A 57671-nucleotide genomic window follows, 5' to 3' on the forward strand; every position below is an offset into this window, starting at 1 on the left:
CGCACTTTTTCCTTTAACTTCGAAAATATGCTAGGATGCCCCTTTGTGAATTTTTTGCTATTTATTTTTAAAGGGGTTTATGTGATAAAACTGATCCAACGTTTTTTTAAATTAGAATCTGCTGGTGGTATATTATTGCTTTTTTCAGCTGTTGTTGCGATGTTGCTGGCTAATTCGCCGTTAAGCAACCAATATAATGATTTTTTAAATTTACCTGTAAGTTTACAAATTGGTAGTTTCTCAATTAATAAAACCTTAATTCACTGGATTAATGATGGTTTTATGGCGGTGTTTTTTGTATTAGTGGGAATGGAAGTAAAAAAAGAATTATTTGAAGGTGCGCTTTCAACCTATCAACAAGCTATTTTCCCTGCTATTGCAGCTATTGGCGGAATGGTTATACCGGCTGTAGTTTATTGGTTTATCGCTAAACAAGATCCAAGCTTAGCTAATGGCTGGGCAATTCCAATGGCAACAGACATTGCTTTTGTGCTAGGGATTATGGCGTTATTGAGTAAACAAGTGCCACTTCCATTGAAAATATTTTTACTTGCCCTTGCTATTATTGATGACCTCGGTGCGATAGTTGTTATTGCATTATTTTTCTCGCACGGATTGAGTGTACAAGCACTAATTTTTTCTGCTGTGGCAATTATTGCACTGATATTACTAAATCGTTTCAAAGTTTCCGCACTTTGCGCTTATATGGTTGTAGGTGCAATTTTATGGGCTTCCGTATTAAAGTCTGGCGTGCATGCTACTTTAGCAGGCGTTATTATTGGTTTTAGCATTCCATTGAAAGGTAAAAAAGGAGAACGCCCATTAGATGATTTCGAGCATATTTTAGCCTCTTGGTCATCTTTCGTTATTTTACCGCTCTTTGCATTTGCCAATGCAGGTGTGAGTTTTGAGGGCATAGATGTGAATATGATTTCGTCGCCATTATTATTGGCTATAGCAAGCGGTTTAATTATTGGTAAACCTATCGGTGTTTTCGGATTTAGTTATATTTCTGTTAAATTGGGATTAGCTAAATTACCAGATGGAATTAATTTTAAACAAATTTTTGCCGTTGCGGTTTTATGTGGAATCGGTTTTACGATGTCAATGTTCTTGGCAAGCCTTGCGTTTGATGCTAATGCGGGAGAAAGTGTCAATACTCTTTCTCGTTTAGGTATTCTACTTGGATCAACGGTTTCGGCAATACTTGGGTATTTATTCTTAAAACAAACGACAAAACTAAGTTAATCATACACAAAGTGCGGTAAAAATTTACCGCACTTGTTCTATAAGATAATTCCACTATCTGCTTTGGTAAAATTCATTACAAATAAACTTTTATAAGTTCTTACATGAAATTCACCCGTCAATACTCGGCGTGTGAATGCGTGATAGCTTTCCATATCTTTTGCATGGAGTAGCAACATAAAATCATAGTCCCCTGAGATTTCGTAACAGCTCACCACTTCGTCTTCTTGACGCATTTTCCGTTCAAATTGCTCTTGATAATAAGAATGTTGATTATCCATTTCGACCATGACAAATACGCTAATCGTACGCCCAACGGCTTTTGGGGAAACAACTGCAACTCGTTTTGTAATAACGCTTGAATCAGTTAATGCTTGCACACGTCGTTGACAGGTTGCAACGGAACTATTCACTTTCTCTGACAGTTCTTTTAACGGAATCATGGCATCTTGTTGTAATACATTCAAAATATGACGATCTAATTTATCCAGTGTTTGCATAAGATAATTTCTCAAAAATGTAATAATTGGGAGAAATATTATCACAATAAAAATAAAGTTGAGATTTTTTATTGTCTTGGGATTTTATAATAATCATATTGATGAGATGAGGTCCAAGATGAAAGTAGTCACTCAAGGCGTATTATTGTGTATTTTTTCACAATGTTTATTTGGCATATTGTATTTATTTAGCATATGGCTCCAACCACTTAGCGGAACAGATGTGTTTGCGTGGCGTATGCTGACCATGATCTTTGGGCTACTTTTAATTTTATTCCCGACTATTGGTTGCCGCTCTATTTTGTCTCTTATCACGACAACTTTAGGAAAAAGTTGGAGGAGTTGGGTTTTATTTTTACTGGGGACATTAGATGCGGGAAGTCAATTCTGGCTCTTTATGTGGGCACCGCTAAATGGTGAAGGGATAAATATTGTAATGGGATATTTCCTTTTTCCTCTGATCATGGCTGTTTTAGGATGGGCTTGGTTAAAAGAACGCTTATCATTTATTCAGAAAATCGCGCTTTTACTGGCTGCCTGTGGTGTTGCACATGAATTATGGCACACTCAAAGTTTTTCATGGACAAGCTTGTGGGTTTGTACGGTTTATCCATTTTATTATCTAAGCCGTAAATTGATGAAAATCCCTGCTCTACAAGGGATTACATTGGATATTATTTTAATTTCGATTCCTTGCTTTATTTATATTCTTTCTCAAAGCGATACACTTTCTTTAGTTACGCAAGAATATCGTTATTGGTTATTGCTACCAGCACTTGGCATGGTGAGTGCGATTTCGCTTTCAACCAACTTAAAATCCAGCCAACAAATTCCAGTCAGTATTTTTGCGGTGTTGAGTTATATCGAGCCGATATTGCTTTTTTTAATAGCTGTCTTTGTGCTGGATAATCAAATGACCACAAGCGACTATTTTACTTATGTGCCTATTTGGTTAAGTCTCATTGTTATTGGCATAGAAGGGCTTTTAAACAAAAATAAAGTGCGGTGAAAATTAACCGCACTTATTAAAGTTACTGAAATAATTAGAAAGTATCTGAAATAGAGATTTTCTATTCCCACTCGATTGTCGCTGGCGGTTTCCCGCTAATGTCATATACGACGCGGGAAATGCCGTTCACTTCGTTGATGATGCGGTTAGATACTTTACCTAATAAATCATAAGGCAAATGTGCCCAATGTGCGGTCATAAAATCGATGGTTTCTACTGCGCGTAGAGAAATAACCCAATCGTATTTACGCCCATCGCCCATTACACCAACAGATTTCACAGGCAAGAATACACTGAAGGCTTGGCTGGTTTTTTCATACCAACCGCTGTTGCGTAATTCTTCGATAAAGATTGCATCCGCACGGCGTAATAAATCGCAGTATTCTTTTTTCACTTCGCCTAATATACGTACGCCTAAACCTGGACCAGGGAATGGGTGGCGGTTGATCATTTCAGCTGGTAAGCCTAATGCTAGACCGATTTTACGTACTTCATCTTTAAACAATTCACGTAATGGTTCAACTAAGCCCAGTTTCATATAGTCTGGTAAGCCACCTACGTTGTGGTGTGATTTAATCACATGTGCTTTACCAGTTTTGCTTGCTGCAGATTCGATCACATCAGGGTAGATCGTACCTTGTGCCAACCATTTCACATTAGTGAGTTTTTTCGATTCATCATCGAATACATCAACGAATACTTTACCGATAATTTTACGTTTCGCTTCAGGATCTGATACCCCTGCAAGTTCGCCTAGGAAGCGGCTTTCTGCATCAACACGAGTGATGTTTAAACCGAATTTATCGCCAAACATTTCCATGACTTGATCGCCTTCGTGTAAGCGAAGCAAACCGTTATCCACAAATACGCAGTGTAAGTTTTTGCCGATAGCACGGTGTAAAAGTAATGCAACCACAGAAGAGTCCACACCACCAGATAAGCCTAAAATCACTTCATCATCGCCCACTTGTTCTTTGATGCGAGCAACGGCATCTTCGATAATGTTTTCAGCTGTCCATTTGGTTTCGCAACCACAGATGTTTACTACGAAGTTGGTTAATAATTCCAAGCCTTTTTTAGTATGCGTTACTTCAGGGTGGAACTGCACACCGTAGAAACGACGGCTTTCGTCTGACATTGCTGCGATAGGGCAGGTTAGCGTTGTGCCAGTTACTTTGAAGTTTTCTGGTAAGCGCGTTACCTTATCGCCGTGGCTCATCCAAACGTCTAATTTTGGCTCAGAAGCGGTCGAATTATCGTTTAAATTTGCAAAAAGTGCGGTGGAATTTTCAAGAGAAACTGAAGCATAGCCGAACTCTCTGTGATCAGATGTTTCGGTTAAGCCGCCAAGTTGCATCGCCATAGTTTGCATTCCATAGCAAACGCCGAGCACTGGAACGCCTGCGTTAAACACATATTCAGGCGCACGTGGGCTGTTTTCTTCAGTTGTGCTTTCAGGACTGCCAGAAAGAATGATACCCGTTGGAGCAAATTCACGGATTTGTTGTTCGGTTACATCCCAAGCCCAAAGTTCGCAGTACACACCAATTTCACGCACACGACGCGCAATCAGTTGAGTATATTGTGAACCGAAGTCGAGGATCAGGATTTTGTGATTGTGGATATTTGTCATTTATAATGCTCTTATTATTGATAGTGTGGACGGTTAATTTCCTCTAAAACTTTGCAAAAACCAACCGCACTTTAAACAGCAAAAGGCAGGCTAAAGCTCACCCTACAGTTACCCCATACGATAGTTCGGTGCTTCTTTAGTAATAGCAACATCGTGAACGTGGCTTTCTTTAATGCCTGCACCACTGATGCGAACAAATTCTGCTTTTGTGCGTAATTCTTCGATGGTTGCACAGCCAGTTAAACCCATACAAGAACGTAAGCCTCCCATTTGTTGGTGAATGATTTCTTTTAAATAACCTTTATATGGAATACGGCCTTCAATACCTTCTGGTACGAGTTTATCTGCCGCGTTATCCGATTGGAAATAACGATCTGATGAGCCTTTCGCCATAGCACCTAATGAACCCATACCACGGTAAGATTTAAATGCACGCCCTTGGTAAAGTTCGATTTCGCCTGGTGCTTCTTCAGTACCAGCAAGCATTGAGCCAACCATTACACAGCTTGCACCTGCAGCGATGGCTTTTGCAATATCGCCAGAGAAACGGATACCACCGTCGGCAATAACTGGAATACCACGATCTTTTAATGCTGATGCTGCATCTGCGATAGCCGTGATTTGTGGCACGCCTACACCGGTTACGATACGAGTTGTACAAATTGAACCAGGGCCAATACCTACTTTCACTGCACTAGCTCCTGCATCTGCTAATGCGATTGCACCTTCAGCCGTTGCTACGTTACCCGCAACGATAGGTAAGTTTGGATATTTCGCTCGAGTTTCACGAACGCGTTGTAATACGCCTTCTGAGTGACCGTGAGAAGAGTCGATTAACAGTACATCTACACCAGCTTTCACTAATGCGTCAATACGTTCTTCATTGCCAGCACCTGCGCCAACCGCAGCACCAACACGTAAACGACCAAATTCATCTTTACACGCATTTGGTTTTTGTTCTGCTTTTTGGAAGTCTTTAACGGTAATCATTCCTTTCAGTTTAAAGCTGTCATTGACCATCAATACTTTTTCAACACGATGTTGGTGCATTAATGCTAAGATTTCTTCGCGAGTTGCCCCTTCTTTTACCGTTACTAAGCGGTCTTTTTTTGTCATTACTTGCGAAACGGTTTGATGTAAATCTTTTACGAAACGAGTGTCACGCCCAGTGATGATACCGATTAAGTTATTTTCGCTATCTACAACAGGGTAGCCTGCGAAGCCGTTTTTATTTACTAATTCCGCTAATTCAGCAAGGGTTAAATCGGGAGAAACAGTTACTGGTTCAGAAACAATACCGCTTTCAAATTTTTTCACTTTACGAACACGATCTGCTTGGCGTTCGATCGTCATATTTTTATGAATAAAGCCAATACCGCCTTCTTGTGCTAAAGAGATCGCAAGTTTGGTTTCAGTTACGGTATCCATTGCTGCTGAAAGCATTGGAATATTTAGGCGAATTTCTTTGGTAAGTTGAGTTGAAAGGTTGGCAGTATTTGGAAGCACAGTTGAGTGAGCTGGGACGAGTAGAACATCGTCAAAAGTAAGGGCTTCTTGTTTAATGCGTAATGACATTGCAATATTCTCGCTAAGTTGAAGTTAAAAAATATTGCGGCGGGATTATACAGATTTTACTTGATTTTGAAAACGAAATTTTAGGATTTATGCTATGATTTTCGCTCCGTTTGGTACAAGGAATAAATAATGAATTTCGCTTTATTGACATATTTAGCTGACTGTCAGCCGAAAGTGCGGTTTGAATTGGAAAAGTTTTCTAAAAATCTAGAGGAAGATATTCAACAATTACGTGAAATTGGTTTGGATATTCTCGTTGATGGACAAGATTATCGCTTAGTACCAATGCTTCCTTTATTAAATTCTCAGCAAATTTCAACCGCACTTTTTCCTTATGGCATCCATTATCAGCCGATAATTTCCTCTACAAATGAGTGGATACTACAAAATATTCTTTCATTAAAAAAAGGCGATCTTTGTGTGGCTGAATATCAAACTGCAGGGCGCGGTCGGCGTGGTCGCCAATGGTTATCGCCTTTTGCTGGGCAAATCATGTTTAGTTTTTATTGGACGTTTGATCCTAAAAAATCAATTGAGGGGTTAAGTTTAGTCATCGGTTTGGCGATTGCGGAAGTGCTAAATGTACAAGTGAAATGGCCAAATGATATTTTGTTTGATGAAAGAAAGTTAGGTGGCATTTTAGTCGAAATTGCTAATCATAAAAATGGCATGCTCAATTTAGTGATTGGCGTAGGTATTAATGTGTCGTTGTCAAAACAAACAGAAATTAGTCAGCCTTATGCGGAAGTGTGTGAAATTGATCCTGATGTAGAGCGACAAACTTTATTACCCAAACTTATACAACATTTATATACACGTTTAAATATCTTTGAGCAAAATGGTATTGATGAGGAATTTCAACAAGCATGGCAATCATATAATGCGTTTTCAAATAGTGAAGTAAAGGTGCTTACTGAGCAAGGTGTTATTTCAGGTATTGAACAAGGCATAGATGAACGTGGTTATTTAAAAGTATTATGTGGCAATAAAATTCAGATGTTTAATGGTGGAGAAGTTTCATTACGTAAGAAATAATAGCAATAAAAGTTTGACTATTCTAACCGCACTTTTTAATAAAATGCTTATATTTCCATCAAAAGATCATTTTTTTAAATATTTTTACAAAAAGTACTTGCAAGGGATTTGAAAATCCCTATAATGCACCGCACACAACGACGCACTGTTGTGAAGTTTTTAAGTTTCCAAGTGCGTCGTTCTTTTTTGCTCTTTAACAATATATCAGACAATCTGTGTGGGCACTTGTTGATTGACTTGTTTTAAAAATATTTTTTAATTTTGAAGTCTTAATAGGTGCTTAACTGAAAATTCATAATTACTTTTTTAAGTAGTGTTTTATTTATAGCTAAGTAGTTTATTGAGCGATTGAACTTGAATTGAAGAGTTTGATCATGGCTCAGATTGAACGCTGGCGGCAGGCTTAACACATGCAAGTCGAACGGTAGCAGGAGGAAGCTTGCTTTCTTGCTGACGAGTGGCGGACGGGTGAGTAATGCTTGGGAATCTGGCTTATGGAGGGGGATAACGACGGGAAACTGTCGCTAATACCGCGTAGTGTCGAGAGACGAAAGGGTGGGACTTTTAGCCACCTGCCATAGGATGAGCCCAAGTGGGATTAGGTAGTTGGTGGGGTAAAGGCTCACCAAGCCTGCGATCTCTAGCTGGTCTGAGAGGATGACCAGCCACACTGGAACTGAGACACGGTCCAGACTCCTACGGGAGGCAGCAGTGGGGAATATTGCGCAATGGGGGGAACCCTGACGCAGCCATGCCGCGTGAATGAAGAAGGCCTTCGGGTTGTAAAGTTCTTTCGGTATTGAGGAAGGTTGATGTGTTAATAGTACATCAAATTGACGTTAAATACAGAAGAAGCACCGGCTAACTCCGTGCCAGCAGCCGCGGTAATACGGAGGGTGCGAGCGTTAATCGGAATAACTGGGCGTAAAGGGCACGCAGGCGGTTATTTAAGTGAGGTGTGAAAGCCCCGGGCTTAACCTGGGAATTGCATTTCAGACTGGGTAACTAGAGTACTTTAGGGAGGGGTAGAATTCCACGTGTAGCGGTGAAATGCGTAGAGATGTGGAGGAATACCGAAGGCGAAGGCAGCCCCTTGGGAATGTACTGACGCTCATGTGCGAAAGCGTGGGGAGCAAACAGGATTAGATACCCTGGTAGTCCACGCTGTAAACGCTGTCGATTTGGGGGTTGGGGTTTAACTCTGGCGCCCGTAGCTAACGTGATAAATCGACCGCCTGGGGAGTACGGCCGCAAGGTTAAAACTCAAATGAATTGACGGGGGCCCGCACAAGCGGTGGAGCATGTGGTTTAATTCGATGCAACGCGAAGAACCTTACCTACTCTTGACATCCTAAGAAGTTTGCAGAGATGCGAATGTGCCTTCGGGAACTTAGAGACAGGTGCTGCATGGCTGTCGTCAGCTCGTGTTGTGAAATGTTGGGTTAAGTCCCGCAACGAGCGCAACCCTTATCCTTTGTTGCCAGCGATACGGTCGGGAACTCAAAGGAGACTGCCAGTGATAAACTGGAGGAAGGTGGGGATGACGTCAAGTCATCATGGCCCTTACGAGTAGGGCTACACACGTGCTACAATGGCGTATACAGAGGGAAGCGAAGCTGCGAGGTGGAGCGAATCTCATAAAGTACGTCTAAGTCCGGATTGGAGTCTGCAACTCGACTCCATGAAGTCGGAATCGCTAGTAATCGCGAATCAGAATGTCGCGGTGAATACGTTCCCGGGCCTTGTACACACCGCCCGTCACACCATGGGAGTGGGTTGTACCAGAAGTAGATAGCTTAACCTTTAGGAGGGCGTTTACCACGGTATGATTCATGACTGGGGTGAAGTCGTAACAAGGTAACCGTAGGGGAACCTGCGGTTGGATCACCTCCTTACAGAAGACGAGAGACAGCGAGTGCTCACACAGATTGGCTGATAGTTGTAGACAAATGAGCAGAAGAAAACATTACCCTTGGGTCTGTAGCTCAGGTGGTTAGAGCGCACCCCTGATAAGGGTGAGGTCGGTGGTTCAAGTCCACTCAGACCCACCACTCTGAGAGTGGATAAAGGCGTAATGGTCAATCATTTATTATAAAAATATTAACTAATTAATATAATAAATGATGAATGATAAATGGGGATATAGCTCAGCTGGGAGAGCGCCTGCCTTGCACGCAGGAGGTCAGCGGTTCGATCCCGCTTATCTCCACCACTTATCATCGTTAAGTAAATTAGAAAAAGACAAAGTAATAAGGTATTGAGATAGTATTAAGCTATTTTAAATATTAGGTTATTTTATTCTTAGTTTTAAGTTTAATTTTAAATTTAATTTTTTTAGTTTATTTAACGATGATAACTGAAAAGTTTTATCAACTGTTCTTTAAAAAATTGGAAACAAGCTGAAAACAAGAGATTTTCGAGAGAAAGTCTGAGTAGGCAAGACAGGAAAGTGAGAGGAGGGAACTGAGAAGGAAACTCTAAAAACAAAACCTGTTTTGCATAAAATCTTGATTGAACAAAAGCAATCAAGTGTTTAGTTGAATGAAAATACGCATCAAATTGACCGTACTTTGAAGTGAAAACTTAAAGTGATTGAAAACATTTGAGGTTGTATAGTTAAGTGACTAAGCGTACAAGGTGGATGCCTTGGCAATCAGAGGCGAAGAAGGACGTGCTAATCTGCGAAAAGCTTGGATGAGTCGATAAGAGGCGTTTAATCCAAGATATCCGAATGGGGAAACCCAGTAGATGAAGAATCTACTATCAACAAGTGAATACATAGTTTGTTGAGGCAAACCGGGAGAACTGAAACATCTAAGTACCCCGAGGAAAAGAAATCAACCGAGATTTCGTCAGTAGCGGCGAGCGAAAGCGAAAGAGCCAGTAAGTGATAACAGTATGGTTAGGAGAATGTGTTGGGAAGCACAATCAAAGAGGGTGATAATCCCGTATCTAAAAACCATATTGTGGTACTAAGCTAACGAGAAGTAGGGCGGGACACGTGATATCCTGTTTGAAGAAGGGGGGACCATCCTCCAAGGCTAAATACTCCTGATTGACCGATAGTGAACCAGTACTGTGAAGGAAAGGCGAAAAGAACCCCGGTGAGGGGAGTGAAATAGAACCTGAAACCTTGTACGTACAAGCAGTGGGAGCCCGAAAGGGTGACTGCGTACCTTTTGTATAATGGGTCAGCGACTTATATTTTGTAGCGAGGTTAACCGAATAGGGGAGCCGAAGGGAAACCGAGTCTTAACTGGGCGAATAGTTGCAAGGTATAGACCCGAAACCCGGTGATCTAGCCATGGGCAGGTTGAAGGTTGGGTAACACTAACTGGAGGACCGAACCGACTAATGTTGAAAAATTAGCGGATGACTTGTGGCTGGGGGTGAAAGGCCAATCAAACCGGGAGATAGCTGGTTCTCCCCGAAATCTATTTAGGTAGAGCCTTGAGGTGACACCTTTGGGGGTAGAGCACTGTTTCGGCTAGGGGTCCATCCCGGATTACCAACCCGATGCAAACTACGAATACCAAAGAGTGATACTCAGGAGACACACGGCGGGTGCTAACGTCCGTCGTGGAGAGGGAAACAACCCAGACCGCCAGCTAAGGTCCCCAAGTCTATATTAAGTGGGAAACGAAGTGGGAAGGCTTAGACAGCTAGGATGTTGGCTTAGAAGCAGCCATCATTTAAAGAAAGCGTAATAGCTCACTAGTCGAGTCGGCCTGCGCGGAAGATGTAACGGGGCTGAAATATAGCACCGAAGCTGCGGCATCAGGCGAAAGTCTGTTGGGTAGGGGAGCGTTCTGTAAGCGGATGAAGGTTAATCGAGAGGTTAGCTGGACGTATCAGAAGTGCGAATGCTGACATAAGTAACGATAAAACGGGTGAAAAACCCGTTCGCCGGAAGACCAAGGGTTCCTGTCCAACGTTAATCGGGGCAGGGTGAGTCGGCCCCTAAGGCGAGGCTGAAAAGCGTAGTCGATGGGAAACAGGTTAATATTCCTGTACTTGGTAAAGCTGCGATGTGGGGACGGAGTAGGTTAGGTTATCGCACTGTTGGATATGTGCGTTTAAGTTGGTAGGTGGGAAGTTTAGGCAAATCCGGGCTTCTATTAAACACTGAGAGATGATGACGAGGCTCTACGGAGCTGAAGTAACTGATACCACACTTCCAGGAAAAGCCACTAAGCGACAGGCTTTACTAAACCGTACTGAAAACCGACACAGGTGGTCAGGTAGAGAATACTCAGGCGCTTGAGAGAACTCGGGTGAAGGAACTAGGCAAAATAGCACCGTAACTTCGGGAGAAGGTGCGCCGGCGTAGATTGTAGAGATTTACTCTCGAAGGTTGAACCGGTCGAAGTGACCCGCTGGCTGCAACTGTTTATTAAAAACACAGCACTCTGCAAACACGAAAGTGGAGGTATAGGGTGTGATGCCTGCCCGGTGCTGGAAGGTTAATTGATGGTGTAATCGCAAGAGAAGCACCTGATCGAAGCCCCAGTAAACGGCGGCCGTAACTATAACGGTCCTAAGGTAGCGAAATTCCTTGTCGGGTAAGTTCCGACCTGCACGAATGGCATAATGATGGCCAGGCTGTCTCCACCCGAGACTCAGTGAAATTGAAATCGCCGTGAAGATGCGGTGTACCCGCGGCTAGACGGAAAGACCCCGTGAACCTTTACTATAGCTTGACACTGAACATTGAATTTTGATGTGTAGGATAGGTGGGAGACTAAGAAGTAGTCACGCCAGTGATTATGGAGTCATCCTTGAAATACCACCCTTTAACGTTTGATGTTCTAACGAAGATTGCGGAACGCGGTCTCGGACAGTGTCTGGTGGGTAGTTTGACTGGGGCGGTCTCCTCCCAAAGCGTAACGGAGGAGCACGAAGGTTTGCTAATCACGGTCGGACATCGTGAGGTTAGTGCAATGGTATAAGCAAGCTTAACTGCGAGACAGACAAGTCGAGCAGGTACGAAAGTAGGTCATAGTGATCCGGTGGTTCTGAATGGAAGGGCCATCGCTCAACGGATAAAAGGTACTCCGGGGATAACAGGCTGATACCGCCCAAGAGTTCATATCGACGGCGGTGTTTGGCACCTCGATGTCGGCTCATCACATCCTGGGGCTGAAGTGGGTCCCAAGGGTATGGCTGTTCGCCATTTAAAGTGGTACGCGAGCTGGGTTTAGAACGTCGTGAGACAGTTCGGTCCCTATCTGCCGTGGGCGTAGGAGAATTGGTTGGGGCTGCTCCTAGTACGAGAGGACCGGAGTGGACGCACCACTGGTGTTCCGGTTGTGTCGCCAGACGCATTGCCGGGTAGCTAAGTGCGGAAGAGATAAGTGCTGAAAGCATCTAAGCACGAAACTTGCCAAGAGATGAGTTCTCCCTGTCTTTAAGACAGTAAGGGTTGTTTAAGACGAAGACGTAGATAGGTCTGGTGTGTAAGTGATGTGAGTCATTGAGCTAACAGATACTAATTGCCCGAGAGGCTTAACTATACAACGCTCAAGTGTTTTTGAGAAAAGAGCGAAAGAGAAGAGTAGACAAACAACTTAAATATAGAAGACTTAATAGAAAGGAAAAATAGAAAGAAAATCGAGTTCAGCTTGTTGCCGATAAGAAGAAGAGAGACGAAAAGCGAAAAAAGTGAAGTCGTAAAAGAGAAGAAACAAAGAGAGAAGTTATTAAAGAATTATCCCGGCGGCGATAGTGCGGTGGAACCACCTGAGACCATACCGAACTCAGAAGTGAAACGCTGTAATGCCGATGGTAGTGTGGGGTTTCCCCATGTGAGAGTAGGGCACCGCCGGGTTTTATTTTTTTAGTTTATTCATTGAGTAAATTAAAAAAATAAAGAATCTTTGGCAGAGATAGTGCAATAGGTCCACCTGATACCATACCGAACTCAGAAGTGAAATGTTGTAACGCTGATGGTAGTGTGGGGTTTCCCCATGTGAGAGTAAGGCACTGCCAATTGTCATTTTTAGCGGAGTGGTAGTTCAGCTGGTTAGAATACCTGCCTGTCACGCAGGGGGTCGCGGGTTCGAGTCCCGTCCATTCCGCCAATTATTTATATCATAATTTATCTATACCAATAGGGGCGTAGTTCAATTGGTAGAGCACCGGTCTCCAAAACCGGGTGTTGGGAGTTCGAGCCTCTCCGCCCCTGCCATTAAAAAGCCTATCATTTTCAATAATTTACTACATTGTAAAAATTTTCTTGTGAGAAATCATTGTCTTCGTGTGGCGTAAATGTGACATTTATTCACAAACTTTATTGTGTGATTGCGTTTAAATGTGTAGGAATCTAATAGTTTCTGATAATTAATTTTGTTTAAGATTATAAATAATCGTTTTTTGAACATTATCTTTAAATAATTTTGACCAGTTTTCTAATTTTACATTAGAATACGAGCCTTAGTTTTGTTGTAAGGAATAAAAATGGAAGAGTCTCCAGAAATTGCCACGAATTATTACTGATGTATTGAAAATCGTGCTTTGCACAGCGTTGATTGCGCTAGCGATTGTGCTTATTATTGCCCTTGTAAAAATAACTTATACTTTATCTATGATGGTGCTTAATACTTCGTCTGTTGTACCTTATGATGTTGCTGAACAAGCAGTAATGTTTTTCTTATATTTCGGGTTTATTGGTTTGATTGTGCAGTATTTTAAAAGCGGCTATCATTTCCCTTTACGCTATTTTATTTATGCAGGGATTACTGCGATGTTACGTTTAATTATTGTTAATCACGAAAGCTCGGTAGATACTATCTTATTTGCTGGTGCAATATTAATTATGGTAATTGCACTTTGTTTGGTGTTATATTCTAATAAATTGAAAAATTTATAATTTAGACTACAACTAATAAAAAACGCACTTCAATTGAAGTGCGTTTTGTCTTTTAAGTTGAGTTACTCAGATTTACTTTCTAAAAGTGCGGTTGAATTTTCTTCTGTTTTTTCTTCCGCACTTTCTGGCACAACATCTTGAATTGCCATCACTGATTTCAAACTCTCTTGGCGAACTTGCTCAGCTAACGCTTTATCGCCCGCTTGTTCAAATACATAGGATGCCATCATCAAATCATTTGGCTCTAACTGTTCAGGGCAAGCCATCACGTTTTTGAATACATCTGCTGCTTTAACAAATTCATTGTTACGAACATATAAATAACCCAAAGCACGATTGATACAGCATTTTTGTTTTTCATCCGCACGTTTTGCACGTTTTTCTATTAGCTTGAGAAGCTTGCTGTTATCTTCTGGTTGTAAACGTGTAATTTGAGTACAAAGAGGTAAACTGATTGCTGTATTGTCACTGAGTTTTTTCAGTATTTCAAATGTCAATTCAGTAGCTGATTCATGATCATTACAGTCAATTAAACGTTGAATAAGGCTAATTTTAAGTTCAATATTGCTACGGCGATGACGAGGTTGCTGACTCCACCAAGTTAGCAAACCATCAATTCCTTCTTCATTCATTTTCTCGTCGAGTAAACCATTTTCGGTTTTAGAGCGAAGATCTTTGAGTTCTTCATCATTGAATAAACCGCTATTCTCAACATTATCCAAAATTTTATCTAGAGCTTGATAGGCTTTAGAACGAAGATAAATATCTACCGCGAGTTTTAATACTTCTTTATTACGACGAGCCATTTCTAATAAGCTATCTACAGAACTGCGCGCTGCAGGTAATTTATTTTGTTGCAATAAAATGCGAGTACGGGCAATTTCCACGAGCAAATTATCAGAACCTGCTAATTCTGTTGCTTCAATTAAATAGCGATTTGCACTAAATTCGTCGCCACGTTGTTGAGCGGCTTCGGCTGCTTTGATTAGGTTTAGTACAGGTTCAGCAGAATGTTTAGCATTTTTGCCAATTAATTTTTCTGCTTTAGCATAATCCCCTTCATTCATTTTTACCAGGCCTTCAAGGGTTTGTTTTTGTGCTTTTACACGTTTTCGATTAGAAAACCATTGATAAGAGCTACGACTTAAACGAAAGAAACGAGTGATGCCCCATTCAAAAGCATAAATTATCGCTAAAGAAATAATGAAAAAAATCACTAAGGTAGTGATGGACATTTCTATAATACGATTTGCTGTCTCAATGCGCACATAACCTTGCTGACCAGAAATATAAGGCCCAGCTACAAGTCCTACAAGCAATGTCAGCATTAAAAAAAGCACTCTAAACATAGACTTATCCTTATTGTTGTGATTCAGATTGTGTTGGTTTAACAGCGTCTGCTTTAGGCATTGTATCAATCGCCTTGTCTGCTTCAATTTCCACTTTTTGTACATCTAAAGCGGTACGATTAAGATATTTGTCAAGTAATGTTAAACTTTTTAATTGCTCTGGTACATCTACATAAATAGAAGTATCAGACAATCCATCTACTAATTTTAAGAAATTTTGTGTTACTTCAGAGTTTGTATCAAAATAGCTACGAACCCAAGAAGAAACAGCTTCTAAAGATTGCTTATAAAGTTCATTTTGCTGACGAGGAACTGCCATAATTGCAAGCTGTAAACGTAGACGAATGTTCTCACGAAGATAAATATCTTGATTTGGTGCAAGTAATTCTTTTTTATTTGAATTTTGTTTTGGCGAAATACGAATAAAATGATTTAGGAAAGAGGTTGCACTTTTTTCAATATTTTGTTGCCAGTCAGTAATGTTGTTCGATAATTTATCATTATTTTTAGATGTTTCATCAAAATTTACATTCAAAGCTTGTAATTCATCGACTGTGTTTGCAAGCTGTGACAGTTTTTGCATTACCGCATTTTGATCCACACTTGAAAGTGAAAGGAGTTGTTTTAAATCTTGATTGATTGCACTACGAATTTCATTTGCCTGTGAATTATTAACCTTGACGAGGGCTTCATCAGCTAATTTTAATAAAGAAACCGCTGTATCAACATCGTTATCTAAAACAAGTTTACGCAGGGCATTATTTAGTAAAAAATCAGCTTCGGAAAATAACCAATCGCTAGGTTGCTGTGCGATGGCAAGCTGATTTATTTGTTTCATTTGAGTTTGTAAGGATGTTATTTCCCCTGTTTTGCTCACAATCAATTGTTCCAGTTGCGCTATATTTTCTTGTGCAGTTTTTAAACCCTGTTCTAATTGTGTAAGTCGTTTATTGTTGTTGGTATTATTTGAGGAAAGATCTGCTCCCGTTTGATTTTCAAGTGCGGTTAATTTCTGTTGAATTTTAGCCATTTGCTGCTGACCAAAATAGTATCCAGCTCCACCAATACTTAGCGCAACAAGTATTGCGAATAAACTTAATGCTGTACCTGTTTTTTTCACAATAGTTTGCGGAACAGACTGCATTGTTTCAGTTTGTTCAACTGCTTTTTTTTGCGTATCTGTGAGTTGTTCAGTGAGGTTGTTAGATTGCTCTTTTGCCATATCAATTCCTTAATAAGTGATATTGAGTAAGGTATTTTATAATACTTTTGCGTTGATAAGAAAAATATCAAGCTATCCACTAATAATAGAAAATATAGATTTTTATATCGGTAGAATTAAGTTATTTACGCAATAAAATTAGGCATTATTCTACCACTCTTAGGTAAAAAAGTCATTTTGATTGTTGATAGGTAAAACTTATAGTATTTTTCAAAAAAAATTGTGATTTATGTCACATTTTTTTGCATTTATACTCCCTAAGTGGTAAATTGTTCGCCAATTTTTGTTGTTCTGGTAGGGACACCGCGTGGAATGTAATCTAGCACAAGCAAAACAATGGGTTAGTGCCTTGGATCAACGCCGTTTTGAGCGTGCATTACAAGGTTCAGGCGATGCATTCCAACACGTTTTAGCGGTTATTCCTTTACTTTTACACCTAAACCATCCACAACTTCCGGGCTATGTAATTCACGCCCCCTCAGGCATTGCAAGTTTCCTCGCATCTGATTATCAAAAAAAATGGCTCATCAATGAATACAGTATTCACTATGCCGATCATAAGCCTTCAACACTCAAAAGTGCGGTGGATTTTCACGAAGTTTTGCCACCAATTCTAGGCGTTTATGTAATGGGTAGCTTTGGCTCAATAAGCCAAACCTCTTCTTCAGATCTTGATACTTGGATTTGTGTCCGTGATGGCTTGAGTTCAGATGAATATGCACTTCTTACTCAAAAAGCCAAGCGGATTAGTGAATGGGCAATACAATTTAATGTGGAAATTAATTTTTATTTGATGGATCAACAACGTTTCCGCAATGAACATTATGCTGACCCACTGACTATTGAAAATAGCGGATCTGCGCAATATATGTTATTGCTTGATGAGTTCTATCGCTCCGCCGTACGCTTAGCAGGTAAACCTCTACTTTGGTTGCATTTATGGGTGGAAAATGAAAAAGACTATGAAAAAGAGGTCGCTCGTTTAATTACGGAAGGGGAAATTGATCCAAATGATTGGGTAGATTTCGGCGGTTTAGGACAATTTTCTGCAAACGAATATTTCGGTGCTAGCTTATGGCATCTTTATAAAGGGATTGATTCTCCTTATAAATCTGTGCTCAAAATTTTGTTGTTGGAAGCCTATTCCAAGGAATACCCAAACACTTGCTTAATTGCCCGCACTTTTAAGCGAGATTTACTTACAGGCAATACCAATCCTGACCACCATTTTGATCCTTACATTGCCATTCTTGCAAAAGTAACCCAATATTTAACCGCACTTTCTGAATTTAAACGTTTGGATTTTGTGCGCCGTTGTTTCTATGTGAAGGCAACGGAAGATTTTGCGCGTTACCAAACTAATAATTGGCGTATTCGTTATATGGAAATCCTTGCACAAGAATGGGGATGGTCTGCAGAAACGGTAAAACATCTCAATAAGCGTCCATTTTGGAAAATTAAGGCAGTAAAAGAAAACCACGATAACATAATGAAATTTTTAATGTTGAGCTATCGTAATTTAGTGGAATTTGCACGAAAGCATCACATTCACTCGAGCGTCGTGCCACAAGATATCAACATTCTTTCTCGCAAACTTTATACTGCTTTTGAAGAACTTCCCGGCAAAGTGTCCTTACTCAACACACAGATATCTCACAATTTATCAGAAGCACACCTGACTTTTGTGGAAGTTTGCGGTAATAAACATTTTAAAGATGGTTGGTACCTGATTAATCAACCAAGGCATCATATTATGTTCTCCAAAGAACGGGTGATCGAATACGGAGAAAGTCTGAATAAATTAGTTTCTTGGGCTTATTTCAATCATTTGCTCACAGAAAAAACCGAATTGTCAATTTTTAGCAAGAATGTGACTTTAAATACATTACAACGCTTTGTCACTAACTTGCGTCAGTCTTTTCCAAGCACAATCGCCAAACAACCTAAAAATAGCGATTTATTGAATCAATGCGAAATTCGTAGCCTGTTTATTGCTATAAATCTTACCGTAGATCCAACATCCAAAGTAGAAGAAGTATTAACTGGTATTTCATCGCGAGATTTATTTAGTTTTGGATCGCTTGAACAAAGTCTTGTAGGCAGTATTGATTTTACTTATCGCAATGTGTGGAACGAAATCCGAACGCTCCATTTTGAAGGGCAAAATGCTATTTTGCTTGCACTAAAAGTGCTTTCTAACAAAATTTATCGTGGCGTTAATCGCCCAGATTTCATCCAAGTCTATTGTTATAGCGAACGTTATCGCCAAGATTTACGCCAATTAGTGATGGGATTAGTCAATCGATGCGTTAGCATCCAAGTAGGCGATATTCAACAACCTTGCCAAACGTCACGTTTACGCGTAGCGGGTAAAAACTGGCAATTATTTTTTGAAGATCGCGGGATCAGCTTACAAGAAATCGGAAATGAATCGGTCTGTAATGAAGCTGAAAGTGCGGTGGATTTTGACGAAGTTTTACAAACGCCAATTGAAGATGGCGAGACAAACCGAGAAAGTCGTCGTTATCCGCCAGAAATGGATGCCTTCGCAAGCGAAGGATTTCTACAATTCTTTTTTGAAGATAATTCCGATCATAGCTTCAATGTTTACATTTTAGATGAATCTAATCATCTCGAAATCTATCGCCATTGTGATGGAGAAAAAGACGAAAAAGTGCGGGAGATTAATCAGCTTTATCAAAATGCCAAACAGGAAGGCGATAAAAATCCTTACAATATCGTTCAACATAATTTTAACTATCCTCAATTTTATCAACTACAAAATGGAAAAAATGGCATATCCATTGTGCCGTTTAAATTCCGTCCAATGAATAAGTAATATTTTCCTGTAGTTGATAGGGAGTGCAAATATATCTATACTTATTCCATCTTTTACTGGATAAATTGTGGATATGATAACTTCGCAAACACCAATCACTGTGCTAGGTGCGGGATCTTATGGAACTGCGCTGGCAATTACCTTTTCTCGCAATGGTTCTCCCACTTACTTATGGGGGCACAATCCCGCCCATATCGCACAAATGCAGACAGAACGACAAAATTATCGTTTTTTGCCGGATGTCATCTTTCCTGAGGATCTTCATTTAGAAAGTAATCTTGCACAAGCAATGGAATATTCTCAAGATATTTTAATCGTGGTGCCAAGCCATGCTTTCGGTGAAATTCTTATAAAAATCAAACCGCACTTAAAAGCCCATCACCGATTAATTTGGGCAACAAAAGGTCTGGAACGTAACACAGGGCGTTTACTACAAACTGTAGTTGAAGAACAACTCGGAACGCAATATCCACTAGCTGTACTTTCTGGACCAACTTTTGCAAAAGAATTAGCACAAGGTCTACCATCAGCTATTACGCTTGCTGCCAATAACGAGCAATTCGCGCGGGAATTTCAGTCTCGTATTCATTGTAGTAAACATTTTCGAGTCTATATAAATTCGGATATGATTGGCGTTCAACTTGGTGGTGCAATTAAAAATGTGATCGCAATTGGCGCAGGTATTTCAGATGGTATGGGATTTGGCGCAAATGCTCGCACAGCGCTAATTACGCGTGGCATTGCGGAAATCAGCCGATTAGGTACCTCGCTCGGTGCAAATCCCAATACGTTTATGGGAATGTCTGGATTAGGTGATTTAGTACTAACTTGCACCGATAATCAATCGCGCAATCGACGTTTTGGCTTAACGCTAGGCGAAGGATTAGATGCCCAAACGGCTATGGAAAACATCGGGCAAGTCGTGGAAGGTTTTTATAATACAAAAGAAGCCTATTTGCTTGCACAAAGACAAGGTGTGGAAATGCCGATTACAGAACAAATTTATCAAATGCTGTTTTGTGGCAAAAGCGCACAAGATGTAGCAATCAGCCTTTTGGGGCGAGAATGTAAAGGCGAATAAAAGGAGAAATTATGATATTAGATGTGTGGCAACATATTCGCCAAGAAGCTAAAGAGCTTGCCGAAAACGAACCTATGCTTGCCAGTTTTTTTCATTCTACGATTTTAAAACATCAAAATCTGGGCGGTGCGCTAAGTTATTTATTGGCAAACAAATTAGCCAATCCTATTATGCCAGCTATTTCTCTCCGTGAAATTATTGAAGAAGCCTATCAAGCCAACCCTTCGATCATTGATTGTGCTGCTTGCGATATCCAAGCTGTTCGTCAGCGAGATCCTGCTGTGGAATTATGGTCTACACCATTGCTTTATTTAAAAGGTTTCCATGCGATTCAAAGCTATCGAATCACCCATTATTTATGGAATCAAAATCGTAAATCCCTTGCCCTTTATTTACAAAATCAAATTTCAGTGGCTTTCGATGTCGATATTCATCCTGCGGCGAAAATTGGCCACGGTATTATGTTCGATCACGCAACGGGCATTGTTGTAGGGGAAACATCTGTAATTGAAAATGACGTCTCAATTTTGCAAGGCGTAACGCTTGGTGGTACAGGAAAAGAATCGGGCGATCGTCATCCAAAAGTACGCAAGGGTGTTATGATTGGGGCTGGAGCAAAAATTCTTGGTAATATTGAAGTGGGCAAATACGCTAAAATTGGCGCAAACTCTGTTGTGCTTAACCCTGTTCCTGAATATGCCACCGCAGCGGGTGTGCCAGCTCGAATTGTAAGTCAAGATAAAGCAGCAAAACCTGCCTTTGATATGAACCAATATTTTATTGGTATTGATGATAGCATGAATTTGAATATTTAGGGAAATAAAATGATTAATAAATATACTTAATTCTGTTTGAGCGAATAGTCCAATTTTTGGGATAAAGATAATAGTACACCGTGTTTTTTATTAAAATTTATTGCTCTCGATCACATTTCTGAATATTGCTCGTTGCATCTTTATAACATTCATTTAACATTGAACCCTATTTAAGTGATAGCTCTAACGGAGGAACTTTATGGGTGAGATGGCATCTTTAAAAAGTCATAAAAATGGCATTATTTTTATTTTAGATATTGTGCTGTTTTTTGTGTTATTAAATGTATTACCTTTTGAACCAAAAGCTAATTCTGGTTTGGCATTATTAGCTTTTATCGCAGTACTTTGGTTAAGTGAGGCATTGCACGTTACTATTACTGCGTTATTAGTTCCACTTTTGGCTGTGGCATTGGGATTAGTTAGTACTAAACAAGCTTTAGTTGGTTTTGCTGATCCGACAATATTTTTATTTTTTGGTGGCTTTTCCTTGGCGACGGCATTGCATATTCAAAAACTTGATAAATTGATTGCCAATAAGATTATGGCACTAGCACGCGGTAATTTATTTATCGCAGTTATTTATCTCTTTTTGATTACAGCTTTTCTCTCTATGTGGATGAGTAACACTGCAACTGCTGCAATGATGCTACCGCTTGCAATGGGTATTTTAAGCCAGCTTGATCGTGAAAAAGATCATAATACTTATGTGTTTGTGCTATTAGGGATCGCTTATAGTGCATCAATTGGTGGTATGGGAACCCTTGTAGGAAGTCCACCAAATGCAATTGTAGCAAGTAATTTAAATTTAACTTTTTCTGATTGGTTATGGTATGGCTTACCAATAATGATTATTTTGTTGCCGTTGATGATTGGGATTCTTTACATTATTTTCAAACCAAAACTTCATCTCAATTTTGAACAGACCTTTGAAAATATTGAAATGAATCCTATGCGTATATTGACGTTTATTATTTTTTCAGTCATTGCTTTAACGTGGATATTTAGCGGTAAAATTAATCCGTTTATTTCAGGGTTGCTAGGCTTACAAAAAAATATTGCAAGTTTTGATAGTATCATAGCCCTATTGGCGGCAATTGTTATTTGTTCAACAGGTGTTGCAAGTTGGAAACAAATTCAATCAAATACCGATTGGGGCGTATTAATGCTTTTCGGTGGTGGATTAACATTAAGTGCAGTGTTGAAGGATTCTGGTGCAAGTAAAATTTTAGCGGATAGTATTGTTTTTATGATTGATGGACAACATTTCTATCTTATTGGTTTATTAGTTGCGGCGTTCATTATTTTCTTAACTGAATTTACTTCTAACACAGCGAGTGCGGCGTTACTTGTACCTATCTTTATTTCTATCGCTCAATCATTGGGTATGCCAGAAATTGGTTTAGCATTAATTATTGGTATTGGTGCATCTTGTGCCTTTATGCTACCAGTGGCGACACCACCAAATGCGATTGTATTTGGCTCTGGTCAAGTAAAACAAAGTGAAATGGTCAAAGTTGGTTTCTTACTGAATTTAGTCTGTGTTGTCGTGATTGCCACGGTAGCTTATATGTTCTGGCTTAAATGATATAGGATTGTTTACTTTTAAGTTTAAATGATGATTGAAGATTATAAATTTAAACGTGAGAAGTACAATAAAGCCATTTAAATAAATGGGTTAAAGCAAATGAAAGCTTTAACCCATTTTTTATAACAGTTCTATACAAAAGCTATTTATTGTGTTCATAAGAATAAAGCGTATTGCTCATCAACATTGCAACAGTCATTGGTCCAACACCACCAGGTACTGGCGTAATATACGCCGCTTTTTCGGCTGCTTTGTCAAATTCTACATCGCCTACTAATTTTCCATCTACACGGTTAATTCCAACATCAATTACTACCGCACTTTCTTTGATCCAATCGCCAGAAATTAAATTTGGTTTACCTACCGCAACGACAAGTATATCTGCTTGGCGAACGTGGTTTTCTAAATCTTTAGTGAATCTATGTGTTACTGTGACGGTTGCCCCTGCTAATAATAATTCTAAAGACATTGGACGACCGACAATATTAGATGCGCCTACAATTACTGCGTGCTTGCCGTGTAAATCAATGCCCGTTGTTTCTAATAGTTTCATCACACCATAAGGTGTACAAGCTCGTAAAGTTGGAATACGTTGGCATAACCGCCCAACATTATAAGGATGAAAGCCATCTACATCTTTTTTCGGATCGATACGTTCAATAATGGCTTCCGCATTAATTTGTTTTGGTAAGGGGAGTTGCACCAAAATACCGTCAATATTTTTATCTGCGTTAAGTTGGTCAATAATCGCTAATAATTCATTTTGCGTAGTTGTTTCAGGGAGGTCATAAGATTTAGAGAGAATACCAATTTCTTCACAACTTTTACGTTTATTGCCCACATAAATTTGCGAAGCAGGATCAGCACCAACGAGGATTACAGCAAGTCCTGGAGCGCGTTTTCCTTGTTCAATATAATGGGTTATTTTATCTGCTAAATTAGCTTTAATTTGTTTTGAAAGTTCAGTACCAGAGATGATTTTTGCGGTCATTGAGCTATCCTTAATATGATTATGTGATGAAAAAGAAAGCGTTTGCTATTTTAACGAACAATGATTTTTTTACAATGAAAAAGGGGGATTTTTCCTAAAGTGGAATAATTTTGAACAATCAAGTTGAAAAATCAAAAATTTCATTGACTGAAATAAAAACAAACTTATAATTGACCGCACTTGTCGGCGAGTAGCGCAGCTTGGTAGCGCAACTGGTTTGGGACCAGTGGGTCGTAGGTTCAAATCCTATCTCGCCGACCACTTCTTTCATATTTTCTTGAAATTTTTACAAAAGAAATCCTTTGAATGCGCCCTTAGCTCAGCTGGATAGAGCAACGCCCTTCTAAGGCGTGGGTCAAAGGTTCGAATCCTTTAGGGCGTGCCATTTGTTATTTGTTTAACTAGACTCTGTCTAGTTTTTTCAAATATAAGTCTTTTAGTTTGTTAGATTTTATGTTCATGATCTGCATCATTTGAGTGAAGAAGCTTAAATACACTCTTGATGATGCAGATAAAAACAATATTTTGGTTATTTAAGTATTTTCCAAGCTCTGAAGCCGTAAACGGCAATTACTACAAAACAGATTAATGGTAGGATAAAGGAGAAATTTACTGCTGGAAGTCCCATAACTTCGCCTTGGTCAATAATCATTCCTTGTAGTGGTGGCATTAATGCGCCGCCTACAATAGCCATTACTAAGCCTGCAGCTCCTAATGTCGATTCCTCTTTTAAGCCATAGAGGGCAATACCATAAATGGTAGGGAACATTAAAGACATAAAACCTGAGGTCAAAATTAGGCAGTATAGACCCCATATACCGTCAATAAAGATAACTCCGAGAATACTTAAAAAACCACCAATAGCAAAGAGCATCAGCATAAATTCTGCTTTTAAATATTTCATTAATGCCGTGCTAATAAAGCGACTGCTAATAAAAATAGCCATAGCAATGATGTTAAAGTTTTGCCCCTCAGCTTTAGTGAAGCCTAAACGTTCAGCATATTGTACGATAAATGTCCAACACATAATTTGAACACCCACGTAAAAGGCTTGTGCGATCACACCCTCACGATATTTAGCTTTTTTAGCCAGTTTGCTTATTGCACTTTTAAAGCTAATTTGTCCACTTTCTTCTACTTTTACAGCAGGCATTTTTTTCAACCCAATGATAATAAACATTGTAACTACGACAAAACCAAGTGCTATGTAAGGATCGCGAATTTCAGCTAAATCATGGGTGCGAATCCCCATTTTTTCTGCTTCAGACAGGGTGTGGTAAATCAAATTTCCTGCAGCATCACGTTTGTCAGATTCAAGATTCGTTAGGACTAACTGGGAAGCAACAAACATACCTGTTATTGAACCAAGCGGATTAAATGATTGTGCGAAATTTAAACGACGTGTAGCTGTTTGCGGATCTCCCATTGCAAGAATATAAGGATTGGCAGTGGTTTCCAAAAAAGCAAGCCCAAAGGTTAAAATATAAAGGGAGATTAAAAAGAAATTAAATGTTTCATATTGCGCAGCTGGCCAAAATAAAAATGCACCTATTGCATAAAGAGCAAGCCCCAGAAGAATCCCCGCTTTGTAGCTATAGCGACTTGCAAATAATGCCGCAGGAATAGCCATTGTGCCGTATCCTCCATAAAAAGCTAATTGTACCAATGCCGCTTCTGAGGCTGGAATTTCCATTACTGTTTGAAATACTGCGACCATCGGATTGGTAATGTCGTTGGCAAATCCCCAAAGAGCAAATAAGCTAGTAATAAGCACAAAGGGGGCGATGAATTTCTTTTCTAAAACTTTGGCGTTCATAATGTTTTCCTCATGTAAGTGATGGGGTATAACAAGGTTTAGGATTCTTCAATACGTAATCCATAGGTGTGGAATTTACCTAACACTACCTGCATTTGCTCTTTGCTGAGCAGTGGAATTTCTAATCCTGTAGAGAGTAATTTCAAATACCAAGATGCTAATACTTCTACTTCTTGTGCAAGCCATAAAGCTTTATCTAGGTTTTCTCCGCAAGTGATTAAACCATGGTGTGCTAGTAAAATGGCTTTACTTTCTTTGATTCCTGTTGCGACATAACTAGCTAATTCGTGAGTACCAAATGTTGCGTAAGGTACACAAGGAATATGATCTGTGCCGCCTACGGCTACCATATAATGAATTGCAGGAATAGGTTTCTCGAGAATGGATAAGCCTGCACAGTGAATGGAATGATTGTGGACAACGGCATTTGCTTCAGGGCGAGTATGATAAACACTCAAGTGAAATTGCCATTCGCTTGATGGTAATTTATTTTCTTCGTGTTTACCATTTCCATCAACATAAACAATGTTTTCTGGCTTCATTAAGTGATATGGCATACCTGTCGGGGTAATCAGCATTCCATCTTTATAACGAACACTAACGTTTCCCGCCGTGCCTTGATTTAAACCTAATTTTGTCATTTCAAGACAAGTATCAATGATTTTTTGTGATAATTCTGTTCTGTTCATTTTGTAATACCTCTATTGTTTATAAAATGGGAGTAACCCCTTTTTTAATGATAATGTTGCCATATTTTGCGATCTCACCACTGACAACAACAGCATAAGCCTGTTTAGCACGTGTATAAAAATCGAAGCGTTCTAGACAGGTTAAATTTGGTGTGAAACCGACCGCACTTTTAATCGCATTTAAGTAACGAGTTTCAACATTCGGATCTAAAGAATCTCCCTCAACTGCTTTCATCATCAACAGAGGGGCATCAACATAAGCATCAAATTCGAATAAGGGAGTTATTGCTTCAAGTAAAATATCTATAGATATACCATCTGCACGTATTACATTTTTATGTAGTGAATGTGCAGGAAAATGAGCGTCAGCTAGAACTATTTCATCGCCATGTCCCATTTCGGCGAGGGTTTTCAGTAATTCAGGGGAAAGAGCTGGGTGAATACCTTTTAGCATTTTATTGTTCCTTCTAATTTGGGTAAATTCTTTTTCTTGTTGGTTGCATCTCTTGCTGTGCTACGTTTACATTTTCGTAAATGCCTACGCCTGCAAAGGTAAACATTGCGGCACCGAGTACAGTACTTTCAGCAATGTCCACAACATCAATCGGTAAATTTAAGGTGTTTGCACGGATTTGATTCCACAATACATTTTTTGAGCCACCCCCAACACAAATTAAGCTTTTAGCTTGGAACTGACTGACTTGATGTAGCACGGATAAACCGTTTTTGAGTTGATTTGCCATATGTTGTAATGCGCTGACATAAATTTCTCCACGAGTAGCAAACATAGAAAGTCCACTGATATTACCTTGTCCTAGTTGGCTAAAAATACCTTCAAAATTGACCGCACTTTTTCCTGCATGAAAAGCCTGTTCTCCCTCTTTGATCATTGTGGTGTAATAGTGATCGCTGCCATAAACATCGGAAAATAATAATTTACCTAACCATTCTATTACGCCAGAACCCACCCATTGCACCGCAGGGTTAAAGCAATTGGATTGTGCATCAAATTCAGTGGTTAAGCCTTGAGAAACAAACTCAAATCTAGGTTCTGCGTGCTGGGTTCTAGCCATTAAGATTTCCCAAGTGCCAGAACTTAACACAGGCTGATTCAGCCCAGCACCAGACCCAAACACAGCAAATTGGGTATCATGTCCACAAGAAATGACAGGTACAGGATTTAACCCCCATTTCTGGGCTAATGGTGTACGTAATTTTCCAATTTTTTCACCTGCATAACGCATAGGAGGGAAATGGTTATTACTTAAACCCAGCGAGGCTAAAATCGATGGATCCCAATTACCGTTAGTAAGGTTTGTCATCATTGATGTTCCCGCCATTGTGTGATCTGTTGTGAATTGACCAGTTAAGCGTTGAGTGAGCATTGATGAAATAAACACGAATTTAGTCATTTTTTGGAAAATATCTGGCTTATGTGTTTTTAACCAATGTAATTTAAATAAGGTATTAAAACTGTATTGACCAATGCCGTTACGTTGATAAAGGGATTTGATATCTAATTGATTAGATAGATTTTCCATTACTGGTATGGTTCGTGGACACTTCCATGAAATAATCGGATAAAGCTGTTGATCATTTTCATCAAAAGGTGCGCCATCCACGCCGAATGTGGTAACAGATATTCCTACAATATCTTTTAAATCAATACCTTGTTGCATTAATTGATTGAAGGTTTGAGTTGCACAAGAGGTTAATTTTTGCCAGATTTCTTCAATATCCCAAATATGATAATCAGATGATTCGATTCCTTGTTTTGTATTATTAGCAAGGTGATGAGAGGCAAGAATTTGTCCTTTTTCATTTATCGCAATGGTGCGTAAATTTGTTGCGCCACAGTCAAAAATCAATGCGATAGCCATAAAAACTCTCCTCAGCGCAGTCAAAAATCATTATGTTTTTGACCGCACTTTTTTATAAAAACAAATTAGGGGTTATTTATAAAGCGGACCAAAGTTTTGGCAGGCTCGATAATCTTGCCCTTCCTTGTCTTGACCAAATCCATTCCAAGCACTAGGGCGGAAAATATTTTTCTCTGATATATTATGCATACAGACTGGAATGCGTAACATTGAAGCAAGAGTGATTAGATCAGCCCCCACATGACCGTGAGTCGCTACACAGTGGTTTGCTCCCCAATTTGCCATGACTGAATACACATCAGTAAATGCACCTTTTCCAGTTAAACGAGGAACAAACCATGTTGTTGGCCAAGTTTCATTAGTACGTTGATTTAATTTATTATGTACATCTTGAGGTAGGTCGATTGACCATCCTTCAGCAATTTGTAGAACGGGACCTAGACCTTTAATAAGGTTAATGCGGTGCATTGTAAACGGTATGCCACCTTTGGTTAGGAATTGAGAAGATAAACCGCCCCCACGAAAATATTCGTGAACAGCAGGACACCAACGCGTATTTTCTAAGCAACGTTTTGCTTCTTCTTCGGTGACATCCCATGCCGGTTTTAAGGTTGGATTGCCTTGAGCATCTTGATGCTCTCCTGTTCCATCAAGTGCAGCTGAACCTGAATTGATTAAATGAATGAATCCACTTTCAGGTCGCCATCCAGTAACACGCTCAACCGAATCTTGACTCCAATAAGTACGCACATCTGCGAAAATTTGAGCTTTGCCAGTTAATTGATGCCCAAATAACATTCCTATTGCATTTAAACTATCATTTTCCGTGGCAAGAATATAAGGTGGACGCACGCCATTCCAGTCATAAGTTGAATTGAGCATTGCCTCCATAAAATCTCCGTTTGGCAAATGATCAGTCCAATGACGCTGCCCTTGAAAACCTGCTGCAATGGCATTATGGCCTAAGGCTTCTTCTGCATAATTTAATGTTGCTAATTTTGGATTTCCTACCATCAAATCACGAGTGATAATGGTCATTTTCACAACATTTTCCCAAAGTTCTGCACGCTCTTCCGCATTGCGTTGATTCTCTAGGCTATTTACATCAACCCCTTCTTTGCAATATTGTTTAACCCAACTCAAGGCTAAATCAACTTCTTCTTGATCATAAATTTTGCGGTCTAAACGGCGTTTAATTTCCATCATATCCACATATTCATTCCGCATACCTAAATATTCTTGGAAGAAAGCTTGATTTACAATAGAGCCTGCAATTCCCATGGAAACTGACCCGATAGATAAATAGGATTTTCCTCGAATACTTGCCACAGCAAGCCCAGCACGAGCAAAACGCAATAATTTTTCTTTTACATCTTCAGGAATGTTTGTGTCATCAGCTTCTTGAACTTCTGTACCGTAAATGGAAAAGGCTGGTAGTCCTAATTGAGAATGACCAGCAAGGGCGGCAGCTAAGTAAACCGCACCTGGGCGTTCCGTGCCGTTAAGTCCCCAAATTGCTTTAGGCATGTGAGGATCCATATCAATGGTTTCTGATCCATAACACCAACAAGGGGTAACGGTAATGGTTAATCCAACGTTTTCGCGTTTAAATTTATCCGCACAGACGGCTGCTTCAGCTACACCACCGATAGTGCTATCTGCAACTACACATTCAACAAAAGTACCATCTGTATGACGAATATGTGTTTGTAATAATTGAGCAACAGATTGAGCCATACGCATTGTTTGGCTTTCAAGAGATTCTCGAACTCCCATTCGACGACCATCAATAGTTGGACGAATACCGATTTTTATGCGATTTAATTGAGTAGCAAGAGCCATAGTTACACTCCTTTGTTTGTGCTTAAGTAAGAATGATGAAATCACTGCGGAACAAATTGTGCTTTCATTGAATTAGAGTGTGAAAGAAAAATGATGAGGAAAATAGTAAGAAATGAAATTTTAATGAAATTTTGTTGCAAAACTGAGAAGCAGATCACAAAAATTGACCATATTTAAGGAAATATATATGACCGATCTTTTAAATTTTTAATAATTTTCGGTCAAAATGGTCATATTTTTTTATAAAACGGTCATTATATCGTGTAGCTCACAATATTTTTGTAAGTTATCTGGAAGTGGTTGATCAGAAAAAATCGTATCAATTTTGCTTAAATCGGTAAGTTGAATCAAACTTTTCTTTTCAAACTTAGAAGAATCAATTAACAAATAAGCACGTTCTGAAGCCTCTATCATTTTTCGTTTCAAAGAGGCATTCAGCTCATTTGATTCCCAGATATTACCGTTTTGATCAATTCCTGAACAAGAAAACACGGAAAAATTAATATGTAATCGTTGTAATAAGTACTCAGATAAGGGACCGTAAAATGCTTCATATTTTGCTGAATAAACTCCGCCAGTGACAATAGTTTTAACATTGGATTTATTAACTAGGGCATTAATGTTAAACATTGAGTTGGTTACTACTGTACAAGGAATATCGGGCATTAAATAAGCAAAATACCAACTTGTTGAGCTTGCATCTAAACCTATAACGGCATTTTCATATAGCAAATCCAAGGCTTTTTGGGCAATATGTCGTTTAGCTGTTGCATTAATATGTTTTCGAGTTTGGAAAAATGAACCTAAATCTTTGGTTTTATTACTCACTGCTCCTCCGTGTGTTCGGTGCAATAAGCCTTTGTTCGCTAATTTGTTCAAATCGCGACGAATGGTTTCCACCGAAATATCACAATGCTGTGCAAGTTCTATTACGCTGGCTTTTCCTTGTTGATTTACCCATTGTAAAATTAATTCATCACGATAATTCATCTCTTTTCCCTACACGGTGGATTTAGTCGAGATTCTAGTTTACGCTTGAGTATGTTGAAAATCCAAGAATAAATTATATTGGGGGTGACGTATATCTTCATAAAAGTGCGGTCAATTTTTTGTGAGTTTCTTTTCAAGAGTATGCGAGCTACAATACGCCCCAAAATTTTATCAATGTAAATCAGAAAGAGAATTATTATGCCCTTTGCTATTGGTCAGCGTTGGTTGAGTGAAAGTGAAAACGCTTTAGGATTAGGTGTTATTACCGCATTAGATCAACGAACCGTCACGATTTATTTCCCCGCAGCAGATGAAACGAGGATATATGCTGCTGCACAAGCGCCTTTAAGTCGAATTGTGTTTAGCAAAGGCGAAACATTATCCCATCAAGCTGGCTGGCAAGGCGAGATTTTAGACGTTCAAAATATGAACGGTTTGTTGTTTTATTTAGTTAAAACCCCACAAGATGAAGATGTCATTGTGCAAGAACGTGATATTTCGCCGATTATTTCTTTTAGCCAAGCGAAAGATCGTTTGTTTTCAGCGCAAATTGATCGCAGCAGTCATTTTGCATTGCGTTATCGCACGCTTTGTCATCAGCAAGCACAATTTAAATCGCCATTGCGTGGTTTACGCGGAACGCGTGCGGGTTTAATTCCCCATCAGCTTCATATTGCAGCAGAGGTTGGTAATCGAGTTAATCCTCGCGTGTTATTGGCTGATGAGGTTGGTTTAGGGAAAACCATTGAAGCAGGAATGATTTTGCAGAATCAACGTTTTGCTGAGAAAGTGCAACGTGTTCTTATTATCGTGCCAGAAACTTTGCAACATCAATGGCTGGTGGAAATGCTTCGTCGTTTTAATTTGCATTTTTCACTTTTTGATGAAGAACGTTGCAACGATTTTGATCTTGATGCTGTTAATCCATTCACGACTGAAAGCTTAATTATTTGTTCTCTAAATTGGTTAGAAACGCATCCAAACCGAGTAGAGCAGGCACTTGATGCTCAATTTGACTGTTTAATTGTAGACGAAGCGCATCATCTGGTATGGTCAGAAAGCGCACCAAGTGCAGCTTATTTATTAGTTGAACAGCTTGCTCGCATCATTCCCTCTGTCTTGTTACTCACTGCAACTCCAGAGCAACTTGGGCAAGAAAGTCATTTTGCTCGTTTGCGTTTACTGGATCCAGAACGTTTCTTTGATTATCAAACCTTTGTGAAAGAGCAGGAACGCTACCAACCTGTGGTTAATGCTATTGAATCTTTGCTGGCAAATAAGGCATTAAGTGCGGTAGAAAAAAATCATATTTCTGATTTGTTGCTTGAACAAGATGTTGAGCCACTTTTTAAAGCGATTGCATCAAATAATGATGAAGAACAGCATCGTGCCCGTCAGGAATTGATTCAAGCCTTAATTGATCGTCACGGTACGGGGCGTATGTTATTTCGCAATACACGTCAAGGCGTGAAAGGTTTTCCACACCGTGTTTACCACCAAATTACACTCTCGGAAGAGAATGATAAAATTGATTGGCTGATTGATTTCCTTAAACTACATCGCGATGAAAAAATTTTTGTGATTTGCCAGACGGCGGCAACGGCGATTCAGTTAGAACAAATTTTACGTGAACGTGAGGCGATTCGAGCAGCGGTGTTCCACGAAAAAATGTCGATTATCGAACGGGATAGAGCTGCCGCTTATTTTGCGGATTTAGAAAACGGTGCGCAGGTTTTACTGAGCTCGAGTATTGGCTCGGAAGGACGTAATTTCCAATTTGCGGCAAATTTAGTGTTATTTGATTTACCGACAAATCCTGATTTATTGGAACAATGTATTGGGAGATTAGATCGTATTGGACAAAAACGTGATGTGCAAATTTATGTGCCTTGTGCGAAAGATTCGCCTCAAATTCGTTTAGCGCGTTGGTACAATGAGGGGCTGAATGCTTTTGAACAAACCTGCCCAATGGGAATGGCATTATTTTCGCAGTTTGAGGACGAGTTGGAAAAAGTGCGGTCAAATTCTACCGCACTTTCAGAGAATGAATTTTCTGAATTATTAAAACAAACTAAAACTGCGCGGGAAAAACTCAAGATTAAGTTAGAAAAAGGTCGCGATCGTTTATTAGAGCTAAATTCTCATGGCGGTGAGCAAGCACAAGCGTTAGCGGATCAAATTGCTGATGAAGATAATTCGCCTGAGCTTGTGAATTTTGCTTTAAAATTATTTGATATTATTGGCGTAGAGCAAGAAGATCTTGGCGCAAATAGTATTGTGATTAGCCCAACTGGGACAATGCTTGTGCCTGATTTTCCGGGTTTAAAAGAAGAAGGTGTGACGGTTACCTTTGATCGAGAATTTGCCCTTGCTCGCGAAGAAATGGAATTCTTGACTTGGGATCATCCTATGATTCGTCAAGGTATTGATCTTGTTGCTTCGGGTGATATTGGCAAAGCCGCAATGGCATTGCTTGTAAATAAACAACTGCCCGCTGGAACCTTATTAATTGAATTGATTTACCTGGTGGAAAGTCAATCGCCAAAAGGATTACAGCTTAATCGTTTTTTGCCGCCAACGCCTATTCGTCTGCTTCTTGATAACAAAGGAAATAACATTGGTGAGCAGGTTGCCTTTGAAACATTGCATAGCAAATTGAAACCACTTGGTAAAAATATTGCCAATCAAATGGTAAAAATGGCGCGGGGTAATATTGAAGCCTTGATTACACGAGGCGATCAACTGGTAAAATCTTTAGCTGAACCGATTATTACCGAAGCTAAAAATCAGGCAGATCAACAATTAAGCGCAGAAATTAATCGTTTGCAGGCTTTGCGAGCGGTAAATCAAAATATTCGCCAAAGCGAAATTGATATTTTGGAACAACAACGAACACAATCACTGGATGAGCTTTCTAAAGCAAATTGGCGTTTGGATTGCTTGCGTATCATTGTGACGAACAAGGAATAAAAATGGCATTGATTGAATACAATCCGCCTCTTGAACCTTATTTGGATATTATTTATCAAGATAATCATTTGTGCGTGGTGAACAAACCTAGCGGTTTGCTTTCTGTGCCGGGTAATCAACCACAATATTACGATAGTGCAATGAGCCGAGTGAAAGAAAAATTCGGCTTTTGCGAGCCAGCTCATCGTTTGGATATGGCAACGAGCGGTATTATTGTGTTTGCTTTAAGTAAGGCGGCAGATCGTGAATTAAAACGTCAATTTCGCGAACGTGAACCGAAAAAACATTATCAAGCGATTGTTTGGGGGCATTTGGAGAAAGATTATGGCGAGGTAAATTTGCCAATGATTTGTGATTGGGAAAATCGTCCTCGCCAACGTTTGGATTTCGTTTTAGGGAAAAGAGCGGTCACAAAATTCGAAGTTTTAGCACGTTTGCCCAATAACAGTACTCGCGTGAAACTGACGCCCGTGACAGGCAGATCTCATCAATTACGCTTGCACATGTTAGCTTTGGGGCATCCAATTCTAGGCGATAAATTTTATTCGCATCCTCAGGCTAAAGCTATGTCGCCAAGATTATGTTTGCACGCAGATGAATTGACGATTACCCACCCCATTACAGGGGAAACAATGACCTTTAATGCGAAGTCAGATTTTTAAATTTCCGTAGAAGCACGAGATCACGAATGAAAAATTTTTTAGCTCAACAAGGAAAAATCACGCTAATTCTCACCGCACTTTGTGCGCTTATTTATATTGCTCAACAGCTGGGTTTTGAAGACGATATTATGTATTTGATGCACTACCCCGCTTACGAAGAGCAAGATAGTGAAGTGTGGCGTTATATCTCACATACATTGGTACATTTATCTAATTTGCATATTTTGTTTAATCTGTCTTGGTTTTTTATTTTCGGTGGAATGATTGAACGCACTTTTGGTTCGGTCAAATTATTGATGTTGTATGTTGTAGCATCTGCCATAACAGGCTATGTGCAAAATTATGTATCTGGCCCCGCTTTCTTTGGGCTTTCTGGTGTTGTATATGCTGTGTTGGGTTATGTATTTATATGTGATAAATTGAATCATCATTTATTCGATCTGCCAGAAGGTTTTTTCACAATGTTATTGGTGGGGATCGCATTAGGTTTTGTTAGCCCCTTATTTGGTGTTGAAATGGGAAATGCAGCGCATATTTCAGGCTTGATTATCGGCTTGATTTGGGGATTTATTGATAGCAAATTACGTAAAAATTCGCTAGAGTAAGCCTGTTTTATTTGGATTAAAGGATTTGCTATGAAACAATCGTTACGCCATCAAAAAATTATTAAACTGGTGGAGCAATCTGGCTATTTAAGTACAGAAGAACTGGTTACTGCCTTAGATGTTAGCCCTCAAACGATTCGCCGTGATTTGAATATTTTGGCGGAGTTAGATTTAATTCGTCGCCATCACGGCGGTGCGGCATCGCCATCTTCTGCAGAAAATTCTGATTACGTGGATCGTAAGCAATTCTTTTCATTACAAAAAAATAATATTGCGCAGGAAGTCGCAAAGTTGATTCCTAACGGCGCATCTTTGTTTATTGATATTGGTACCACGCCTGAGGCTGTCGCCAATGCATTGCTTGGTCACAAAAAACTCCGAATTGTGACGAACAATCTGAATGCCGCTCATCTTTTACGCCAAAATGAAAGTTTTGATATTGTTATGGCGGGCGGATCATTGCGAATGGATGGTGGAATTATTGGCGAAGCTACAGTGAATTTTATTTCTCAATTTCGCCTAGATTTCGGGATTTTAGGGATTAGCGCGATCGATGCTGATGGTTCATTATTGGATTATGATTACCATGAAGTACAAGTAAAGCGAGCGATTATTGAAAGTTCACGTCAGACCTTATTAGTGACCGATCGCTCTAAATTTACGCGCCAAGCAATTGTTCGATTGGGCGAATTAAGTGATGTGGAATATTTGTTTACGGATGAGGTTCCCGAAGGAATTGCTAATTATCTGAAAGCTCAGAAAACAAAATTGGTGTTATGTAATGGTAAAGTGCGGTAAAAATATCTTTGATTTTCTTATTAATTTGTCGATAAAAGAAGCTATTACTCTTAATTTTTGATTTAATTGAAATTTATCTAAAAGTAATCTAAATATTCTCTCTCTGAATTATTGTCTTTTCTATAATTAAACATTTCCAAGCGTAAAAGTATTTTATTTTTTTATCAATTAAAGAAATTTCATATTTCTGTATTATCTAATTAGTTTTAGCTATCAATATTCTTTAAAACATTCCGAGCTTGATAAGAAAATCCCTTGCAGAGCAAGGGATTTAGTAATGAATTAAAGTGCGGTAGAAATTACCAACCTTTTACAACACCATCTTTAAAGTGTTTTTGAGCTTCTTGGTAAACTTCTTCTGTTTGGTAAGATTTTACGAAATCTTGAACAGCTTTGCTGTCTTTGTTATCGGTACGAGAAACGATAATGTTCACATATGGAGAATCTTTATCTTCTACAAATACACCGTTATCTTGTGCATTTAAGCCCACTTGACCCGCATAAGTGTTGTTTACTACAGCTAAATCAACATCGTCTAATGCACGTGCCGCAACAGAAGTATCTACTTCAGTGATGTTTAATTTTTTCGGATTTTCAACAATATCTAGTACAGTTGAAAGAAGGTTATTTGCATCTTTTAATTTGATTAAACCTTGTTTTTCAAGAAGAATTAATGCACGACCACGGTTTGTTGGATCGTTAGGAACAACAACTTTAGCACCGTCTTGTAATTCATTCACATTTTTGATTTTTTTAGAATAACCCGCTAATGGATAAACGAAAGTATTACCCACGATGACTAAGTTATTTAAATTTTTCGCTTTTGCATCTTCATCTAAATAAGGTTTATGTTGCATTGCGTTTGCATCTAAATCGCCTTTAGATACAGCTTCATTTGGTAATGCGTAGTCATTGAATTCAACGAATTGAACGTCTAAACCATATTTTTCTTTAGCGACTTTTGCTGCAATTTCTGCAACTTGGTGCTCAGGGCCAGACATCACACCGACTTTGATTTTAAGTGGTGCAGCTGCCGCTTCAGGTTTTTTGTCTTCTTTACAGCCTGTTAAAACGAGAGCTGATGCGATTGCAGTGATTGCAAAAAGTTGTTTTAATTTCATAGGATTTCCTTCCTGTTTAAGTTAAGGGTTGTATTTTATTAACGATGATCCACTTTTTTAGCCAGTGTATCGCCGAGTTTTTGGCTAATCATAACGAATAGCACAATAATAATGGTTGCCACCCAAGTGACATAAGGCATATTGCGATATACGCCGTAGTTGATAGCGAGGCTACCTAAGCCACCGCCACCTTGCGTCCCCGCCATTGCAGAGTAACCAACTAAAGTGACTAGCGTAAGCGTGATACCATTAATGAGTGTCGGTAGTGCTTCTGGCAAATAGAATTTACGTACAATTTGCCATTTGGTAGCCCCCATTGCTTGAGCGGCTTCGGTTAAACCATTTGGAATTTCCATCAATGCATTAGCAGTTAAGCGAGCCACGAATGGCATTGCACAAATACTTAATGGAATAATTGCTGCTGTTGTACCTAATACAGTTCCCACGATGAAACGTGTTACAGGTAATAAGATTAAGAGCAAAATAATAAATGGAATGGAACGCCCAATATTAATAATCGTGTTTAATACAAAATGGGTGCGGTTATTTTGTAAAATCTCATTTTTTCCAGTTAAGAAAGTCCATACGCCAATAGGCACGCCGACTAGTACGGCAAGTAGGGTTGATGCAAAACTAATATAAACAGTTTCATAAGTTGCGGTTGCGACAACACCCCACATTTGAGGTGTTAATTGTTGGCTGAATGTTGCCAAGACATCATTGAACATAACCAAGCACCTCCACGCGCACGTTGTTTTCCATTAAATAAACTTTGGTTTGTGTAATAGCGTCTTCATCGCCTGCTACTTCAGCAATGGTATAACCAAATTTGACACCCCCAGCATAATCAATTTGTGAGGTTAAAATACTGAGTTCCACGCCAAATTTTTTTGAAGCTTGAGAAAGTAATGGTGCATCAACTGAGCGACCCGTAAACTCAAATTTGATTATCGGATACGCTTTGCTGTGTTTCGGCGTATCAGTAAGATTTTCCAAATATTCATCAGGTAGACTGATATGGAAAGTCGAACGAATAAACTCTTGTGCTAATTCTGTTTTAGGGTTTGCAAAAATTTCACCGACAGTACCTTGTTCAACGAGGCGACCTTGATCAATAACAGCAACTTGATCACAAATCTGTTTAACAACTTCCATTTCATGAGTAATCAATAAAATCGTAATACCTAAAGTGCGGTTAATTTCTTTTAATAATTTAAGAATAGATTGTGTCGTTGCAGGATCTAATGCGCTAGTGGCTTCATCACATAATAAGACTTTAGGATCGCTGGCTAAGGCGCGAGCAATAGCTACACGTTGTTTTTGCCCACCCGAAAGATTGCTTGGGTAAGCATCACGTTTTTCACTTAAACCAACAAGATCTAAAAGTGCGGTAATTTTTTCTTGGATTTTTGCTTTTGACTTACCTTCTAATTCTAAGGGTAATGCTACGTTTTCAAAGACAGTGCGAGAGTTTAGTAAATTGAAATGCTGAAAAATCATTCCAATTTGACGACGAGCGCGTACTAATTCTCGATCAGAAAGTCCTGTTAATTCTACGCCATCAACAATAACGGAACCGCTTGTCGGTTTTTCTAATAAATTCACACAGCGAATTAATGTGCTTTTTCCTGCACCAGATGCACCAATTACGCCACAGATTTGACCTTTTTCGATATTCAACGAAACATTATCAAGCGCAGTCAATTTTTTGTTCGGTAGCTCAAAAATTTTCGTAATATTATTTAGCTTAATCATATAAGCCCTTTTTATTTATTGTTTTTAAATCTGTTTTGGTATTCTAGATGTCTAGATTGCTATGTCAATATGTCAGATTATCTTTTTTAGACAGATTAGTTATGACTTATATTTGCTAATCGTTTGGATTAAATAGATAATTTTCCTTAATTTAATATGTATAAAAGGTAAGAGAATGAATAAGGCTATTTTTTTAGATCGCGATGGCACGTTAAATATTGATTATGGTTATGTACACGAAATTGATAACTTTAAATTTATTGAGGGTGCGATTGATGCATTGCGAGAATTAAAGAAACTGGGATATATGTTGGTATTAGTGACCAACCAGTCGGGCATTGCACGTGGTTATTTTTCTGAAGATCAGTTTTTACAGCTGACAGAATGGATGGATTGGTCGTTAGCTGAACAAGATGTGGATTTGGATGGTATTTACTATTGTCCACATCATCCTGAGGGAAAGGGCGAATATAAAGAAGATTGTGATTGTCGGAAGCCTAAATCGGGAATGTTATTGCAAGCGATCAAAGAATTAAAGATCGATCCTACGCAATCTATTATGGTTGGAGATAAAGTTGAAGATTTAAAAGCGGGAATTGGCGCAAAAGTGAAAATGAACGTATTAGTTCGTACAGGTAAACCAGTCACGGGGGAAAGTGAAAGAATAGCGGATTATGTATTAGATTCTATCGTTGATCTTCCTAGAATTTTAAAACGCTTAAAAAAATAGCCAAAAAGATCTATATTTTGCTCTAATCGCTTGTACTTTAATCAAAAGATCATTTTTTTAAATATTTTTACAAAAAGTACTTGCAAGGGATTTGAAAATCCCTATAATGCACCGCACACAACGACGCACTGTTGTGAAGTTTTTAAGTTTCCAAGTGCGTCGTTCTTTTTTGCTCTTTAACAATATATCAGACAATCTGTGTGGGCACTTGTTGATTGACTTGTTTTAAAAATATTTTTTAATTTTGAAGTCTTAATAGGTGCTTAACTGAAAATTCATAATTACTTTTTTAAGTAGTGTTTTATTTATAGCTAAGTAGTTTATTGAGCGATTGAACTTGAATTGAAGAGTTTGATCATGGCTCAGATTGAACGCTGGCGGCAGGCTTAACACATGCAAGTCGAACGGTAGCAGGAGGAAGCTTGCTTTCTTGCTGACGAGTGGCGGACGGGTGAGTAATGCTTGGGAATCTGGCTTATGGAGGGGGATAACGACGGGAAACTGTCGCTAATACCGCGTAGTGTCGAGAGACGAAAGGGTGGGACTTTTAGCCACCTGCCATAGGATGAGCCCAAGTGGGATTAGGTAGTTGGTGGGGTAAAGGCTCACCAAGCCTGCGATCTCTAGCTGGTCTGAGAGGATGACCAGCCACACTGGAACTGAGACACGGTCCAGACTCCTACGGGAGGCAGCAGTGGGGAATATTGCGCAATGGGGGGAACCCTGACGCAGCCATGCCGCGTGAATGAAGAAGGCCTTCGGGTTGTAAAGTTCTTTCGGTATTGAGGAAGGTTGATGTGTTAATAGTACATCAAATTGACGTTAAATACAGAAGAAGCACCGGCTAACTCCGTGCCAGCAGCCGCGGTAATACGGAGGGTGCGAGCGTTAATCGGAATAACTGGGCGTAAAGGGCACGCAGGCGGTTATTTAAGTGAGGTGTGAAAGCCCCGGGCTTAACCTGGGAATTGCATTTCAGACTGGGTAACTAGAGTACTTTAGGGAGGGGTAGAATTCCACGTGTAGCGGTGAAATGCGTAGAGATGTGGAGGAATACCGAAGGCGAAGGCAGCCCCTTGGGAATGTACTGACGCTCATGTGCGAAAGCGTGGGGAGCAAACAGGATTAGATACCCTGGTAGTCCACGCTGTAAACGCTGTCGATTTGGGGGTTGGGGTTTAACTCTGGCGCCCGTAGCTAACGTGATAAATCGACCGCCTGGGGAGTACGGCCGCAAGGTTAAAACTCAAATGAATTGACGGGGGCCCGCACAAGCGGTGGAGCATGTGGTTTAATTCGATGCAACGCGAAGAACCTTACCTACTCTTGACATCCTAAGAAGTTTGCAGAGATGCGAATGTGCCTTCGGGAACTTAGAGACAGGTGCTGCATGGCTGTCGTCAGCTCGTGTTGTGAAATGTTGGGTTAAGTCCCGCAACGAGCGCAACCCTTATCCTTTGTTGCCAGCGATACGGTCGGGAACTCAAAGGAGACTGCCAGTGATAAACTGGAGGAAGGTGGGGATGACGTCAAGTCATCATGGCCCTTACGAGTAGGGCTACACACGTGCTACAATGGCGTATACAGAGGGAAGCGAAGCTGCGAGGTGGAGCGAATCTCATAAAGTACGTCTAAGTCCGGATTGGAGTCTGCAACTCGACTCCATGAAGTCGGAATCGCTAGTAATCGCGAATCAGAATGTCGCGGTGAATACGTTCCCGGGCCTTGTACACACCGCCCGTCACACCATGGGAGTGGGTTGTACCAGAAGTAGATAGCTTAACCTTTAGGAGGGCGTTTACCACGGTATGATTCATGACTGGGGTGAAGTCGTAACAAGGTAACCGTAGGGGAACCTGCGGTTGGATCACCTCCTTACAGAAGACGAGAGACAGCGAGTGCTCACACAGATTGGCTGATAGTTGTAGACAAATGAGCAGAAGAAAACATTACCCTTGGGTCTGTAGCTCAGGTGGTTAGAGCGCACCCCTGATAAGGGTGAGGTCGGTGGTTCAAGTCCACTCAGACCCACCACTCTGAGAGTGGATAAAGGCGTAATGGTCAATCATTTATTATAAAAATATTAACTAATTAATATAATAAATGATGAATGATAAATGGGGATATAGCTCAGCTGGGAGAGCGCCTGCCTTGCACGCAGGAGGTCAGCGGTTCGATCCCGCTTATCTCCACCACTTATCATCGTTAAGTAAATTAGAAAAAGACAAAGTAATAAGGTATTGAGATAGTATTAAGCTATTTTAAATATTAGGTTATTTTATTCTTAGTTTTAAGTTTAATTTTAAATTTAATTTTTTTAGTTTATTTAACGATGATAACTGAAAAGTTTTATCAACTGTTCTTTAAAAAATTGGAAACAAGCTGAAAACAAGAGATTTTCGAGAGAAAGTCTGAGTAGGCAAGACAGGAAAGTGAGAGGAGGGAACTGAGAAGGAAACTCTAAAAACAAAACCTGTTTTGCATAAAATCTTGATTGAACAAAAGCAATCAAGTGTTTAGTTGAATGAAAATACGCATCAAATTGACCGTACTTTGAAGTGAAAACTTAAAGTGATTGAAAACATTTGAGGTTGTATAGTTAAGTGACTAAGCGTACAAGGTGGATGCCTTGGCAATCAGAGGCGAAGAAGGACGTGCTAATCTGCGAAAAGCTTGGATGAGTCGATAAGAGGCGTTTAATCCAAGATATCCGAATGGGGAAACCCAGTAGATGAAGAATCTACTATCAACAAGTGAATACATAGTTTGTTGAGGCAAACCGGGAGAACTGAAACATCTAAGTACCCCGAGGAAAAGAAATCAACCGAGATTTCGTCAGTAGCGGCGAGCGAAAGCGAAAGAGCCAGTAAGTGATAACAGTATGGTTAGGAGAATGTGTTGGGAAGCACAATCAAAGAGGGTGATAATCCCGTATCTAAAAACCATATTGTGGTACTAAGCTAACGAGAAGTAGGGCGGGACACGTGATATCCTGTTTGAAGAAGGGGGGACCATCCTCCAAGGCTAAATACTCCTGATTGACCGATAGTGAACCAGTACTGTGAAGGAAAGGCGAAAAGAACCCCGGTGAGGGGAGTGAAATAGAACCTGAAACCTTGTACGTACAAGCAGTGGGAGCCCGAAAGGGTGACTGCGTACCTTTTGTATAATGGGTCAGCGACTTATATTTTGTAGCGAGGTTAACCGAATAGGGGAGCCGAAGGGAAACCGAGTCTTAACTGGGCGAATAGTTGCAAGGTATAGACCCGAAACCCGGTGATCTAGCCATGGGCAGGTTGAAGGTTGGGTAACACTAACTGGAGGACCGAACCGACTAATGTTGAAAAATTAGCGGATGACTTGTGGCTGGGGGTGAAAGGCCAATCAAACCGGGAGATAGCTGGTTCTCCCCGAAATCTATTTAGGTAGAGCCTTGAGGTGACACCTTTGGGGGTAGAGCACTGTTTCGGCTAGGGGTCCATCCCGGATTACCAACCCGATGCAAACTACGAATACCAAAGAGTGATACTCAGGAGACACACGGCGGGTGCTAACGTCCGTCGTGGAGAGGGAAACAACCCAGACCGCCAGCTAAGGTCCCCAAGTCTATATTAAGTGGGAAACGAAGTGGGAAGGCTTAGACAGCTAGGATGTTGGCTTAGAAGCAGCCATCATTTAAAGAAAGCGTAATAGCTCACTAGTCGAGTCGGCCTGCGCGGAAGATGTAACGGGGCTGAAATATAGCACCGAAGCTGCGGCATCAGGCGAAAGTCTGTTGGGTAGGGGAGCGTTCTGTAAGCGGATGAAGGTTAATCGAGAGGTTAGCTGGACGTATCAGAAGTGCGAATGCTGACATAAGTAACGATAAAACGGGTGAAAAACCCGTTCGCCGGAAGACCAAGGGTTCCTGTCCAACGTTAATCGGGGCAGGGTGAGTCGGCCCCTAAGGCGAGGCTGAAAAGCGTAGTCGATGGGAAACAGGTTAATATTCCTGTACTTGGTAAAGCTGCGATGTGGGGACGGAGTAGGTTAGGTTATCGCACTGTTGGATATGTGCGTTTAAGTTGGTAGGTGGGAAGTTTAGGCAAATCCGGGCTTCTATTAAACACTGAGAGATGATGACGAGGCTCTACGGAGCTGAAGTAACTGATACCACACTTCCAGGAAAAGCCACTAAGCGACAGGCTTTACTAAACCGTACTGAAAACCGACACAGGTGGTCAGGTAGAGAATACTCAGGCGCTTGAGAGAACTCGGGTGAAGGAACTAGGCAAAATAGCACCGTAACTTCGGGAGAAGGTGCGCCGGCGTAGATTGTAGAGATTTACTCTCGAAGGTTGAACCGGTCGAAGTGACCCGCTGGCTGCAACTGTTTATTAAAAACACAGCACTCTGCAAACACGAAAGTGGAGGTATAGGGTGTGATGCCTGCCCGGTGCTGGAAGGTTAATTGATGGTGTAATCGCAAGAGAAGCACCTGATCGAAGCCCCAGTAAACGGCGGCCGTAACTATAACGGTCCTAAGGTAGCGAAATTCCTTGTCGGGTAAGTTCCGACCTGCACGAATGGCATAATGATGGCCAGGCTGTCTCCACCCGAGACTCAGTGAAATTGAAATCGCCGTGAAGATGCGGTGTACCCGCGGCTAGACGGAAAGACCCCGTGAACCTTTACTATAGCTTGACACTGAACATTGAATTTTGATGTGTAGGATAGGTGGGAGACTAAGAAGTAGTCACGCCAGTGATTATGGAGTCATCCTTGAAATACCACCCTTTAACGTTTGATGTTCTAACGAAGATTGCGGAACGCGGTCTCGGACAGTGTCTGGTGGGTAGTTTGACTGGGGCGGTCTCCTCCCAAAGCGTAACGGAGGAGCACGAAGGTTTGCTAATCACGGTCGGACATCGTGAGGTTAGTGCAATGGTATAAGCAAGCTTAACTGCGAGACAGACAAGTCGAGCAGGTACGAAAGTAGGTCATAGTGATCCGGTGGTTCTGAATGGAAGGGCCATCGCTCAACGGATAAAAGGTACTCCGGGGATAACAGGCTGATACCGCCCAAGAGTTCATATCGACGGCGGTGTTTGGCACCTCGATGTCGGCTCATCACATCCTGGGGCTGAAGTGGGTCCCAAGGGTATGGCTGTTCGCCATTTAAAGTGGTACGCGAGCTGGGTTTAGAACGTCGTGAGACAGTTCGGTCCCTATCTGCCGTGGGCGTAGGAGAATTGGTTGGGGCTGCTCCTAGTACGAGAGGACCGGAGTGGACGCACCACTGGTGTTCCGGTTGTGTCGCCAGACGCATTGCCGGGTAGCTAAGTGCGGAAGAGATAAGTGCTGAAAGCATCTAAGCACGAAACTTGCCAAGAGATGAGTTCTCCCTGTCTTTAAGACAGTAAGGGTTGTTTAAGACGAAGACGTAGATAGGTCTGGTGTGTAAGTGATGTGAGTCATTGAGCTAACAGATACTAATTGCCCGAGAGGCTTAACTATACAACGCTCAAGTGTTTTTGAGAAAAGAGCGAAAGAGAAGAGTAGACAAACAACTTAAATATAGAAGACTTAATAGAAAGGAAAAATAGAAAGAAAATCGAGTTCAGCTTGTTGCCGATAAGAAGAAGAGAGACGAAAAGCGAAAAAAGTGAAGTCGTAAAAGAGAAGAAACAAAGAGAGAAGTTATTAAAGAATTATCCCGGCGGCGATAGTGCGGTGGAACCACCTGAGACCATACCGAACTCAGAAGTGAAACGCTGTAATGCCGATGGTAGTGTGGGGTTTCCCCATGTGAGAGTAGGGCACCGCCGGGTTATCAAATAAAAATCTAAATCACATAAAAAAAGAAGAACCCCAGTCGAAAGGCTGGGGTTTTTACCTCTTTAATTTAGTATATCCATCTTCATAAAGGGGAAAGTAAAAATAATAATCTTTATTCAGAGACTAAGTTTTTAGTTTCTGTATTGCACACAATATAGTTTTAATAAATGTATCTATTTATTATTTTGATTTTTCATATTTTTTAAATAGACTTTATATATTCATTTCTAATCTCCTTCATTATGCTTAAAAATTTAGACAAAATAACTTCAAGTATTATCGCTGATCCTCAAAATAAGGATTTTACAGCTCGTGGTATTTTCCCTTTATTTTCAGCGCCTAAAACAGCTCGAATTAATATTGTAGGTCAAGCTCCGGGGTTAAAAGCTGAGCAATCTCGTTTGTATTGGAATGATAAAAGTGGTGATCGTCTACGTGATTGGCTAGGTGTGGATTACGATTATTTTTATAATTCTGGAATGTTTGCGGTTCTTCCTATGGATTTCTATTATCCTGGAAAAGGTCAATCTGGTGATTTACCACCTCGTCAAGGTTTCGCAGAAAAATGGCATCCAATGATTTTAGAGCATCTACCTAATATTCAGCTCACTATTCTTATTGGGCAATATGCACAGAAATATTATTTACCTGAAAATAAAGATAATGTAACTGACACTGTTAAAAATTATCGTCAATTCTTACCGCACTTTATGCCTCTTGTGCATCCTTCCCCTCGCAATCAGCTTTGGATCATAAAGAATCCTTGGTTTGAAGAGCAAGTTATTCCTGAATTACAAATTTTAGTTAAACAGATAATTAATAAAGATTAAGTTTTTCATTTCTTACGCACACATAGTAATAACAATCTCTTTTACTTTATGGATATAATAAAGCCTATATGCACAGGTTTTTTTATAACGATAATAATGTCTTAGGAGATTTGATGAAAAATTTCAAATATTTTGCTCAGAGTTATGTGGATTGGGTTATTCGTCTTGGGCGTCTTCGTTTTTCTCTTTTAGGCGTGATGATTCTCGCGGTTTTAGCCCTTTGTACTCAGATTTTATTTAGTCTATTTATTGTTCATCAGATATCTTGGGTAGATATTTTTCGTTCGGTAACTTTTGGCTTACTCACTGCACCTTTTGTTATTTATTTTTTCACTTTATTAGTAGAAAAACTTGAACATTCTCGTCTTGATCTTTCTAGCTCGGTTAATCGATTGGAAAATGAGATCGCCGAGCGAATTGCTGCTCAGAAAAAATTATCCCAAGCATTGGAAAAGTTAGAAAAAAATAGCCGTGATAAAAGTACCTTACTTGCCACAATAAGCCATGAATTTCGCACGCCATTGAATGGGATTGTCGGGCTTAGCCAGATTTTACTTGATGATGAATTGGATGATCTCCAGCGTAATTATTTAAAAACTATCAACATAAGTGCGGTCAGTTTAGGCTATATTTTTAGCGATATTATTGATTTGGAAAAAATTGATGCCAGTCGAATTGAATTAAATCGTCAGCCAACAGATTTCCCCGCCTTATTAAACGATATTTATAATTTTGCCAGTTTCCTTGCCAAACAAAAAAATCTTATTTTTTCTTTAGAGCTTGAACAAAATCTACCCAATTGGCTGAATCTTGATCGTGTTCGCTTGAGCCAAATTTTGTGGAACTTAATTAGTAATGCGGTGAAGTTTACGGATCAGGGAAATATTATTCTTAAAATTATGAGAAATCAGGATTGTTACCATTTTATTGTGAAAGATACAGGAATGGGGATTTCACCTGAAGAACAAAAACATATTTTTGAAATGTATTATCAAGTGAAAGAAAGTCGCCAGCAAAGTGCGGGTAGCGGTATTGGATTGGCTATTTCTAAAAATCTCGCTCAGTTAATGGAAGGGGATTTAACGGTTGAAAGTGAACGAGGAAAAGGAGCGACTTTCCATCTTACTCTCCACGCTCAGGAAATTTCTGAAAAAGAATCTGTTAAGAAAAATATTCCATCCTTGAACATTCTTTTAGTGGAAGATGTTGATCTCAATATTATGGTTGCGAAAACTATTTTAGAAAAACTTGGGCATCATGTTGATGTTGCGACAAATGGTAAGCAGGCGATCACTTTATTTGAGAAAAATGTTTACGACATTTTATTGCTAGATATTAAATTACCAGATATGAGTGGTTTTGAAATCGCCCAATATTTGCGAGAGAATTATGAGAACGGTATTTATGATTTTTTACCGCCAATGATTGCTTTTACTGCCAATGTTATGCAAAGCGAGCAAGAATATTTAGAAATGGGCATGGATGGCGTATTACGCAAACCCATTTCAATTAAGGATTTATACCATTGTCTGCAGCAATTTTTTGCGGATGAAAGGGAACCTATAATCGAAGTAAATGATACTAGTGTATTTTCAGAAAAGTTTGATTTGGCATTAATTGAAACCCTTGGAAAACCCCAAATTTTAGAAAGTTTATCTTTATTCAAACAAACGATGCCAAATTATCTCATTCAATTATCAAAAGATAACATGAAAGAAACAGAAGAGACGGCCCATAAAATTAAGGGGGCTGCTGCATCGGTGGGCTTAAATCATTTACGTCAATTAGCGGATACTTTAGAAAGTGCGGCTAAAAATTCTGATATTTTTAATTGTGCTGAATTGATTGATGAAATTGGGAATCTTTGGTTGGAAGATGTGGAGGATTTGCTTAAATTTTGTGAATGTTAATATCATAAAGTAGCTGTATAAAGATTATTTAAATGTGATTTAAAGATAATAAAGAGGCTTAAAATGGGAAAAATCAATTTTTATTTTAATTAGTAAAACTTCTCAAATTTCGCTGTTATTTACCTTTTATTAAAGGGAATTGATTTTGCTTTTTAATATTAAAGCGAGTAGAATTAAGCTCTCAATTTTATTTACTTTTATGTGGAAATTTATATGTCAGTATTTAATACATTTGTTGAATTTGTCGCGAGAATTGTTGCACCAATGCAGCGTCAATTTATTAATTTTATCCGTATTGCTATTTTTATTGTAATGGCATGGATCGGTGGTTTGAAAGTTTGTCAATATGAGGCAGATGGAATTGCTCACTTTGTATCAAATAGCCCGTTTTTTAGCTATATGTATGAAAAAGGGCCAAATTTAGTGCCGAATGATAAAGGGGAGTTAGTGATGGAATATACACTACACAAAAATCCTGAAGGAAAGATGGTTGCAAAAAACATCGAATGGCATAAAGAAAATGGCACCTATACGGCTTCTTACATTATTGGAGCAATTATTGTTACTGTTGGTATTCTTACTTTAGCTGGTATTTGGAATGCAACAGCAGGTTTAGCAGGAGGCCTACTAACATTTGGTATGTCAATAGTCACGCTGTCATTTTTGATCACAACGCCCGAGGCTTGGGTGCCTAATCTAGGTGGAGATTTACCAACGCCAGCTTATGGTTTCCCTTATTTATCTGGAGTTGGTCGTTTAGTGATTAAAGATATTATTATGATGGCAGGTGGCTTAACAGCTGCAGCGGAGTGTGCAAATCGAATTTTAGCACGTAAAAAATAAGTTTATCGATATAAAAACAGCTCCAAATATAAATTGGAGCTGTTTTTATTATCATGACTAGTCAAATATTGATCATTATGTTTTGTATTATTAATTCATAATTCCTTTATGCCTTAATAAGGAGTTTAATTGTTGATATATTAAATTTAAACTTTCCCCCCAACCCCTTTAAATTTCTCTACAAATGCAGCAATTTTTTGGAAAATCGTCTGTTTTTTAGTGAGATATTGTGGATTAAGTGGACTCATTTTTGGCAATACTTCATTAAGTGCCGTGCCGTTTTCACTGGCATATTCGCGTTTTAATGAAGTGCTGATATAGCGTTTTGCTGCATCGACATTCAAATTTTCTTCTTGAATTAGGGCTTCTGCTTCTTTTTGTTGCTCGTTCTGGGCAAAAAGGAAAAAGGCATCAATCAAGCTTGCTTTATCGGGAATATCATCTAAATTTGTTTGGTTGATAAAATCGACAATCAAACTCTCTTTAGCACGGTTACCTAAACTTGAGCGAACTGTGCGGCGGATTTCATCAATTAACACCTCTTTGTCTTGGTTTTTCTTATGATGCTCGAAAATTAACGCAAGAATATAATCCAAATTGATTTCTTGAGATTTTAATAAATCTACTTCAAATACGACATCATCCCAATTTATCGGCGAATTATCTTTATCATTCCCCTCTTTTCTTTGGCGTAGCCAATCGCGAATATCATTATAAGTTGAACGATAATCTTGCTCCGCTCTTACTGGTAAAGTGGGTACTTTCAGCATTTCTGCAATTTGTTCATCATTCACATAATGTACTTGCTTGAATTTCTCCATTGCAATCGGATCATTTAAATCGACCGCTTGTAAGGCTTGCAATGCTGCAAATTCATCGTAATTCTGCAAAATATTTTCGACTCGTAGATATTCACCAAATAATTTTACAAAGGCTTTTTTGTCTTCTTCCGTTTCTATGACGCTAGGATCAGGAAAGCTTTCTTTTAATTCTTCCACTATTTCTGCATAGCCACGCTGATTGTCATCACCGTTAAAATAGCTGTCATAGCTTTTCTCTAGTACGACATTCTTCGTGTTTTTATCGCCAAATAGTGTGATTGCATCAATGGTATTTTGTTCCAAATCGCGGAAAGTAACGATATTCCCAAAGGTTTTAGTGGTGTCATAAATGCGGTTGGTGCGAGAAAAAGCCTGCATTAATCCGTGATAACGCAAGTTTTTGTCCACGAAAAGAGTATTCAACGTAGGGGCATCAAAGCCTGTTAAGAACATTCCGACCACAATCAGTAAATCCACTTCCTGATTTTTCACACGTTTAGCAAGATCGCGATAGTAATTTTGGAATGATTGACTATCTACGCCATAACTCGTGCCAAAGTAGTGATTGTAATCATCAATGGCTTTTGTTAAAAATTCTTTTGCTGTACTGTTTAGAGCAGTGGGTTCAAAGGTCTCATCTGGAATATCGCCAATCGCATCTTGTTCTTCATTTGCCGCAAAAGAGAAAATGGTGGCAATTCTTAACGGTTTTTCTTGTTCAGTCTGTAGATTTTGTAAAGTTTCGTAATAACGTTTTGCCGCTTCCACACTGCTTACCGCAAACATTGCATTAAAGCCTTTACCTGTAGCGTTCAAGCGGTGGGTTTTCTGTTTAAAATTGTTAAGCAAATATTGCGAGATTTCTTTCATACGCTCAGGGTGTAAAAAGGCTTGTTTCTGCTCAAGTGCGGTCAATTTTTCAGGATCTTTTTCTGTTTCTAAGGCTTTAAATTGTGGGCGGACATCGTTGTAATCAACCTTGAATTTCAGTACTTTGTCATCACGAATAGCATCGGTAATCACATAAGAATGCAATTCCGTACCGAATACACTGGCTGTGGTTTCCGCACCTAAGGCATTTTCAGAAAAAATTGGCGTGCCAGTAAAACCAAATTGATAGAATTTTTTGAATTTACGTTTTAGATTTTTTTGTGCTTCGCCAAATTGGGAGCGATGGGCTTCATCGAAAATAAATACGACTTGTTTTTGATAAATCGGCAAATTCTCTTCCGATTTCATCAAATTATTCAACTTTTGAATGGTGGTTACGATAATTTTATTATCGTTTTTTTCAATATTGCGTTTCAGCCCTGCGGTATTTTCCGAGCCATTCACGCTATCAGGCGAAAAACGCTGATATTCCTTCATTGTTTGATAATCTAAATCTTTACGATCGACCACAAAAAAGACTTTATCAATAAAATCAAGTTCAGTCGCAAGGCGAGAGGCTTTAAAACTGGTGAGTGTTTTGCCTGAACCTGTGGTATGCCAAATATAGCCACCACTTTCACGATTACTCCAATTTTTTGCTAAGTAAGAACTTTGAATTTTCCACAAAATACGTTCTGTTGCGGCAATTTGATACGGACGCATAATTAATAGGGTATCGGATACATCAAACACGCAGTAATTTACCAACACATTGAGCAAAGTATTCTTTTGCAAGAAAGTCGCGGTAAAATCCTTTAAATCTTTAATTAGGGTATTTTTTGCCGTTGCCCAATTCATCGTGAAGTCATAGCTGTTCTTATCGCGTTTGGTGGTATTGGCAAAATAGCGGGTATCCGTGCCATTAGAAATGACAAAAATCTGAATATATTTAAAGAGGGAATTTTCTTTATTGAAACTTTCTTTACTGTAACGATGAATTTGATTAAAAGCTTCACGAATCGCCACGCCACGTTTTTTCAGTTCAATATGTACAAGCGGTAAACCATTCACCAAAATTGTCACATCATAACGATTGTCATAGCTACCGGTTTGCTCAAATTGATTGATGACTTGCAGAGAATTATTGGCAAGATTTTTCTTATCAAGCAAATAGATGTTCTGAATGCGTCCGTTATCGAACACAAAATCATAAATATAATCATCGTGAATTTTGCGGGTTTTCTCAATCAGACTATCGCTCGGTTTATCCAAATATTCTTCTAAAAAACGATGCCATTCCGCATCAGAGAAAACCACATTATTTAATCGCTGTAATTGAATACGCAAATTTTTAATCAGTTCATCGTGATTATTAAGCTCTTGTAAATACTCATATCCTTGTGCCAGTAAATCACGAATAAACTCACGCTCAAGGATCCCTTCCGTTTGGTAACCAGCATTAGGCTCTTCCACAAATTTATTATATTGATCTAAAACGATAAAATTATTGGATTCGGCGATGGTTTTGTATTGGGTCATGAGTTTTCCTTAGTATATTTTTCAGTTATTCAGTATTACTGAATAACTTGAGTTATTATAAGTCATTGAATAATAATATTATTTTTGTTGAATATATTTTCCAGTTTTTGTAGGGTGGGCTTTAGCCCACCATTTGCTATGATTAATTGGTGGGCTGAAGCCCACCCTACAATATTGTTATATATCACCTTTAATTTTCAAATCTGGATTGCCTCCCCAGTCTTCAGGATAAATCTCTGCTTTCACATCACGATGGAAGGAAGAATACGGCCAATCTTTTACTACCTCAACATAGCCGTGTTTCACAGGATTGTAATAAATATAATCCAAATGGTTTGCCAAATCTTTATCATCACGAATTAAATGTTCCCAAAATCGACGTTGCCAAATACCGGATTCTCGATATTTTTGTCTATTTTTATTAAATTGTCGGCATTCTTTTGGAAGTTGTCGTGTAAATTGTGTTTTTAAATATGCAATACGTATTGCGTAATTATCATCATTTTCAGGCAATTGCATCAGTAAATGAATATGATCGGGTAAAATACAAATTGCTACTGTTTCGAATGGGTAATGTTCACAAGTTTGTTTATACGCAGATCTAAATTCATTGATATAGTCAATTAGATAAGATTTCGTTCTATCTTGTAAAACAATTGTGAAAAAATATAATCCACCTTTAGTAAAATCGCGACGATAATTAGACATATATTATTCCAAATTGTAGTTCGTAGGGTGGGCTTTAGCCCACCGTTTTATTCATATTTTGATAGTTAATTGGTGGGCTGAAGCCCACCCTACGGGTTACGAGAAACTCAATAACAATTCTCTGTAATATTCATACCGCTTTTGGCTTTGTTCAATCGCCAAAGGCAAGCCTTCGGTAATGGAATTAGTTAAGGTTTCAAATTTGTCTAATATTGAAACGATGCGGTGTTGTTCCTTTAGTGGGGGAATTGGTATTACAACATCAAGTATTTGATCCTTTCTTAAATTTGTCTGATCTGTACCATTATCATATTTTGTCAATTGTTTATTTCTATTTAAAAAATGATTAACAAAACTAGGGAGTAATTCCCCCCCTTTTTTTACTGTAATTCTTCCTATACGTTGATTAAGAGTATATTTGTTGTCTTCTGTTACAAAGAATGTTTTTGCAAGAGCCTTTCCGTTTGGCAAATCACTCATCACAATCAAAATATCCTCTTTAAATAAAGGAACAAGCTGGTCATTACAATATTTTTTTATAGTTCCATTTGTTGAAATAAATTTTGAATTTATAACAATAAATGAACCGTTTTCATCAATATTTTTTTCATGCCCTTTACCATTCTGAAAGTAAGCCACATCAATAAGTTTCTTCTTCCCTCTCCCCGAATTTAATTGTTCTAAACTATCAAAAGATAACAATTTCTCCCTATAGTATTCATATTGTTTCTGGCGTAGTATAAGCTCGCTGGTAAGCGCTGTCAATGCATCCAAAATTCGGACGATTTCGGTTTGGACGGAGAGTGGGGGGATGGGGATTGGAATTTGTTGCAGTTTAGCTTTTGTTAATTTTGCTCGTTCCTTTCCAGCTAAGAATGGAATGAAATTCATATTAGTTAAATAATGGTATAAAAAACGATTATTTAATTTTTCTTTGCCATTCACTACATGGACGTGGTTATTTGCCCAAAATTTACCTACAGCCGATTGGATAGAGTAATTTTCTAGACTAGCAGAACCATCTTCAGCAATTAATACAAATTCGCCATCGTGAGTATATCCCTCGACATAATCTTGGATATTATTTGCACCATAATATGGAATGTTTCCTGATATTCGTAAGGATGATTTAACAGGTTTTCTTGCATTATTAGCAATGTTAGCAACTTCATCTAAAGGCTTCCACTCAACCTCAGCTCCATCCAATAATTTTTCTAAAAAAGTGCGGTTGTTTTTCATCGTATTTCTCGTAGGGCGGATTTCTTCCGCCGTTGTAATATTGATATTCTTTAGGCGGACTGAAGTCCGCCCTACTGTGGTTTATTTTTTCTGATGCAATTTATGTACGGTTGTTTTTTCTAATGCTTTCAATGTAGCTAGATATTCTTGTTCAATGGGGGAAAGTGTTTTTACCTCATAAGCTCTATATTCTGAAATGGCTTTTTGTTCAGCTTGTTCACGACTGATTTTCCCAGCACTTTGCAACACGCCTTTACCATACATTTGAGCAAATTTATCTAATTCATTAACCCAATCTTGCATATACATTGGCGTATGAGATTGTGCTTTAAGTTCAGCTAGGTCAAAAAAAGCAGATACCAAACGATTTAAACGAAATAATTCTTCTTCTGTGAGATAATTTTTTGCAACTTTGACTTCTTTTAATGTGGGTAATGCACCTTTAAATGTAGTTAGCCCCATAAAATCTTTATTGCTATCTACTCTATAGTAAATGAGTTCTGCCGATGTTTGTTCACAAGTTGCATAATGTAACTTATTTTGTACCGTTTTGAAGAATTTAACTGTTGCTTCGCTTTTAGGATTATAATCTTGGCTGGTTGCGTATAGTTCTAGAACTTGGCGATATAATGCTTTTTCACTCGAGCGAATATCTCTGATTCTATTGAGTAATTCTTTCCAATAATCTCCACCACCATTATCTTTTAAGCGTTCATCATCTATCGTAAAACCTTTTACCATATATTCTTGCAATCGCTCGGTTGCCCATTGACGGAATTGTGTGCCACGAGATGATCGAACTCGGTATCCTACAGCAATAATCAGTGATAACGAATAATAAGCTAATTGGCGAGAAACGGTTCGATTTCCTTCATTTTGAACTGTCAACTTATAGTTGACGGTTGAATTTTCATCAAGTTCGCCTTCAGAAAAGATAGCTTTAATATGTTTACTGATATTTTGTTTAGTGGTCTGATATAGCTCAGCCATTTCAATTTGAGATAGCCAAATCTGATCATCAAATTTCTGTAATCTAAACTGAGCATTACCTTCATTGGTGGTGTAAAGCACAATGTCCATTGTTACCCCTCAATCTCCGCCACAATCTTATCAATCTCGGCACGCAAGCGGTCGATATTGGCTACAGTTTTATGAATTTCCGCATTGAGTTCATCAATATTAATCACTTCACGAGTATCTTTTTGTTCCACATACGAACTCACTGCAAGGTTGTAGTCATTTTTGGCTATTTCTTCAAAGGACACGGATTTTGCCAAATGCGGCACATCTTCTTTATCAGCAAACAGTTTGAGAATTTGCTCGATATGTTCCTCTTCCAAAAGGTTGTTATTGGTGGCGGATTTAAATAAACCGCTGGCGTCGATAAATTGAGTTTGGGTATTGGGTTTGTGCTTGGACAAAACCAAAATATTCACGGCAATACTGGTGCCGTAAAATAGATTAGGTGCAAGGGCGATCACGGTTTCCACAAAATTGTTTTCCACCAAATATTGGCGAATTTTTTGTTCCGCACCGCCACGATAAAAAATGCCAGGGAAGGACACAATCGCCGCGCGTCCTTTTGCTGAAAGATAGCTCAATGAGTGTAAAATAAAGGCAAAATCCGCTTTGGATTTTGGTGCAAGTACGCCAGCAGGGGCGAAGCGTTCATCGTTAATCAGTGTTGGGGCATCCGAGCCAATCCATTTCACGGAGTAAGGTGGGTTGGAAACGATAGCATCGAAAGGTTTATCATCGCCAAATTGCGGATTCATTAAGGTGTTGCCAAGGGCGATATCAAACTTGTCGTAGTTGATGTTATGCAAAAACATATTCATACGGGCAAGGTTGTATGTGGTGTGGTTTATTTCCTGCCCGAAAAAGCCTTCTTCAATGATGTGTTCATCAAATTGTTTTTTCGCTTGCAATAATAAAGAACCCGAACCAGCAGCAGGGTCATAAATTTTATTGACCTTGTCTTGTCCATATAAAGCGAGTCGAGCAATTAGCTTGGAAACACATTGTGGTGTAAAAAACTCGCCACCCGATTTACCGGCATTAGCAGCATAGTTGGAAATTAAGAATTCGTAAGCATCACCGAATAAATCAATATGATTATCTTCAAAGTCGCCAAAATCTAACTCAGCAACGCCTTTTAATACAGCTGCTAGACGGCTGTTTTTATCGGCAACGGTATTGCCCAAGCGGTTGCTGGTGGTATCAAAATCAGCAAATAAGCCTTTGATGTCCTGTTCGGAAGGATAGCCAGTAGCGGAGTTTTCAATATCGCTAAAAATTTGTTTAAGTTCAGTATTAAGGTTTGGATTGGTGTTCGCAGTCGCCACTACGTTTTTGAATAGCTGACTTGGATAAATAAAATACCCTTTGGTTTTTATGGCATCCGTTTTGATTTCAGGTGTGATGATTTCATCAGGCAATTTAGCGTAATTCACGCTTTCATCATCCGCTTCAATATAATTGGTAAAGTTTTCACTAATAAAACGATAGAAAAGTGTGCCAAGCACATATTGTTTGAAATCCCAGCCATCGACTGAGCCTCGCACATCATTAGCAATTTGCCAAATACGACGTTGAAGTTCGGCACGTTGTTGAATTGCAGCAGCCATAAAATCCTCAGAATATTTTGTGTAATGAGTTGGATAGATATGTGAAAAATTATACAGGAAATTAGTCTATTCTGCGTGAATTTCTATGAGTTTGTCTTGCGGATATTTATAAAAATAATGTCTCGTTTGCAGGTTTTGTCTAGATAAAGTGCGGTTAAAATTTACTATGTTTTTATGTAGAGGAAAATATTTGAGAAAGGGCATGTCGTGCATGCCCTATAGTTTGACGTATTAGTTCATAATTCCTTTATGTCTTAACAACGCATCTAATTGTGGCTCTCTGCCACGGAAGCGTTTGAATAGCTCCATTGGTTCTTCTGAGCCACCACGCGTGAGAATTTCATCTAAGAATGATTTGCCTGTGATTGGGTTGAAAATACCTTCTTCTTCAAAGCGTGAATAAGCGTCCGCTGATAATACTTCAGCCCATAAATAGCTGTAATAACCTGCGGCATAACCTCCAGCAAAAATATGGCTGAAGCTGTGTGGCGCTCTTGCCCAATCTACACCTTTTATGACGGCAACTTGTGATTTCACTGATTTAAGTGTATCCAAAATTTGATTGGTTTTTTCCGCATCAAAGGTGTGATGTAAACGGAAATCAAAAATACCAAATTCAAGCTGACGTAAGATAAACATCGCAGCTTGGAAATTTTTCGCTTTTAATAATTGCGTGAGTTTTTCTTTTGGCAACGGCTCGCCTGTTTCGTAATGTCCTGAAATAAACGCCAAAGCCTCTTCTTCCCAGCACCAGTTTTCCATAAATTGACTTGGTAATTCCACTGCATCCCAAGGCACGCCATTTATACCGGCCACATCGGATACATCAATTTGCGTGAGCATATGATGGATTCCGTGC

General features: G+C 39.3%; 37 protein-coding genes, 8 tRNA genes and 7 rRNA genes (1 of these 52 only partly in view). 31 read left to right on the forward strand and 21 right to left on the reverse strand.

The window, feature by feature from the left end; all coding sequences use genetic code 11:
* Window positions 1–45: 45 nt before the first annotated feature.
* Window positions 46–1248: a Na+/H+ antiporter NhaA gene (nhaA, locus tag DQN24_RS04105; protein WP_041175373.1), complete on the forward strand. Its 1203-nt coding sequence runs from the start codon at window positions 46–48 to the stop codon at window positions 1246–1248.
* A gap of 38 nt (window positions 1249–1286) precedes the next feature.
* Here nhaA and DQN24_RS04110 read toward each other — a convergent pair whose 3' ends face one another.
* Window positions 1287–1748 (reverse strand): Lrp/AsnC family transcriptional regulator, encoded by a 462-nt coding sequence (locus DQN24_RS04110; RefSeq protein WP_021035588.1) that lies wholly within the window; start codon window positions 1746–1748, stop codon window positions 1287–1289.
* A gap of 118 nt (window positions 1749–1866) precedes the next feature.
* On the opposite strand from DQN24_RS04110, the gene rarD reads away from it, so the two are divergent.
* Window positions 1867–2757: an EamA family transporter RarD gene (rarD, locus tag DQN24_RS04115; protein ID WP_021035587.1), complete on the forward strand. Its 891-nt coding sequence runs from the start codon at window positions 1867–1869 to the stop codon at window positions 2755–2757.
* Between the two features lie 61 nt (window positions 2758–2818).
* Here the strand turns inward: rarD and guaA are convergent, their stop codons facing one another.
* A complete protein-coding gene (gene guaA / locus DQN24_RS04120; RefSeq protein WP_021035586.1) occupies window positions 2819–4390 on the reverse strand; it encodes a glutamine-hydrolyzing GMP synthase in 1572 nt (523 codons plus the stop codon).
* 108 nt (window positions 4391–4498) lie between these two features.
* Complete coding sequence (guaB, locus tag DQN24_RS04125; RefSeq protein WP_111695426.1) at window positions 4499–5965, reverse strand: IMP dehydrogenase; 1467 nt, start codon at window positions 5963–5965, stop codon at window positions 4499–4501.
* Window positions 5966–6094: 129 nt separating this feature from the next.
* Here guaB and birA point away from each other — a divergent pair, with 129 nt between their 5' ends.
* The 10 genes from birA to psiE all read left to right on the forward strand — a co-directional run bounded on the left by birA (window position 6095) and on the right by psiE (window position 13868).
* Window positions 6095–7000, forward strand: coding sequence for a bifunctional biotin--[acetyl-CoA-carboxylase] ligase/biotin operon repressor BirA (gene birA / locus DQN24_RS04130; protein WP_021035584.1), 906 nt, complete (start codon window positions 6095–6097; stop codon window positions 6998–7000).
* A 356-nt stretch (window positions 7001–7356) separates the two neighbouring features.
* Window positions 7357–8895, forward strand: a 16S ribosomal RNA gene (locus tag DQN24_RS04135).
* 79 nt (window positions 8896–8974) lie between these two features.
* Window positions 8975–9051: transfer RNA gene (locus tag DQN24_RS04140), tRNA-Ile, on the forward strand.
* Between the two features lie 85 nt (window positions 9052–9136).
* Window positions 9137–9212 (forward strand) — tRNA-Ala (locus DQN24_RS04145).
* A gap of 402 nt (window positions 9213–9614) precedes the next feature.
* Window positions 9615–12513, forward strand: a 23S ribosomal RNA gene (locus DQN24_RS04150).
* Window positions 12514–12711: 198 nt separating this feature from the next.
* Window positions 12712–12827 (forward strand): 5S ribosomal RNA (rrf, locus tag DQN24_RS04155).
* A gap of 48 nt (window positions 12828–12875) precedes the next feature.
* Window positions 12876–12991: ribosomal RNA gene (gene rrf / locus DQN24_RS04160) — 5S ribosomal RNA — on the forward strand.
* Together the 16S, 23S and 5S rRNA genes with 4 tRNA genes alongside form the textbook arrangement of a ribosomal RNA operon.
* Before the next feature lie 12 nt (window positions 12992–13003).
* Window positions 13004–13080, forward strand: a tRNA-Asp gene (locus tag DQN24_RS04165).
* 31 nt (window positions 13081–13111) lie between these two features.
* Window positions 13112–13187, forward strand: a tRNA-Trp gene (locus DQN24_RS04170).
* 288 nt (window positions 13188–13475) lie between these two features.
* Window positions 13476–13868: a phosphate-starvation-inducible protein PsiE gene (gene psiE / locus DQN24_RS04180; protein WP_021035583.1), complete on the forward strand. Its 393-nt coding sequence runs from the start codon at window positions 13476–13478 to the stop codon at window positions 13866–13868.
* Between the two features lie 62 nt (window positions 13869–13930).
* Here the strand turns inward: psiE and DQN24_RS04185 are convergent, their stop codons facing one another.
* Together DQN24_RS04185 and DQN24_RS04190 are read right to left on the reverse strand one after the other, a co-directional pair.
* Entirely contained in the window at window positions 13931–15217 is a 1287-nt protein-coding gene (locus DQN24_RS04185) for a heme biosynthesis protein HemY (RefSeq protein WP_005692732.1), read from the reverse strand.
* 10 nt (window positions 15218–15227) lie between these two features.
* Window positions 15228–16439 (reverse strand): uroporphyrinogen-III C-methyltransferase, encoded by a 1212-nt coding sequence (locus tag DQN24_RS04190; protein ID WP_021035582.1) that lies wholly within the window; start codon window positions 16437–16439, stop codon window positions 15228–15230.
* A gap of 307 nt (window positions 16440–16746) precedes the next feature.
* Here DQN24_RS04190 and DQN24_RS04195 point away from each other — a divergent pair, with 307 nt between their 5' ends.
* The 4 genes from DQN24_RS04195 (at window position 16747) to DQN24_RS04210 (ending at window position 22759) form a co-directional block, all read left to right on the forward strand.
* Window positions 16747–19278, forward strand: a complete 2532-nt coding sequence (locus tag DQN24_RS04195) for a class I adenylate cyclase (protein ID WP_021035581.1) — start codon at window positions 16747–16749, stop codon at window positions 19276–19278.
* A gap of 73 nt (window positions 19279–19351) precedes the next feature.
* On the forward strand, window positions 19352–20359 hold the full coding sequence (gpsA, locus tag DQN24_RS04200) for an NAD(P)H-dependent glycerol-3-phosphate dehydrogenase (RefSeq protein WP_021035580.1): 1008 nt from the start codon (window positions 19352–19354) through the stop codon (window positions 20357–20359).
* An 11-nt stretch (window positions 20360–20370) separates the two neighbouring features.
* Window positions 20371–21174, forward strand: coding sequence for a serine O-acetyltransferase (cysE, locus tag DQN24_RS04205; RefSeq protein WP_021035579.1), 804 nt, complete (start codon window positions 20371–20373; stop codon window positions 21172–21174).
* A gap of 199 nt (window positions 21175–21373) precedes the next feature.
* Entirely contained in the window at window positions 21374–22759 is a 1386-nt protein-coding gene (locus DQN24_RS04210) for a DASS family sodium-coupled anion symporter (RefSeq protein ID WP_021035578.1), read from the forward strand.
* Window positions 22760–22901: 142 nt separating this feature from the next.
* Here DQN24_RS04210 and folD read toward each other — a convergent pair whose 3' ends face one another.
* Window positions 22902–23750, reverse strand: a complete 849-nt coding sequence (gene folD / locus DQN24_RS04215) for a bifunctional methylenetetrahydrofolate dehydrogenase/methenyltetrahydrofolate cyclohydrolase FolD (RefSeq protein WP_111695427.1) — start codon at window positions 23748–23750, stop codon at window positions 22902–22904.
* A gap of 184 nt (window positions 23751–23934) precedes the next feature.
* Between folD and DQN24_RS04220 the strand changes: the two genes are divergently transcribed.
* Window positions 23935–24011: transfer RNA gene (locus DQN24_RS04220), tRNA-Pro, on the forward strand.
* 47 nt (window positions 24012–24058) lie between these two features.
* Window positions 24059–24135 (forward strand) — tRNA-Arg (locus DQN24_RS04225).
* Between the two features lie 144 nt (window positions 24136–24279).
* On the opposite strand, the gene fucP is transcribed toward DQN24_RS04225, so the two are convergent.
* From fucP to DQN24_RS04255, 6 genes are all read right to left on the reverse strand, one after another.
* Window positions 24280–25566 (reverse strand): L-fucose:H+ symporter permease, encoded by a 1287-nt coding sequence (fucP, locus tag DQN24_RS04230; RefSeq protein ID WP_111695428.1) that lies wholly within the window; start codon window positions 25564–25566, stop codon window positions 24280–24282.
* Between the two features lie 38 nt (window positions 25567–25604).
* Window positions 25605–26255 carry an L-fuculose-phosphate aldolase gene (gene fucA / locus DQN24_RS04235; RefSeq protein ID WP_005658574.1) on the reverse strand — a complete coding sequence of 217 codons (651 nt, stop codon included), beginning with the start codon at window positions 26253–26255 and terminating at the stop codon, window positions 25605–25607.
* Window positions 26256–26274: 19 nt separating this feature from the next.
* Entirely contained in the window at window positions 26275–26709 is a 435-nt protein-coding gene (fucU, locus tag DQN24_RS04240; RefSeq protein ID WP_005661544.1) for an L-fucose mutarotase, read from the reverse strand.
* A 13-nt stretch (window positions 26710–26722) separates the two neighbouring features.
* The gene (fucK, locus tag DQN24_RS04245) at window positions 26723–28135 is read right to left on the reverse strand and encodes an L-fuculokinase (protein ID WP_111695429.1); all 1413 of its coding nucleotides are present in this window, start codon (window positions 28133–28135) and stop codon (window positions 26723–26725) included.
* A 72-nt stretch (window positions 28136–28207) separates the two neighbouring features.
* Entirely contained in the window at window positions 28208–29977 is a 1770-nt protein-coding gene (gene fucI / locus DQN24_RS04250; RefSeq protein WP_021035574.1) for an L-fucose isomerase, read from the reverse strand.
* Between the two features lie 240 nt (window positions 29978–30217).
* Entirely contained in the window at window positions 30218–30967 is a 750-nt protein-coding gene (locus tag DQN24_RS04255) for a DeoR/GlpR family DNA-binding transcription regulator (protein ID WP_021035573.1), read from the reverse strand.
* A 198-nt stretch (window positions 30968–31165) separates the two neighbouring features.
* Between DQN24_RS04255 and rapA the strand changes: the two genes are divergently transcribed.
* From rapA to DQN24_RS04275, 4 genes are read left to right on the forward strand one after another with little or no spacing between them, the layout of a single operon-like run.
* Window positions 31166–33937, forward strand: coding sequence for an RNA polymerase-associated protein RapA (gene rapA / locus DQN24_RS04260; RefSeq protein ID WP_050847095.1), 2772 nt, complete (start codon window positions 31166–31168; stop codon window positions 33935–33937).
* 2 nt (window positions 33938–33939) lie between these two features.
* On the forward strand, window positions 33940–34599 hold the full coding sequence (gene rluA / locus DQN24_RS04265; RefSeq protein WP_021035571.1) for a bifunctional tRNA pseudouridine(32) synthase/23S rRNA pseudouridine(746) synthase RluA: 660 nt from the start codon (window positions 33940–33942) through the stop codon (window positions 34597–34599).
* 26 nt (window positions 34600–34625) lie between these two features.
* Window positions 34626–35204, forward strand: coding sequence for a rhomboid family intramembrane serine protease (locus DQN24_RS04270; RefSeq protein ID WP_021035570.1), 579 nt, complete (start codon window positions 34626–34628; stop codon window positions 35202–35204).
* Window positions 35205–35234: 30 nt separating this feature from the next.
* A complete protein-coding gene (locus tag DQN24_RS04275; RefSeq protein WP_050847096.1) occupies window positions 35235–36002 on the forward strand; it encodes a DeoR/GlpR family transcriptional regulator in 768 nt (255 codons plus the stop codon).
* A 299-nt stretch (window positions 36003–36301) separates the two neighbouring features.
* On the opposite strand, the gene DQN24_RS04280 is transcribed toward DQN24_RS04275, so the two are convergent.
* Genes DQN24_RS04280 through metN form a run of 3 tightly spaced genes read right to left on the reverse strand, consistent with a single transcriptional unit; the run spans window position 36302 to window position 38878 of the window.
* Window positions 36302–37123 (reverse strand): MetQ/NlpA family lipoprotein, encoded by an 822-nt coding sequence (locus DQN24_RS04280; RefSeq protein ID WP_015701771.1) that lies wholly within the window; start codon window positions 37121–37123, stop codon window positions 36302–36304.
* Window positions 37124–37161: 38 nt separating this feature from the next.
* Window positions 37162–37851 (reverse strand): methionine ABC transporter permease, encoded by a 690-nt coding sequence (locus tag DQN24_RS04285; RefSeq protein ID WP_021035568.1) that lies wholly within the window; start codon window positions 37849–37851, stop codon window positions 37162–37164.
* Entirely contained in the window at window positions 37841–38878 is a 1038-nt protein-coding gene (metN, locus tag DQN24_RS04290; RefSeq protein ID WP_021035567.1) for a methionine ABC transporter ATP-binding protein MetN, read from the reverse strand. The genes DQN24_RS04285 and metN overlap by 11 nt, the downstream gene beginning before the upstream one ends.
* A gap of 175 nt (window positions 38879–39053) precedes the next feature.
* Here metN and gmhB point away from each other — a divergent pair, with 175 nt between their 5' ends.
* From gmhB to DQN24_RS04335, 9 genes are all read left to right on the forward strand, one after another.
* Entirely contained in the window at window positions 39054–39608 is a 555-nt protein-coding gene (gene gmhB, locus DQN24_RS04295) for a D-glycero-beta-D-manno-heptose 1,7-bisphosphate 7-phosphatase (RefSeq protein ID WP_021035566.1), read from the forward strand.
* A 339-nt stretch (window positions 39609–39947) separates the two neighbouring features.
* Window positions 39948–41486 (forward strand): 16S ribosomal RNA (locus DQN24_RS04300).
* 79 nt (window positions 41487–41565) lie between these two features.
* Window positions 41566–41642: transfer RNA gene (locus DQN24_RS04305), tRNA-Ile, on the forward strand.
* Window positions 41643–41727: 85 nt separating this feature from the next.
* A tRNA-Ala gene (locus DQN24_RS04310) sits at window positions 41728–41803 on the forward strand.
* Window positions 41804–42205: 402 nt separating this feature from the next.
* Window positions 42206–45104, forward strand: a 23S ribosomal RNA gene (locus DQN24_RS04315).
* A gap of 198 nt (window positions 45105–45302) precedes the next feature.
* Window positions 45303–45418 (forward strand): 5S ribosomal RNA (gene rrf / locus DQN24_RS04320).
* A gap of 249 nt (window positions 45419–45667) precedes the next feature.
* Window positions 45668–46255 carry a uracil-DNA glycosylase family protein gene (locus DQN24_RS04325; RefSeq protein ID WP_021035565.1) on the forward strand — a complete coding sequence of 196 codons (588 nt, stop codon included), beginning with the start codon at window positions 45668–45670 and terminating at the stop codon, window positions 46253–46255.
* A 113-nt stretch (window positions 46256–46368) separates the two neighbouring features.
* The gene (locus DQN24_RS04330) at window positions 46369–48165 is read left to right on the forward strand and encodes an ATP-binding protein (RefSeq protein WP_021035564.1); all 1797 of its coding nucleotides are present in this window, start codon (window positions 46369–46371) and stop codon (window positions 48163–48165) included.
* 213 nt (window positions 48166–48378) lie between these two features.
* Complete coding sequence (locus DQN24_RS04335) at window positions 48379–49008, forward strand: YkgB family protein (protein WP_005658466.1); 630 nt, start codon at window positions 48379–48381, stop codon at window positions 49006–49008.
* Between the two features lie 146 nt (window positions 49009–49154).
* On the opposite strand, the gene DQN24_RS04340 is transcribed toward DQN24_RS04335, so the two are convergent.
* The 6 genes from DQN24_RS04340 to prlC form a co-directional block, all read right to left on the reverse strand.
* On the reverse strand, window positions 49155–52238 hold the full coding sequence (locus DQN24_RS04340; protein ID WP_111695430.1) for a type I restriction endonuclease subunit R: 3084 nt from the start codon (window positions 52236–52238) through the stop codon (window positions 49155–49157).
* A gap of 177 nt (window positions 52239–52415) precedes the next feature.
* Window positions 52416–52946: an REP-associated tyrosine transposase gene (locus DQN24_RS04345; protein ID WP_005622369.1), complete on the reverse strand. Its 531-nt coding sequence runs from the start codon at window positions 52944–52946 to the stop codon at window positions 52416–52418.
* A gap of 96 nt (window positions 52947–53042) precedes the next feature.
* Window positions 53043–54185, reverse strand: a complete 1143-nt coding sequence (locus tag DQN24_RS04350; RefSeq protein ID WP_111695431.1) for a restriction endonuclease subunit S — start codon at window positions 54183–54185, stop codon at window positions 53043–53045.
* Between the two features lie 81 nt (window positions 54186–54266).
* The gene (locus DQN24_RS04355) at window positions 54267–55265 is read right to left on the reverse strand and encodes a virulence RhuM family protein (RefSeq protein WP_054249427.1); all 999 of its coding nucleotides are present in this window, start codon (window positions 55263–55265) and stop codon (window positions 54267–54269) included.
* A 2-nt stretch (window positions 55266–55267) separates the two neighbouring features.
* Window positions 55268–56812 carry a type I restriction-modification system subunit M gene (locus DQN24_RS04360; protein WP_111695432.1) on the reverse strand — a complete coding sequence of 515 codons (1545 nt, stop codon included), beginning with the start codon at window positions 56810–56812 and terminating at the stop codon, window positions 55268–55270.
* 231 nt (window positions 56813–57043) lie between these two features.
* Window positions 57044–57671: the 3' portion of an oligopeptidase A gene (gene prlC, locus DQN24_RS04365; protein WP_111695741.1), read on the reverse strand. The gene runs 1412 nt beyond the window's last position; only the last 628 of its 2040 coding nucleotides appear in the window; its start codon lies off the right edge, out of view; the stop codon is at window positions 57044–57046.

The organism is Haemophilus influenzae, assembly GCF_900475755.1.
Lineage (GTDB): Bacteria > Pseudomonadota > Gammaproteobacteria > Enterobacterales > Pasteurellaceae > Haemophilus > Haemophilus influenzae_D.

Bases quoted from the DNA above. Each gene is read 5' to 3' on its own strand.
- DQN24_RS04185 (WP_005692732.1), bottom strand. From the start codon at position 15,217: ATGTTTAGAGTGCTTTTTTTAATGCTGACATTGCTTGTAGGACTTGTA.
- guaB (WP_111695426.1), bottom strand. From the start codon at position 5,965: ATGTCATTACGCATTAAACAAGAAGCCCTTACTTTTGACGATGTTCTA.
- DQN24_RS04360 (WP_111695432.1), bottom strand. From the start codon at position 56,812: ATGGCTGCTGCAATTCAACAACGTGCCGAACTTCAACGTCGTATTTGG.
- rapA (WP_050847095.1), top strand. From the start codon at position 31,166: ATGCCCTTTGCTATTGGTCAGCGTTGGTTGAGTGAAAGTGAAAACGCT.
- DQN24_RS04325 (WP_021035565.1), top strand. From the start codon at position 45,668: ATGCTTAAAAATTTAGACAAAATAACTTCAAGTATTATCGCTGATCCT.
- rluA (WP_021035571.1), top strand. From the start codon at position 33,940: ATGGCATTGATTGAATACAATCCGCCTCTTGAACCTTATTTGGATATT.
- DQN24_RS04285 (WP_021035568.1), bottom strand. From the start codon at position 37,851: ATGTTCAATGATGTCTTGGCAACATTCAGCCAACAATTAACACCTCAA.
- DQN24_RS04345 (WP_005622369.1), bottom strand. From the start codon at position 52,946: ATGTCTAATTATCGTCGCGATTTTACTAAAGGTGGATTATATTTTTTC.
- DQN24_RS04280 (WP_015701771.1), bottom strand. From the start codon at position 37,123: ATGAAATTAAAACAACTTTTTGCAATCACTGCAATCGCATCAGCTCTC.
- fucU (WP_005661544.1), bottom strand. From the start codon at position 26,709: ATGCTAAAAGGTATTCACCCAGCTCTTTCCCCTGAATTACTGAAAACC.
- DQN24_RS04190 (WP_021035582.1), bottom strand. From the start codon at position 16,439: ATGGCAAAAGAGCAATCTAACAACCTCACTGAACAACTCACAGATACG.
- DQN24_RS04110 (WP_021035588.1), bottom strand. From the start codon at position 1,748: ATGCAAACACTGGATAAATTAGATCGTCATATTTTGAATGTATTACAA.
- DQN24_RS04355 (WP_054249427.1), bottom strand. From the start codon at position 55,265: ATGGACATTGTGCTTTACACCACCAATGAAGGTAATGCTCAGTTTAGA.
- gpsA (WP_021035580.1), top strand. From the start codon at position 19,352: ATGATAACTTCGCAAACACCAATCACTGTGCTAGGTGCGGGATCTTAT.
- DQN24_RS04275 (WP_050847096.1), top strand. From the start codon at position 35,235: ATGAAACAATCGTTACGCCATCAAAAAATTATTAAACTGGTGGAGCAA.
- DQN24_RS04340 (WP_111695430.1), bottom strand. From the start codon at position 52,238: ATGACCCAATACAAAACCATCGCCGAATCCAATAATTTTATCGTTTTA.
- rarD (WP_021035587.1), top strand. From the start codon at position 1,867: ATGAAAGTAGTCACTCAAGGCGTATTATTGTGTATTTTTTCACAATGT.
- guaA (WP_021035586.1), bottom strand. From the start codon at position 4,390: ATGACAAATATCCACAATCACAAAATCCTGATCCTCGACTTCGGTTCA.
- cysE (WP_021035579.1), top strand. From the start codon at position 20,371: ATGATATTAGATGTGTGGCAACATATTCGCCAAGAAGCTAAAGAGCTT.
- DQN24_RS04210 (WP_021035578.1), top strand. From the start codon at position 21,374: ATGGGTGAGATGGCATCTTTAAAAAGTCATAAAAATGGCATTATTTTT.
- DQN24_RS04350 (WP_111695431.1), bottom strand. From the start codon at position 54,185: ATGAAAAACAACCGCACTTTTTTAGAAAAATTATTGGATGGAGCTGAG.
- folD (WP_111695427.1), bottom strand. From the start codon at position 23,750: ATGACCGCAAAAATCATCTCTGGTACTGAACTTTCAAAACAAATTAAA.
- fucP (WP_111695428.1), bottom strand. From the start codon at position 25,566: ATGAACGCCAAAGTTTTAGAAAAGAAATTCATCGCCCCCTTTGTGCTT.
- metN (WP_021035567.1), bottom strand. From the start codon at position 38,878: ATGATTAAGCTAAATAATATTACGAAAATTTTTGAGCTACCGAACAAA.
- birA (WP_021035584.1), top strand. From the start codon at position 6,095: ATGAATTTCGCTTTATTGACATATTTAGCTGACTGTCAGCCGAAAGTG.
- gmhB (WP_021035566.1), top strand. From the start codon at position 39,054: ATGAATAAGGCTATTTTTTTAGATCGCGATGGCACGTTAAATATTGAT.
- DQN24_RS04270 (WP_021035570.1), top strand. From the start codon at position 34,626: ATGAAAAATTTTTTAGCTCAACAAGGAAAAATCACGCTAATTCTCACC.
- fucK (WP_111695429.1), bottom strand. From the start codon at position 28,135: ATGGCTATCGCATTGATTTTTGACTGTGGCGCAACAAATTTACGCACC.
- DQN24_RS04255 (WP_021035573.1), bottom strand. From the start codon at position 30,967: ATGAATTATCGTGATGAATTAATTTTACAATGGGTAAATCAACAAGGA.
- fucA (WP_005658574.1), bottom strand. From the start codon at position 26,255: ATGAACAGAACAGAATTATCACAAAAAATCATTGATACTTGTCTTGAA.
- fucI (WP_021035574.1), bottom strand. From the start codon at position 29,977: ATGGCTCTTGCTACTCAATTAAATCGCATAAAAATCGGTATTCGTCCA.
- DQN24_RS04335 (WP_005658466.1), top strand. From the start codon at position 48,379: ATGTCAGTATTTAATACATTTGTTGAATTTGTCGCGAGAATTGTTGCA.
- DQN24_RS04330 (WP_021035564.1), top strand. From the start codon at position 46,369: ATGAAAAATTTCAAATATTTTGCTCAGAGTTATGTGGATTGGGTTATT.